The organism is Paenibacillus sp. p3-SID867 (assembly GCF_025142895.1).
In the GTDB taxonomy this organism is placed as follows: domain Bacteria; phylum Bacillota; class Bacilli; order Paenibacillales; family Paenibacillaceae; genus Paenibacillus_AQ.
This window is the reverse complement of the sequence record NZ_JAMBDM010000007.1, coordinates 346,028-400,104: the sequence shown is the minus strand read 5'-3', so window position 1 is coordinate 400,104 and position 54,077 is coordinate 346,028. Positions and strand designations below refer to the sequence as shown.

The 54,077-nt window shown below is 48.1% G+C and carries 42 protein-coding genes; 38 read left to right on the top strand and 4 right to left on the bottom strand.

The window, feature by feature from the left end:
* Nucleotides 1-55 precede the first annotated feature (55 nt).
* Nucleotides 56-748: a DUF421 domain-containing protein gene (locus tag M4D81_RS16905; RefSeq protein WP_260067409.1), complete on the bottom strand. Its 693-nt coding sequence runs from the start codon at nucleotides 746-748 to the stop codon at nucleotides 56-58.
* A 262-nt stretch (nucleotides 749-1,010) separates the two neighbouring features.
* Here M4D81_RS16905 and M4D81_RS16900 point away from each other — a divergent pair, with 262 nt between their 5' ends.
* The 16 genes from M4D81_RS16900 to M4D81_RS16825 all read left to right on the top strand — a co-directional run bounded on the left by M4D81_RS16900 (nucleotide 1,011) and on the right by M4D81_RS16825 (nucleotide 22,427).
* On the top strand, nucleotides 1,011-1,157 hold the full coding sequence (locus M4D81_RS16900; RefSeq protein ID WP_260067408.1) for a hypothetical protein: 147 nt from the start codon (nucleotides 1,011-1,013) through the stop codon (nucleotides 1,155-1,157).
* A 450-nt stretch (nucleotides 1,158-1,607) separates the two neighbouring features.
* Complete coding sequence (gene thrS / locus M4D81_RS16895; RefSeq protein ID WP_260067407.1) at nucleotides 1,608-3,518, top strand: threonine--tRNA ligase; 1,911 nt, start codon at nucleotides 1,608-1,610, stop codon at nucleotides 3,516-3,518.
* A gap of 103 nt (nucleotides 3,519-3,621) precedes the next feature.
* On the top strand, nucleotides 3,622-4,131 hold the full coding sequence (locus M4D81_RS16890; RefSeq protein ID WP_260067406.1) for a ClbS/DfsB family four-helix bundle protein: 510 nt from the start codon (nucleotides 3,622-3,624) through the stop codon (nucleotides 4,129-4,131).
* A gap of 625 nt (nucleotides 4,132-4,756) precedes the next feature.
* Entirely contained in the window at nucleotides 4,757-5,878 is a 1,122-nt protein-coding gene (locus M4D81_RS16885) for a glycoside hydrolase family 88 protein (protein ID WP_260067405.1), read from the top strand.
* Complete coding sequence (locus M4D81_RS16880) at nucleotides 5,868-8,036, top strand: alginate lyase family protein (RefSeq protein ID WP_260067404.1); 2,169 nt, start codon at nucleotides 5,868-5,870, stop codon at nucleotides 8,034-8,036. Before M4D81_RS16885 ends, M4D81_RS16880 begins: the two co-directional genes overlap by 11 nt.
* A 67-nt stretch (nucleotides 8,037-8,103) precedes the next feature.
* Nucleotides 8,104-9,828 (top strand): cache domain-containing sensor histidine kinase, encoded by a 1,725-nt coding sequence (locus M4D81_RS16875; protein ID WP_260067403.1) that lies wholly within the window; start codon nucleotides 8,104-8,106, stop codon nucleotides 9,826-9,828.
* Nucleotides 9,825-11,414, top strand: a complete 1,590-nt coding sequence (locus M4D81_RS16870; RefSeq protein WP_260067402.1) for a response regulator transcription factor — start codon at nucleotides 9,825-9,827, stop codon at nucleotides 11,412-11,414. Before M4D81_RS16875 ends, M4D81_RS16870 begins: the two co-directional genes overlap by 4 nt.
* A gap of 235 nt (nucleotides 11,415-11,649) precedes the next feature.
* Nucleotides 11,650-12,570, top strand: coding sequence for a carbohydrate ABC transporter permease (locus M4D81_RS16865; RefSeq protein WP_220685558.1), 921 nt, complete (start codon nucleotides 11,650-11,652; stop codon nucleotides 12,568-12,570).
* Between the two features lie 18 nt (nucleotides 12,571-12,588).
* Nucleotides 12,589-13,425 (top strand): carbohydrate ABC transporter permease, encoded by an 837-nt coding sequence (locus M4D81_RS16860; protein WP_397376704.1) that lies wholly within the window; start codon nucleotides 12,589-12,591, stop codon nucleotides 13,423-13,425.
* A 150-nt stretch (nucleotides 13,426-13,575) separates the two neighbouring features.
* The gene (locus M4D81_RS16855; protein ID WP_260067400.1) at nucleotides 13,576-14,958 is read left to right on the top strand and encodes an ABC transporter substrate-binding protein; all 1,383 of its coding nucleotides are present in this window, start codon (nucleotides 13,576-13,578) and stop codon (nucleotides 14,956-14,958) included.
* Between the two features lie 114 nt (nucleotides 14,959-15,072).
* Nucleotides 15,073-16,326: an alpha-L-fucosidase gene (locus M4D81_RS16850; protein WP_260067399.1), complete on the top strand. Its 1,254-nt coding sequence runs from the start codon at nucleotides 15,073-15,075 to the stop codon at nucleotides 16,324-16,326.
* A 36-nt stretch (nucleotides 16,327-16,362) separates the two neighbouring features.
* Nucleotides 16,363-18,225 carry a glycoside hydrolase family 35 protein gene (locus tag M4D81_RS16845; RefSeq protein WP_260067398.1) on the top strand — a complete coding sequence of 621 codons (1,863 nt, stop codon included), beginning with the start codon at nucleotides 16,363-16,365 and terminating at the stop codon, nucleotides 18,223-18,225.
* Between the two features lie 240 nt (nucleotides 18,226-18,465).
* Nucleotides 18,466-20,127, top strand: coding sequence for a hypothetical protein (locus M4D81_RS16840; RefSeq protein ID WP_260067397.1), 1,662 nt, complete (start codon nucleotides 18,466-18,468; stop codon nucleotides 20,125-20,127).
* A 26-nt stretch (nucleotides 20,128-20,153) separates the two neighbouring features.
* The gene (locus M4D81_RS16835; protein WP_260067396.1) at nucleotides 20,154-20,825 is read left to right on the top strand and encodes a bifunctional 2-keto-4-hydroxyglutarate aldolase/2-keto-3-deoxy-6-phosphogluconate aldolase; all 672 of its coding nucleotides are present in this window, start codon (nucleotides 20,154-20,156) and stop codon (nucleotides 20,823-20,825) included.
* Between the two features lie 175 nt (nucleotides 20,826-21,000).
* A complete protein-coding gene (locus M4D81_RS16830; RefSeq protein ID WP_397376703.1) occupies nucleotides 21,001-21,774 on the top strand; it encodes a MerR family transcriptional regulator in 774 nt (257 codons plus the stop codon).
* Nucleotides 21,771-22,427 (top strand): GAP family protein, encoded by a 657-nt coding sequence (locus M4D81_RS16825; protein ID WP_083397785.1) that lies wholly within the window; start codon nucleotides 21,771-21,773, stop codon nucleotides 22,425-22,427. The genes M4D81_RS16830 and M4D81_RS16825 overlap by 4 nt, the downstream gene beginning before the upstream one ends.
* A 99-nt stretch (nucleotides 22,428-22,526) precedes the next feature.
* Here M4D81_RS16825 and M4D81_RS16820 read toward each other — a convergent pair whose 3' ends face one another.
* A complete protein-coding gene (locus M4D81_RS16820; protein WP_071224107.1) occupies nucleotides 22,527-23,219 on the bottom strand; it encodes an aspartate/glutamate racemase family protein in 693 nt (230 codons plus the stop codon).
* Nucleotides 23,220-23,449: 230 nt separating this feature from the next.
* Here M4D81_RS16820 and M4D81_RS16815 point away from each other — a divergent pair, with 230 nt between their 5' ends.
* From M4D81_RS16815 to M4D81_RS16755, 13 genes are all read left to right on the top strand, one after another.
* The gene (locus tag M4D81_RS16815; protein WP_260067394.1) at nucleotides 23,450-24,028 is read left to right on the top strand and encodes a biliverdin-producing heme oxygenase; all 579 of its coding nucleotides are present in this window, start codon (nucleotides 23,450-23,452) and stop codon (nucleotides 24,026-24,028) included.
* A 195-nt stretch (nucleotides 24,029-24,223) separates the two neighbouring features.
* Nucleotides 24,224-26,512 (top strand): 5-methyltetrahydropteroyltriglutamate--homocysteine S-methyltransferase, encoded by a 2,289-nt coding sequence (metE, locus tag M4D81_RS16810; RefSeq protein ID WP_260067393.1) that lies wholly within the window; start codon nucleotides 24,224-24,226, stop codon nucleotides 26,510-26,512.
* 300 nt (nucleotides 26,513-26,812) lie between these two features.
* On the top strand, nucleotides 26,813-28,252 hold the full coding sequence (locus M4D81_RS16805) for an N-acetylmuramoyl-L-alanine amidase (RefSeq protein WP_260067392.1): 1,440 nt from the start codon (nucleotides 26,813-26,815) through the stop codon (nucleotides 28,250-28,252).
* A gap of 89 nt (nucleotides 28,253-28,341) precedes the next feature.
* Entirely contained in the window at nucleotides 28,342-29,040 is a 699-nt protein-coding gene (locus M4D81_RS16800; RefSeq protein WP_260067391.1) for a response regulator transcription factor, read from the top strand.
* A gap of 3 nt (nucleotides 29,041-29,043) precedes the next feature.
* Nucleotides 29,044-30,501, top strand: coding sequence for a sensor histidine kinase (locus tag M4D81_RS16795; protein WP_260067390.1), 1,458 nt, complete (start codon nucleotides 29,044-29,046; stop codon nucleotides 30,499-30,501).
* The gene (locus tag M4D81_RS16790; RefSeq protein WP_260067389.1) at nucleotides 30,498-31,637 is read left to right on the top strand and encodes a WD40 repeat domain-containing protein; all 1,140 of its coding nucleotides are present in this window, start codon (nucleotides 30,498-30,500) and stop codon (nucleotides 31,635-31,637) included. Before M4D81_RS16795 ends, M4D81_RS16790 begins: the two co-directional genes overlap by 4 nt.
* Nucleotides 31,638-31,803: 166 nt before the next feature.
* Nucleotides 31,804-32,691, top strand: a complete 888-nt coding sequence (locus tag M4D81_RS16785; protein ID WP_260067388.1) for a YwqG family protein — start codon at nucleotides 31,804-31,806, stop codon at nucleotides 32,689-32,691.
* Nucleotides 32,692-32,838: 147 nt separating this feature from the next.
* Complete coding sequence (locus M4D81_RS16780) at nucleotides 32,839-33,567, top strand: class I SAM-dependent methyltransferase (protein ID WP_260067387.1); 729 nt, start codon at nucleotides 32,839-32,841, stop codon at nucleotides 33,565-33,567.
* Nucleotides 33,568-33,826: 259 nt separating this feature from the next.
* On the top strand, nucleotides 33,827-34,165 hold the full coding sequence (gene ytxJ / locus M4D81_RS16775; protein ID WP_071224090.1) for a bacillithiol system redox-active protein YtxJ: 339 nt from the start codon (nucleotides 33,827-33,829) through the stop codon (nucleotides 34,163-34,165).
* A 39-nt stretch (nucleotides 34,166-34,204) separates the two neighbouring features.
* Entirely contained in the window at nucleotides 34,205-34,537 is a 333-nt protein-coding gene (locus M4D81_RS16770; RefSeq protein WP_194542327.1) for a thioredoxin family protein, read from the top strand.
* Nucleotides 34,538-35,037: 500 nt separating this feature from the next.
* Nucleotides 35,038-36,810, top strand: coding sequence for a methyl-accepting chemotaxis protein (locus M4D81_RS16765; RefSeq protein WP_260067386.1), 1,773 nt, complete (start codon nucleotides 35,038-35,040; stop codon nucleotides 36,808-36,810).
* Between the two features lie 48 nt (nucleotides 36,811-36,858).
* Nucleotides 36,859-40,587: a non-ribosomal peptide synthetase family protein gene (locus M4D81_RS16760; protein WP_260067385.1), complete on the top strand. Its 3,729-nt coding sequence runs from the start codon at nucleotides 36,859-36,861 to the stop codon at nucleotides 40,585-40,587.
* Between the two features lie 150 nt (nucleotides 40,588-40,737).
* On the top strand, nucleotides 40,738-41,415 hold the full coding sequence (locus M4D81_RS16755; protein WP_071224082.1) for a serine/threonine protein kinase: 678 nt from the start codon (nucleotides 40,738-40,740) through the stop codon (nucleotides 41,413-41,415).
* A 127-nt stretch (nucleotides 41,416-41,542) separates the two neighbouring features.
* Here M4D81_RS16755 and glsA read toward each other — a convergent pair whose 3' ends face one another.
* Nucleotides 41,543-42,484, bottom strand: a complete 942-nt coding sequence (glsA, locus tag M4D81_RS16750; protein WP_260067384.1) for a glutaminase A — start codon at nucleotides 42,482-42,484, stop codon at nucleotides 41,543-41,545.
* Between the two features lie 216 nt (nucleotides 42,485-42,700).
* Here glsA and M4D81_RS16745 point away from each other — a divergent pair, with 216 nt between their 5' ends.
* The 8 genes from M4D81_RS16745 (at nucleotide 42,701) to M4D81_RS16710 (ending at nucleotide 51,599) form a co-directional block, all read left to right on the top strand.
* Nucleotides 42,701-43,468, top strand: a complete 768-nt coding sequence (locus M4D81_RS16745) for an ABC transporter ATP-binding protein (protein WP_260067383.1) — start codon at nucleotides 42,701-42,703, stop codon at nucleotides 43,466-43,468.
* Nucleotides 43,455-45,386 (top strand): ABC transporter permease, encoded by a 1,932-nt coding sequence (locus M4D81_RS16740; protein ID WP_260067382.1) that lies wholly within the window; start codon nucleotides 43,455-43,457, stop codon nucleotides 45,384-45,386. Before M4D81_RS16745 ends, M4D81_RS16740 begins: the two co-directional genes overlap by 14 nt.
* A 22-nt stretch (nucleotides 45,387-45,408) precedes the next feature.
* Nucleotides 45,409-45,774: a YxeA family protein gene (locus M4D81_RS16735; RefSeq protein WP_260067381.1), complete on the top strand. Its 366-nt coding sequence runs from the start codon at nucleotides 45,409-45,411 to the stop codon at nucleotides 45,772-45,774.
* A gap of 26 nt (nucleotides 45,775-45,800) precedes the next feature.
* Nucleotides 45,801-48,005: a M1 family metallopeptidase gene (locus M4D81_RS16730; RefSeq protein ID WP_260067380.1), complete on the top strand. Its 2,205-nt coding sequence runs from the start codon at nucleotides 45,801-45,803 to the stop codon at nucleotides 48,003-48,005.
* Between the two features lie 91 nt (nucleotides 48,006-48,096).
* Nucleotides 48,097-48,804, top strand: coding sequence for a response regulator transcription factor (locus M4D81_RS16725; protein WP_260067379.1), 708 nt, complete (start codon nucleotides 48,097-48,099; stop codon nucleotides 48,802-48,804).
* Between the two features lie 3 nt (nucleotides 48,805-48,807).
* Entirely contained in the window at nucleotides 48,808-50,238 is a 1,431-nt protein-coding gene (locus M4D81_RS16720) for a sensor histidine kinase (RefSeq protein ID WP_260067378.1), read from the top strand.
* Between the two features lie 90 nt (nucleotides 50,239-50,328).
* A complete protein-coding gene (locus tag M4D81_RS16715; RefSeq protein WP_260067377.1) occupies nucleotides 50,329-50,679 on the top strand; it encodes a DUF2512 family protein in 351 nt (116 codons plus the stop codon).
* A gap of 203 nt (nucleotides 50,680-50,882) precedes the next feature.
* Nucleotides 50,883-51,599 (top strand): DUF899 domain-containing protein, encoded by a 717-nt coding sequence (locus M4D81_RS16710; RefSeq protein WP_260067376.1) that lies wholly within the window; start codon nucleotides 50,883-50,885, stop codon nucleotides 51,597-51,599.
* 175 nt (nucleotides 51,600-51,774) lie between these two features.
* Here M4D81_RS16710 and M4D81_RS16705 read toward each other — a convergent pair whose 3' ends face one another.
* Nucleotides 51,775-52,821 (bottom strand): CotH kinase family protein, encoded by a 1,047-nt coding sequence (locus tag M4D81_RS16705; RefSeq protein WP_260067375.1) that lies wholly within the window; start codon nucleotides 52,819-52,821, stop codon nucleotides 51,775-51,777.
* Between the two features lie 208 nt (nucleotides 52,822-53,029).
* Between M4D81_RS16705 and M4D81_RS16700 the strand changes: the two genes are divergently transcribed.
* Nucleotides 53,030-53,821, top strand: coding sequence for a hypothetical protein (locus M4D81_RS16700; protein WP_260067374.1), 792 nt, complete (start codon nucleotides 53,030-53,032; stop codon nucleotides 53,819-53,821).
* Nucleotides 53,822-54,077: the final 256 nt, after the last annotated feature.

Sequence of the window (54,077 nt, the reverse complement as noted above, 5' to 3'; positions counted from 1 at the left end):
CTCTGGAAGCCTGATTTATCAGGCTTCTTTCGTTTTTTCATCGGAGGGTACAGGTTCAGCCCTGAACCTCACGCTTGGAATAAACATAAAGCTTCCCGTCATCTCCGTATTCCGCGTATGCGATGTCTTCCAGGGAGTCAAAGCCTTGTTCCCGTGCTTTCGATTGGATCTCGCCCTGTTCAATGGGTTTGCCCAGCATCGATTCCTCGAGCAGCTTTCCCTTGTCAATAACCGTTACCGTAAAGGTGTCCGGCTTGGCTTCTATGCCCATATCCTGGGCCATGGGCGGCTCGTACTCGGGTTTACGCATGACGGACAGCGATCCGTCCGTTTCCAGAATGGCGTATTTGACTTCAGTTAACGAGAAAATGCTTTGCCGTCTCAGCATGGATAACAGCTGCTTATATTCCATATCGTATTTGTTCAACAATTTTTGGTTGAGCTTTCCGTTATCGATCAGGAGTACCGCCCGGCCTTCCGTTAAATATCCGAACTTAACAAAGTGGGTGGTTGCCTTCTCGAAGAGGTAAGACATCGTTGTCCAAAGCGCAAGAGCGAATAACAAATGATATAGGTTTACCTTATCATCATAGAGGCTTGCCCCGACGATTTCACTCAGAATTAAGGAGGACAAGAAGTCAAGCGGTGTAAGCTGGCTGATGGTTTTTCTCCCCGTAACAAATGTGATGATCCATAACCCGAAAAAGCTGACGATTAGTTTAATCCCTAAATCTATAAACATATCCATGGACAACCCTCCTTCAGCGTTCATGTCATATGGTAAGATATTAAACGTTTTGGCTTCAAGGAGAAACAAGGGAGATTTAACCGCCCATTTCAAAGGTTGACGATGCTTGAGGCAAATTCCGATAAGCTCTCCCTGATCCCTTAGAACTTTACTTTTTTTAAATCAACCACTTGAAAGCGACGCTACGTCATCTTGTAAGATGTATGTTGTGATAGAAAATTACGATTTATGTCATAAATACATACAGAAGGAGATGGACAGAATGAACAAGGGAGATGTCATTATTTACGCTTGCGTCATCATTGGAGCGGGTATCGGTTTAGCGCTGGGCAGCGCCTTTCCAGGAGTTTTGGTTGGTTTAGGCGTTGGATATCTGATTAAAATCTCATGGAACAATGAAGAAAAGTGACCATGGCAGAAATATTAACATTTGATGTATTGGAGGAGACTGGAAGTTATCCATATTAACATGGATCTATCAGTCAGTTTATGTTTGACAATTAGAAAAAACTGACTTATAGTACTTTACTATCAGCAACGATCAAAGACATGATTCTTGAAACGACCTGCCCAGAGAGGGAAGTGATTGGTGAAAGCTTCCTCCGTGATTGCTTCTTGAATTACCCCTTTGTAGCTGTGTTTTTGAACCCTGATCGGTCGTTCGACAATCGACATGGAACTAGAAAACACCGAATCATCCCCGTTACCGGATGTCTGAATGAGGATCCGATGAGCATGCTGCGATTTAGCCGCTGTAAGTCTGGATCAAATTAGGGTGGAACCACGAGCTGAACGCACTCGTCCCTTCGGGATCGAGTGCTTTTTTTGCGTTCAATCTAAATTTGATGGAGGGATAACAATGTCAATCGTAGTAACGCTGCCAGACGGAAGTAAAAAGGAGTATCCCGCACAAACGACGATGAATCAAATCGCGGAATCCATCCATTCAGGTCTGAAGAAACAAGCCGTTGCAGCCAGAGTGAACGGGAGACTCGTGGATTTGGATCATAAGCTGTGTGAGGATGCGAAAGTAAGCATCATAACGCTGGATTCAGAGGATGGATTGTACGTGTATCGGCACAGCGCGGCTCATCTGATGGCCCAGGCCGTTAAACGGATGTATGCCAGCCAGTCCGTCCATTTGGGGGTAGGACCTGTCATTGAGGATGGTTTTTATTATGATATGGATTTGGGGCATCCGATTACGTCTGAAGACTTGTTTGCCATTGAGCGGGAAATGCAGAAAATCGTTCAGGAAGACCTGCCGATTAATCGTAAGGAGGTGCATCGTCAGGAGGCCGAACGTATTTTCCAAGATGACCCGTACAAGATGGAGCTGATCCGCGAGTTACCGGCGGACGAGGTCATTTCGGTGTACGAGCAGGGAGAGTTTGTTGATTTGTGCAGGGGGCCGCATCTTCCTTCAACGGGCAGAATCAAGGCATTCAAATTAATGAGTGTGGCCGGCGCTTATTGGCGGGGGAACTCGGACAATAAAATGCTGCAAAGAATATATGGAACGGCGTTTCCCAAGAAGTCGCAGCTCGAAGAGCATCTGCTGCTGCTGGAAGAGGCCAAGAAACGGGATCATCGGAAGCTGGGAAAAGAGCTCGGGCTCTTTATGTTTTCGGAGGAAGCGCCTGGCATGCCTTTCTTTTTGCCGAACGGGATGATCATCCGCAATGAGCTGGAGCAATTCGCAAGAGGACTTCAGTTCCATCGCGATTATGATGAAGTGCGCACTCCGCTGATGATGAACAAGCGGCTGTGGGAAATGTCCGGTCACTGGGATCACTACAAAGACAATATGTATTTCACGCAAGTGGACGAGACGGAGTATGCGCTGAAGCCGATGAATTGTCCAGGGCATATGTTAGTCTACAAAAACTCACTGCATTCCTACCGAGAGCTGCCCATTCGTATTTCCGAATTTGGTCAGGTGCACCGCCATGAATTCTCAGGCGCACTGAACGGTATGATGCGGGTGCGCACGTTTTGTCAGGATGATGCGCATATTTTTGTAAGACCCGATCAGATCCAGGAAGAAGTCAAGCAGGTTATCGATTTTATCAGCCAGGTTTATCAAGTGTTTGGCTTTGATTATACAATCGAGTTATCGACTAGACCGGAAGATTCCATGGGCTCTGAGGAATTGTGGGAGCAGGCGGAGTCCTCCCTGAAGCAGGTGCTGGATCAACTGGGGCTGCCGTATCGGATTAATGAAGGGGATGGGGCGTTTTATGGTCCGAAAATCGATTTTCATATCATGGATTCCTTAAAGCGAAGCTGGCAATGCGGCACCATCCAACTGGATTTCCAATTCCCTGAAAAATTCGATCTATCGTATATCGGAGAAGATAACCAGAAGCATCGGCCGGTTGTTATTCACCGGGCGGTATTTGGATCCATCGAGCGATTTATCGGGATTCTTACAGAGCATTACGGTGGGGCTTTCCCGATGTGGCTGGCTCCCGTACAGGTTATGATCATACCGGTATCCGACCATTACATCGATTACTCGTTAAAGGTGAAGAAGCGTCTGGAAAATGCCGGCATACGGGTGAACGTCGATGTAAGAAATGAAAAGCTGGGTTATAAAATCCGTGAGGCGGGCCTGCTGAAAACGCCTTACACACTTGTTCTTGGCGAGAAGGAAATGAACTCCGATCATGTATCAGTCCGTAAACGGGGCGAGGGCGAACTTGGAGAGAGTGCCTTAGATGATGTGATCGCAAGGCTTCGGAATGAGATTGAGTCCAGGGGGATTTGAACATCCCATTGATGATATTCATCACCGTGCTTGATCCTTGAACATGGTATAATTTGGATATGTCTGAGGAGTGAAGCCTGTTAATGATGAAGGAGAGAGTACCTTGCAAACATACCAGAGCAAAGAAGCGTTCATCGCTGAAATTCAACGAACGTATAGCCTTTTTGACCAAGAATTTGATGAGGTACCAGAGGATAAAAGGAACCTTCGTATTAGTGAAGTCGATAGAACACCCCAAGAGATGATTGCCTATCAGCTGGGATGGCTAACGCTGGTGATGAGCTGGGAGAAGGATGAACTTGCGGGTAAAGAGGTTACGACGCCAACCCCTGACTTAAAATGGAATCAGTTGGGGGCGTTGTATCAGCAATTCTATCATACGTATGATGGATATTCTTTGGAAGAATTACGTTCGTTGTTAAAGCAGAGGACGATAGAATGGTGTGAATGGATCAACAGCTTGCGTGAGGAAGAGTTGTTTCATTCAGGGGTTCGCGAGTGGACGGTAACCAGTGCCAACTGGCCGATGTGGAAATGGCTGCACATCAATTCGGTCGCGCCGTACAAAAGCTTCAGAACCAAAATCAGAAAGTGGAAAAAGCATGCCGGCTAGACCGTATCGCTCGGCAGACATGAGGGGCCGTTCTATATAGACTTAGTTGCTTGATGTACGGCTCTCATAAACAGAAAGTGTTTCAAATAAAGCCATGGCGGTGATCAGGATATTACTCCCACACCGCTAGGCTTCTTTTTAATTAAGATAGAGTTGGTCCATGGTATATTGAATGTACAAAAGAAACCGTTCCTTTGGGTCGTGCCTCCACTTTACCAAAGAACGGTTTCTTTGCGACTAAAAAATCAAGAAATCTGCACGGCGTAGCGGAGAGGACGAATCGATTCCGGACAAGCTTCAGCGCTCGCCTTTGCCCACACATTTCGTCCTTGCTCAGAACCATTCCAAGAAATGTGGGGGCAACAGCGATGGGAGGAACGATTCGTACATGGAGCGTCTTCTTACAGCAAGAAGGGGGCCTCCCCCAAGATCTAAGATCTTTTGGGATAACCCCTTTTTTTCGTTGGATTCGAACGGAAAGGGACAGGTTTGTTCCTTATTCACCACCTTAGGGGCGCAAAAGTCAAAATATTGCACATCAAGGCAAAAATCGGCTCTACAAGAACGGGGTGACTCTCCTTATCATGGATCGTAATCATGATGGATTTGAAGGGAGCACGACGTTATGTGGAGCAGTGCGATCAAAGATGCTGTAGACAAAATCCGGAAGAACATGGATACCTTCGGGACAAGATTTCCCCACGTCAGCAGGGACGGCGCTTATTTGCTGAATGACAATGACGACTGGACGAACGGTTTCTGGAGCGGTCTTCTCTGGCTATGTTATGAATACACGGGCGACGAGGCCTTTCGATTGGGGGCAAAACGAACGGTAGAAGATTTTCGCCGCCGCTTTGCAGAAAAAAAGGTGCTTGATCATCACGATATCGGATTTCTGTATTCCTTGTCCTCCAAAGCCGAGTGGATTGTTGAGAAGAACGAGAGCGCCCGCCAATTGACGCTTGAGGCTGCGGACTTGCTGCTGAAACGCTGGCGTCCAGACGGAGGATATATTCAAGCGTGGGGTCCTGAAGGAGATCAACAGGAGGGCGGCCGCATCATTATCGATTGTTTGATGAATCTGCCGCTGCTGTTCTGGGCGGGACAGCAAACCGGCAATCCCGTATTTAGAGAGATCGCAATCATGCAGGCGGAGAAGACACGGCGTTATCTGGTACGGGGAGATGACAGCTCATACCATACCTTCTTCTTCGATCCGCATACGGGGGAGCCGATCGGAGGCGCCACGCATCAGGGCTTTACGAACGGCTCGACATGGACGCGGGGACAAGCTTGGGGGGTGTACGGCTTCGCACTGGCTTATCAATATACGGGAGATCGTGTATACCTGGAAACCTCCAAACGAATGGCGAAGTATTTCCTGAAGCACTTACCGGAGGATCATGTCGCCTTTTGGGACTTTAACGCCCCCGTAAGCGCTGATACTTACCGCGACAGCTCGGCCTCCGCCATTGTGGCAGCAGGCTTGCTGGAACTGATTGGGCATTTGGATGAGGAGGATCCGGAAAGAACTGACTTTGAGCAAAGCCTGGAGGCTTCCATGACCTCGCTGGTACGAAATTACTCTACGCTCGGCAAGGAGGCGGAAGGTCTGCTGAAGCATGGCTCTTATCATGTACGCGGCGGATTGTCACCGGATGATTTCATGATCTGGGGGGATTATTTTTACCTGGAAGCTTTGATTCGGATGGAGACCGGGAGCAAGGGGTACTGGTATGAACGCTGATGCCATGGAAGCTTCGGTGAATGCCGTATGGGCTCTTTTAGATCTGGAGGATCCCGTAATGCGTTCGATGCAGGAGGCAGACGGTCAAGGCCATCGGTACGATATGCTGTGCAAGCTGCATAAACACTTCTCCTGTCGGAACACACCCGGATGGTGGATGAGTAGTGAGGATAAGCAGAAAATTTCGGATTATGTGAAACAATTCTGTGCAGATGAACTGGAAACCGTCATGAAGACGGCGGATGAGGTGGTGCAGCAGACGTTCCTGTTCCGCTTTCCATGGGATATGGAGCGTAGCGTGATTCCCGTTACATTTGACGGTGATATTGACTGGTGCCATATTCCCGATCAAGACGTGGAGTGGGCCTATATGCTGAATCGCCACCGCTATTGGGTGGCGCTGGGACAAGCGTATGCGATGACAGGCGATGAGAAGTATGCAGCAGTGTTTAGCCAGCAGCTTGGAGACTGGATCGATCGGAATCCGGTCCCTGGAGAACCTACGACGGATACGTTGACATGGCGCCCGATCGAGGCGGGTCTGCGCAGCGTGAACTGGATCAAGGCACTTCGATACGTGATCGGTAGCCCTTCCCTGACTCCGTCATTGCTCGGTAAAACGCTGATTTCGCTTCACGAGCACGGGGTGTATCTGGCTGCTTCGTTCACCAGCTGGAAGCATATCAGCAACTGGGGAGTACTGGAAACTTGCGGTTTATACCATATTGCACTGTTCTTGCCCGAGTTCAGCAAGTCAGCACGCTGGCGGGAAATGGGAGAAGAGAGATTGAAGGAGACGGCGAGTCTTCAAATTATGGCGGATGGCATTCATTGGGAGCAATCGCCTACATATCATCATGAGGTGCTGGCTTGTTATCTTGACTGCATTCACCTCGCCAATCTCAACGGATTGGAGCTTGACGGTCCTTTTCGGCGTACGGTCCGCGAGATGGCCGAAGCCTCCCTGTACTGGGCGAAGCCAAATCACAGGCAGCCGATGCTGGGAGACAGCGACGATAGCGATATTCGTGGTATTCTGACCTATGCCGCGTGGTTATTTGGGGATTCCGTTCTGAGATATGGCGGACATGCTCGACCGGATTATGATAATGCCTGGCTGTTCGGCATAGACGGAATCCGTGAGTACAAAGCTATGGTTCCAGCGGAGCCGCCATCTCAGAGCCGGGCTTTTACCCATTCCGGTCATTATACGATGCGAACGGGTTGGGACGAAGATGCATTGTACCTTTGTTTTCACTGCGGCCCGCTTGGCGGAGGCCACGGTCACGCCGATATGCTGCACGTGGATCTTCATGCCTACGGCCGTGATCTGCTCACGGATCTTGGAAGGTATAACTATAGTGACCATACACCGCTGAGAAAAGCATTAAAGGAGAGCTCAGCCCATAACACAACGGTTGTCGACGAAATCGGGTTTACCGGAATCAATGACACCTGGTCTTTCGACCGGATTGCCGCGCCGCTAGGCTGCAAATGGGTCAGCAGGCCGGTGTTTGACTATGTCGAGGGGGCGCATGACGGCTATCTCTATGGGAATGAACCGTTGTATCCGCGGAGAAGGATCATCTTTGTTAAGCCTTACTTTTGGCTGCTGATCGACAGCTTGGTGTGCCTTGAGCAGCATACCTTTACCCAGCATTTTCATTTTCCGCACCCGCCAGGAGAAGTCGGGATCGAAGCCGAGTCATTGATATGCTGTACAAACACCCCCGGGGAGGCGAATCTATCGATTATCCCCGTACGCACAGACGGTCTGCGCGGAGAAGTTGGCGAGGGTGTAATATCCCGCGAATATAACCTGTTGGAACCGAATGCGAATGTCACATACTCCCGGACCGGGAAAGGATGGATCAGCATGATGCAGGTGCTGTATCCTCATCGTCCGGGCGATACGGCTTTGCCGCGAGTCCGTAAAGTGCCTGTTTATCGCCATACGGGCGAACGGGTTCATGACGGACAAGCGGAGGCATGCGGGATTCAGCTGCCCGGTATGGACGAAGAGTTTATTCTCGTTGTTAGTCACCGTGCGCCGTCAGGCCATTATGATTCTTTTGTGGTGGAGGACATGCAGATCTTCGGGGAGGTTGTGCTGATGACCCTTCAAGGCGGAAAAAAGCATGCAACCGTCATCATTTAATGAATGCTTCCAGCACAGAGGACTGATAGAATAAAGAGGACAAGAGCATAAGAGAGGCTCAGAGAAAATGTTCAAATTCACCTACTACAAACGCATCCAGCTGTCGTTTCTTTTGCTGATCTTTATTCCGCTGATCGCGGTTTCTATCATTTCATTTGTTCTGATTCGGGATACGATGGTAGAGAAGCTGCAGCTCAGCAACGAGAATGTCCTGAACGTCATGACGGATGAGCTGAGCAAGACGATTGACGATGTTACGTTTGCTTCCCATTTTATCGTGAACGATACGAATGTTCGCAATATCCTGAAGTCATTCGCAGACACCAAACGGCTGGCTACTTATCAGGATTATGTACATTTTAGACAAATTCAGGACGTATTCTCCCTGATTAATTCCAAGCCGCTGAATAATAACGTTCGCATGTACTTGGTCAACCGTCAGCATTTTGTCATCTCATCCGGCACGGAGGATTTGACCGCCATTAACGGAAGTCTCGACAAACTGATGGAGCGCGTCGATCTCAGTAAACCGGAAACCCTGCAATGGCTTGGGATGGCCGGCGGCGACTCGTCAGGGAAAGGCAAGAGTTATTATATTGCCAGGGTCATCTATGACAGCCGAGAGAAGAGGCAAGTGTCCGTATTGCTTAGTGCCATTTCCGATTCGTACTTCAACAAGCTGCTGGGTACGATCGACTTCGGCAAGGTGGCGCTCTTTGATGCAAACGGGGAATTCATCGCAGGCAATTCCGGGTTGCTCCCGCATCATACGGAGACCAAGGGCAGTGTCCGAACGGACAAAACCATATTGAAATCGAACTGGAAGCTGGGTTACGAGGCCTCGGAGAAAGAGTGGTCGGGGCAAATCTCCCGGACTTTTTATACTGGTCTTGCGGGGGTTCTGCTGCTGTTTCTCGTGTTCTCCGGAATGTCCATCCTGATCGCCAAAAGGCTGCACAGTCCGATTCTCAAACTGCAGCGGGTCGTACGCCAGTTCGGAATGGGAAACCTGGATGTCAGACTGGAGGTCAAGGGCAAGGATGATATCGCCGAATTGGGGCAGACGCTGAATACGATGCTCGATCAATTGCAGCGGCTGATCCATGATATCGAACAGGAGCAGGAACAGAAGCGAGTGATGGAGCTCGAGGCCTTGTTTATGCAAATCCGCCCACATTTTTTGATCAACACGCTGAATTCGATCAAATGCAGCCTGATCTTGACGAAGGATACGCTTCACAGTGGAATTATTGATTCCCTGATGAGTTTGCTCCGCGCCTATCTCAAGGTCAATGAGCCGGCCACCTTGCGCGAGGAATGCAAGCTGCTGGGCCACTATGTTGACATTATGAAAATCCGCAATGAAATCCCGCTTCATTTAGAGGTTGACCTGGATCCGGAAACCGAGGGACTCATCTTGCCGAAACTTATTTTGCAGCCCATCGTTGAGAATGCCATCGTCCACGGGCTTGTCGATCATCAAACTCCGCGCATTGAGATCCGTTCCCGAAGCAACCCGGACGGAATCAGAATCGAGATTATCAACAATGGCTTCGGCGCCGATGAAGACATGCTCCTATGTCTAAACCGTAGACTTGAAAGACCAAGCGGCGAGCAGGATGGTGCTTATGAGAGGGTCGGTCTTATGAACGTGATCCAAAGACTCCGATTGACCTTCGGACAGGAAGCGAGTTTGACACTCGCCAACCTTCCGCAGGGTGGAATGTCAGTTTCACTGTACTTGCCCCAAAGTCATCATCATGGTTTTTTACCGGAGGGAGAGGAAGAATGATGTACAGAGTAATGCTCATAGACGATGATGTTCCTATGCTCAAGGTACTGCAACAGATGATTGACTGGGAGGCAAACAATCTGCAGATTGCCGGCAGTACGTATTCCAGCGCGAAAGCGATGCACATGTTTGAGGAAGTCCGGCCGGACATTGTCATTACGGATATCGGACTGCCACAGAAAAACGGCATTGAGCTGGCGGACCATTTTATTCGTATGAAGCCGGAGGTTCGGATTATCTTCCTGACGTGTCATGAGGATTTTCATTATGCCCAGCAGGCCGTAAAACTGCAGGCGGATGATTATTTGATCAAAGATCAGCTTACGGCAGAGCAGCTGGAACAGAGCCTCGGCAAGTCCATGCACTTGTTAAAGACGCGGGCTGGTCTGATTAATCGCGAGGCAGCGAGTTACAATAGCCAGCTCTTTCGGCAGGATTTGCTGCAAAAGGTGATCAATGGCTCTCCGTCCGAGGCCACTTTGGCTTATGCGGCGCAGATCGGCATTTCCTGGACGTATCCATGGTTTATGCTGGGGCTGGTCAGCATTCAGTTCTCCAGCTTTGACAAGCGCTTCAGACAATCGGAATTTCCGCTGATTTTATACGCTGTCTACAATATCGCGATGGAATTGTCCGAATCATATGAAGGGATTACGCCGTTCATGGAGCAGGGGAACATTGTGATTCTGCATAACTTTAGGGTGAACCTCGCACAGAATGCCAGCTTGCATCTCCATAATTATTTGCAGCGGCTGCGTTATCAGTGCGTCCATTTTCTCAAAATTCAACCGAACGTAATCGCGGTTACGGACAAAATGGAATTAAGCTCGATTGGCTCCATTTATCAGGAAATTCTTCATGACAAATGCGAGTTTTACGAAAATTCCGACTATACGATATCCGAAGTTTCTCAAATAAGGTCGCGGTGGTTTCAAGCCGCGCCTCAGGGATTTCTAGATAGCTACGTTTCGGAGCTGGAACGGAAACTCATCAAGCAGGATCTCGACGGTATCCGTACGACCCTGCATAAAATCGCCAGCACCGCAAAAGAGCTGTCAATTGATCCGGCCGACTTTGCCAGGGATCTTTCCTCCATGCTGCGAGGTATCGAGCTGATGTTCTCCAGTCTCAAATTCGATGAGGATTTGTTTGCCTATCTTGCTTTAGCTCGCACCTTGGAAGATATGATGGAGCTGGTGGAGAGAAAGCTGACCCAGATTATCGGAACCCGGCAAGCGGGAGAGGGAAGCTCCACGAATGAGCCGAAGCTGCAGGTGATCCAGCAATATATCGATCAGCATCTTGACGATAACATTACGTCGATCGACATGGCACGCTATCTGTTTTTGAATCCGAGCTACTTTTCGCGCTATTTCAAACGGATGACGGGGTTGACCTTTACGGATTACGTGCATCAATACAAAATGAAGATGGCTACCAAAATGCTCAGAATGTCCGGACAAAATCTGGAGTCCTTAGCTATGGGATTAGGTTATTCGGATCGGACGTATTTTTCAAAAGTGTTTAAAAAATACGTGGGGACCACACCCAGCGAATACAAAGCGAAGTACACCGCACGAAAATAAGCGGACCGCTACCATTTCATTCACTTATAAGCATCGAAGCATAGGCTCCACTTTGTGGGGCTTTTTGTGTTGGGGTCCCCGCAAAGTATTTGGAATAAGGATCGAAGTTTAGGCTCCACTTTGTGGGGCTTCTTTAGGTCAAAATCTTGCACATGGCTGGTCATAATCCCTCCTTCTTGCCGATACCGGATGTATTACTATAATGACAACTTACAAATTGTTGAGGTGATGCTAGATGGAGGCTGTACAACAACCAGTGCCCAAGAGCCGACGGAAGTTTTGGACTCCCAAGCGGAAAGAGGCTTTGATCGGGTGGCTGTTTCTGGCCCCGGAAATCGTCGGGATGCTGCTATTAAACGTGTTTGCTCTTGGATTTTCTTTGTATTTAAGTTTATCCGATTGGGATATGCTGTCAGGCGTCCAGGGGATCGAGTTTACCGGATTGGATAACTACATCAAGATGTTCCATGATCCGACCATTATTCAAGCGATAAAAAACAATTTGATCTATATGGTTCTTACGGTGCCGATCCCGATTGCCATCGCTCTGGTGCTTTCGGTTTTGATTCACAACAGCGTGTTCTTCAAGAGTTATTTTAAAGTCGCGTTCTTCATTCCTTATATCTCTTCGATTATCGCAGTTGCTGCGGTGTGGAGCGCATTATTCCACCCATCGCTGGGACCGATCAACCAGTTTCTGATGGATCTCGGGATCAGCAATCCGCCGAAATGGCTGGTCGATCCGAAAACGTCGCTCTTGGCGATTTCGATCATCAGTTCCTGGGCGGGCCTGGGCTACACGATCATTATCTATATGGCCGGGCTTACCAACATTTCGAATGAAATTTATGAAGCGGCGGATATTGACGGTGCCAGTGCAATTAAAAAGTTTTTTGCGATTACGGTTCCGATGCTCCGTCCGACAACCTTCTTCCTGTTAATCACAATGTTGATCGGTTCGTTTAAAGTGTTTGACATCATCGCCTTTTTAACGGAAGGCGGCCCGAACAATTCTTCTACCGTGCTTGTATTCCGCATCTATGAGGAAGGCTTTCAATATTACAATATGGGATACGCTTCGGCCATTTCCTGGCTGCTGTTCGCGATTATCGGTCTGATTACCGCGCTCACCTGGAAAATGAGAAATGAAGAATAAGGAGGGAGAGGAATGTACATGCAGCTTCTTCGAAAAAACCTGTCCAAAGTGGTAGTCACCTTTATCATGGGGGCATTGTCCATTGTGTTTCTCGTACCGCTCATCTGGATGATTTCCGCGGCTTTTAAATATGAGAAGGATGTTATGCGATTCCCGATTCAATGGATACCGGAAAAGGTGAATCTGGCGTACAATTTCAAGATGGTCTGGATGGGAAGAGTTCCCTTCTATGATTTCTATTTTAATTCTTTTAAAATAGCGATTATTACGACCCTAATCACCCTGATTATCTCATCCATGGCAGGTTATGCGCTAACGAAGATTCGATTCAAGGGACGGAATCTTGTTTTTATGGCCTTGCTCTCGTTCATGATCATTCCGGATCAGGCGACGCTCATTCCGCGGTTTCTGCTCATTCGCTGGTTTGGACTCTACAATACGCATGAGGCCATCATCTTCATGAGCATGTTCTCGATTTACTTTACGTTCCTGCTGCGTCAATTTATGAACGGGATCAGCGATGAATACTTGGAGGCGGCCAGAATTGACGGAGCGGGTCATCTGCGGACATTTGCTTCCATTATGGTTCCGCTGTGCAAGCCAGTGCTGGCTACGGTAGCCATTATTAAATTCATATGGACCTGGAACGATTACCAGAATCCGCTCATCTTCTTGCTGGACAAGGACTTATACACGATTCCGCTGGGGATGACGCTGTTCCGTGATGACTACACCAACAACTATGCCATTATGATGATGGCGTCAGTCTCGGCGATCATTCCGCTGGTCATTGTGTTCATCGCATTGCAAAAGCAGGTTATAAACGGCATTGCTTTGGGCGGGGTAAAAGGTTGATACGAAGTCTAATGTCAAAAATGAGAAGTTCGGAAAGTCAAAAATGTAATCCTAGAACCTCAAAATTGTGCACTTGATCAGCCATGCGGGTGCCTATAATGAACATGAAAACAGCACCACAACTAATTTATCTGTGCAGGGGGAAGTAAGATGAAGAAAAAAAGTAAACACAGATTATCCGTCATTCTTAGCACGATCCTGGCGAGCACCCTGGTATTAAGCGGCTGCGGGAAATCCGGGTCAGAAAGCGGTGCCAGCACGAACGGAGGGAGCGGTCAGACGGACAAGCAGGTTACCGTCAAGTACTACAACTGGGATAACGAAGCTCAACAGGCGGGTACGGACGCCATGCTCCAGGAATTTATGGATCAGAATCCGAATATCAAGGTCGAGCATGTGGTTCTGGTTCCCGGCGATTCCGTGGAAATGTTGAAAAAGTTGGATTTCCTGATCTCATCCGGTGAAGCGATCGATGTTATTCAATTCCCAAGCTTGGGCGGAGTTCTCGAACGGGCCTCACGTGGAGCCCTTGCTCCCCTGAACGAGTTCTATGAGCAGGAAGGTCTCGTTCCGGAAGACGAATACTTTGTTAATGCCAAGCTAGAAGACAAGTATTATGGGATGCAGTACACCAAGAGCACAAACTATGTGATGCTCAACAAGGATGCCCTGGATGAAGCGGGACTTGAGGTTCCGAAATTCGGCTGGACTTGGGATGATTACCGCGACTATTCCAAAAAACTGACCAAGGGCGAAGGCGTTGACAAGCGTTACGGTTCTTACTTCCATACATGGGAGCTATATATGAACGCTCCGGCGCAAACCATGATGAAAGATCCGTTCGTATATGAGGACGGAACGACCATTCTGGCTGATCCAACCTACAAATACTTCTTCCAGCTCCGCAAAGATATGGAGGAGACGGACAAGTCGGCCAAACCTTACAGTGACGTGCTTGCCGCGAAGCTGAACTACCGTACTGAATTTTATAATGAAGAAGCTGCTATGATACTTACAGGCAACTTTACGGTAGCGGATCCAGGCAATACCGAGCAATATCCGCATGATTTCAAAACAGCTTTCGCTCCTGTACCTGTGCCTCCTGCAGGATCGGAACCTAAAGAGTATGAAGGAAAATACTTCACCAGCGGCAATATGCTGGCGCTGGGTGCCAATTCCACCAACAAGGAAGCCTCCTTCAAGCTTATGAGATTCATGACAACAGCCGATTCGGACAACAGACTTGAGTTCTCTGGCTACAAGAAAGCGAATAACGAAGAATTGTTGACAAAGCTGGTTGCCGGTAAAGAGGATAAGTACGATATGGAGTCGTTGAAATATACGCTGTTTAGCGATGAAATCCAGTATCTTGATGCAGCCAAAGTCATGATGACGGATACTTCGGAATTGACCAAGATCATTAATGACGGCTTTGCGAAATTCATGCTCAGCAACGAACCGATTGATGAGGTTCAACAATGGATGGTCGATGAGGCTACAAAAGTGATTAACGAAAAGGGCGTTGTCAAGTAACGGGGCCATGCACGAGGTATGAGAATCCTGGTAAGAAACGGGTTTCGGGGGGGCCATTTAACGGGCTTCCCCAAAGCCCTTTTTTTACGACTGGTGAGAGTTGGAGGGGAAGTTATGTCCATATCAAAAAAGCTTAAGGACCAGCTTGTTGTTCCTTCGCTGGAGCAGCTAGCCTGGCAGGACATGGAGCTCGGGATGTTCTGCCATTTCGGAATCAATACGTTCTGCGACCAGGAATGGGGGGAAGGCAAGGATGCTCCGTCTTTGTTTAATCCAGACCAACTGGATGCTAAACAGTGGGTCCGGTCTGCGAAGGAAGCCGGATTCCGTTATTTCATATTGACGGCCAAGCACCATGACGGCTTTTGCCTGTGGCCGACGGCGACAACGGACTATTCCGTAGCCTCGAGTCCGTGGAAGGAGGGTCAGGGCGATGTCGTACAAGAGTGCGCGGATGCTTGCCGGGAAGAGGGCATCGGCTTCGGTATTTATGTATCCCCCTGGGACAGGCACGAGCCGTGTTATGCCGACCCGCAAAAGTATGATGACTTTTACTGCAGACAATTGGAGGAGCTCTTATCTGGCTATGGTCCGCTTGTGGAAATTTGGTTTGACGGCGCAGGGTCGGAAGGCCGCGAATATGACTGGCCCCGTATCATGGATCTCGTTAAAAGGTATCAGCCCGGTGCCATGGTGTTTAATATGGGCGCGCCAACGATCCGCTGGGTCGGCAATGAGGATGGCGTGGCTCCGTATCCTTGCTGGAACACGGCCGATTCTTCGCGGGGCAGCATGTTCAGCGAAGAATCGCTGAAGTGGCTGCCGGAGACGCCGGGCTGGGTGCCCGCGGAATGCGATGTCCCCATCCGCAAAGACCGCTGGTTCTGGCATCCGGATGAAGAACACTTGCTGTTGTCCGTTGATCAGTTAATGGAAATCTACTATCGGTCGGTCGGACATGGGGCGACCTTGCTGCTCAACGTCGCTCCAGACCAGCGCGGGCTGCTTCCGGAAGCAGATGTAAAGCAGCTTCTGGCATTTGGCGGAGAGATCGAGCGTCGGTTTGGTCGTGCCCTGGCCGAAATCTCGGGGTCGGGAGAGGTCACCCAATTGACCCTTCCCCGAACATGCGTGATCGATCATGTCGTTGTTATGGAGGACATTGCTTTCGGGGAACGGGTGAGTCAATATGTGCTGGAAGCCATCATTGATGGAGCGTGGCTCGAGCTGACACGCGGCAGTGCGATCGGTCACAAGAAAATCGATGCGTTCTCTCCGGTAACGACCGACAAGGTGCGTTTGCGGGTATTGGAATCGGCAGCAAGTCCGGTAATCAAAAGTATGGCGGTTTATCGCTGCGGGGAATAAACGCTGGATTTTATATAAGTGTGGAGGGGATCTGTAATGGGAATGCTCACATGGAAGAACGGGCAGTACTTGCTGGACGGGCAGCCGTACCGGATCATATCGGGAGCGATACACTATTTCCGTGTCGTTCCTGAATATTGGGAGGACAGGCTATTAAAATTAAAGGCCTGCGGCTTTAATACCGTTGAAACATACATCGCATGGAATGTACATGAACCCAAAGAAGGGGAATTTAACTTTAGCGGTTTGGCCGATATTGTATCGTTTATCGAAATAGCCGGGAAACTGGGCCTGCATGTCATTGTCAGACCGAGCCCGTTCATCTGTGCGGAATGGGAATTTGGAGGTTTGCCGGGCTGGCTGCTAGGTTATGAAGAAATCCGGCTTCGTTGCAGTGACCCGCTCTATTTAAACAAGGTGGATCATTATTACGACGAGTTGATCCCGAGACTGGTTCCGCTGCTGTCCACACACGGAGGGCCGATTCTGGCGGTTCAGGTCGAGAATGAATACGGCAGTTACGGCAACGACCACGCATATCTGGAGTATTTGCGCGCAGGACTGGTTCGGCGCGGCATTGATGTGCTTCTCTTTACTTCGGATGGGCCAACCGACGAAATGCTGCTGGGCGGGACGCTTGGCGATGTGCACGCCACGGTGAATTTCGGATCCCGGGTAGAAGAATCCTTCCGCAAATACCGGGAATATCGTACGGAAGAGCCGCTGATGGTGATGGAGTTTTGGAACGGCTGGTTTGATCACTGGATGGAGGACCATCATGTGCGGGATGCGGCCGATGTCGCCGGCGTACTGGATGAAATGCTGGAGAAGGGTTCCTCGATTAATATGTATATGTTTCATGGCGGAACCAACTTCGGCTTTTACAGTGGAGCGAATCACATCCAGGCATATGAGCCAACAACGACAAGCTACGATTATGATGCCCCTTTGACGGAATGGGGGGATCAGACGGAGAAATATGAGGCGGTGCGGGTGGTGCTCGACAAGCATGGTTTTAAGCCGGGGTGTGCCTTTCCGGATCCCATTCCAAAGGTAGCTTACGGAAAGGTCGCGTTGTCTGAAATGGCCGATCTGTTTGCGGATGCCAATCTAAAGCATCTCTCAGAACCGATAAAAAGCGTATGCACCAAGCCGATGGAAAAATTCGGACAGTCCTATGGCTTTATACTGTACAGCACATTTATTCAGGGACCGCGGCAAGGACAGCAGCTGCATATTCAGGAGGTTCGTGATCGCGCGCAGGTATTTCTGGACGGTCGGCCGCTTGGCGTTATCGAACGATGGAAATCAGAGCCTCTCGATATTACCGTACCCGCAGGCGGAGCAAGGCTGGATATTCTTGTCGAGAACATGGGCCGGATCAATTACGGCCCACTAATCCGCGATTCCAAGGGAATCACGGAAGGCGTCAGAATCGATAACCAATTCCTGTACGACTGGACGATCCGAACCCTGCCGCTGGAGCCAGAAATGCTGTCTTCTCTCTCTTATACACCGGTTACGGATGAAGGGCGGGCGGAGCAAATAGAGCTGTCCATTCCGGAGTCGGAACACGCGGGCCTGCCCCGATTTTACCGCGGCAGCTTTCGGGTGGAGGATATCGGAGACACGTTTCTTCGCTTTGATGGCTTGACCAAAGGTGTCGCCTGGATCAATGGCTTTAATCTCGGCCGGTACTGGAACGCGGGGCCGCAGAAGGCCTTGTATATTCCCGGCCCTTTATTGCGTAAAGGGGAGAACGAGCTGGTTCTATTTGAACTGCATGGCGGTCCCGAATCTTGCGAAGTCGAGCTGTCAGATCAACCGGACCTTGGACAAACCGCGGCAGTGGACGAAGCTGTGCTCAATTTTGTACAGGATGGGGAAGAAGACAAATAGTCCATCACGACAGGGAATACAGTTCATTGAGTACAACATGCCCGGCCAGAAAATCCTTCTGGTCGGGCTTTTCCTGCAAACAAGCTAAATGATGGCATGAGTTCTGAAAAATAGCTTCCCTTTTTGTTCATTTAGGTTTTTAATGTTTATATGGGTTCGAATTTGGTTTCTTTAAGTTCGTTTTTTTATCTTCATTATGTTGGGAAGCGGCTTTACCATCGGATTGGGAAAGGAGAACCAATGAACGATTATAAAGAGAGAATGAACCGGATTGTTCGGAATGTTGCGGAACAAGCATGGAGGCAGCCTCTATTACCCAGCGGATTGTGGTTTCATGGGGATGTGCGTGATAACTTCTACTATGCCTCTTATCTGTTTGCGGCTTCGCTAGACCTTGAGATTGATCCGCAGTTTAACCGGCAGGAGGGTAAACGGCTGGCAGAGGAGGTTCTGGGTCGTGTGCTGCGATTGCAGAACAAGGACGCGAAGACTCCGATGTACGGACACTGGCCGCTGAACCTGGGACCGAAGCCGGAAGAGGCGAGTCCACATGCGCTGCCGGTTGAATTAATGGGGAGTTTGATGGTTTTTTTCCATCGCAAGTTTGAAAGTGAGATGAGCGAGGGCTTGGCGGCTGAGTTTGAGGCTGGACTGGAACACATCTACCACGGAGGATTTTTTCGCAAGCCGCTCACCGTGTGCAATCATCATGAGGCTAAATATACGGCAGCCAAGCTAATATTCGGCCATCGGTTCAATGATAAGGAACTTCTGGAGGACGGAAAACAAAGTCTTCGGGATACCCTGAGCTTGCTCCAGCGGGAAGGCATGGCAGAATACGGGTGCTTGCCGTGGTTCTGGCATTGGACACAGGCGTTCACCTGCGCGTTGGAACTAATGGAGGAACCGGAATTAAAGCGGGAACTTCATCAACTGTTGGATGGGCTGTGGAGCCTGCGCACGTCCTATTATTTGAAAGGTGCGTGGGTAGGAGCCCACTCCAGAGGATGGCCGCATGATGCACCGAGGGATGCCAATGTGCTTCACGATTATGTCCAGTTCGGTGATTTTAGCCTGCCGGAGGAGATGCCGCGCACAGAGTATGCCGGTTTTCTGTTCCACAAAGCGCCGGAAGCGAATCGTCGTCTTGCCCTGGATCGAAGCGAACCGACCGAAGTGCGCAAGGCTCTGACGAAATCGGTTGATGGCGAGATGAGGCAGCTGCACTCCTACGCTTATGTGACGGAACATTTTGCGGCGGGCGGATTGTGGGAGCGGGTTCGTGAGTTCGACAACGAGCAGCTGCGCTGGATGTTCAGCCTGCCTGTCCGCACTGGCGGCAAGGCAAATCAGCTGTATTTTTTTCACCCGGGAGAGGGATATGATCCCTCAGGAAACGATCCCCGCCACCAGAGTGAGCGGATGGAGGTGCTGTACCACAAAAATGTGGTGCTTGCACTGTACCCACTGCCGGAACCAGCGGGTGCTGGAGGCGAAGAAGTTGTCGGCGTTTTACCGGAAGGAGAATGGCTGTATGAGGCGGAAGCTCTGTACGGCAAGGTAGATGAGGTTTATTTTGCCGTACATTTGAGCCCCGGGACTGCTTATGATATTAAGGAGCAGTCCGGATATCATCTGGCCGTCTGCCATGGCCCTCGAATGTCTCTCACCGTAGAAGCGGTAACCGTTCGGGAAGCGGAGAATAGAGGGATCGGACAACTGGCGGCGTTCGCACGGCAAATGTCCGGACACAGGCCGGAATTCAAGACTGACGGCGGATTTGAGGTTGCGTATACAGGATGGATGACCGAGGATCGGCTGCATCTGAAGGTTATGGCTTCAGGCAGCTCAGCGAGAACGATAAACGGAGCGGAATGTACGTTTGAATCGTATTCTGTATAGTTATCGAATAGAAAAGAGGAGTTAAGATGAAGAAATTGCAGCTGATTCAAAAAATAGCAGAAGAAGGCGTGGTCGCGGTTCTGCGCGGCGAAACGCCGGAGCAGGTTGTGGAGATGGCCGAACAGGCGATTGCCGGCGGCATTAAAGTGATCGAGGTGACGATGACCGTACCGTTTGCGCTCCGGGCCATTGAAACGTTGTCGCGCAAATATTCCTGGAACGCCGAAGACCCTTCCTCCTATGCCATCATCGGGGTAGGTACAGTGCTTGATCCGGAAACCGCGCGTGTTGCGATATTGAGCGGCGCCGAGTTTGTTGTTGGGCCGTGCCTGAGCAGGGAAACCGTGATGCTGTGCAACCGCTATCGGATTCCGGTCATGCCTGGCGTGATGACGATCAAGGAAATCCAGGAAGCACTTGAACTGGGGGCGGACATTGTCAAGCTGTTCCCTGGCAATCTGTATGATCCGTCGATGATCAAGGCGATCAAAGGCCCGCTGCCGCAGGCGAATATCATGCCGACCGGTGGTGTCTCGCTTGATAATCTTGGAGAATGGATCAAGGCGGGGGCTATAGCTGTCGGTATTGGCTCGGATCTGACAAGCGAAGCTTTGAAGCGGCAGGATTACAGCTTGATCGCCCATAAAGCAGCCGAATACAAGAAAGCGTATCTGCAGGCTAAAGGGCTGACACAGTAACTATATTTTGGAATTGGCAGAAAAATTAAATCAGATAACGCCTGTTGTTGACTCTCTGAGTCTTCAAGAGGCGTTGTTTGTTTTTTGAACGCTCACTCGTTAAAAAGCTTGAAAGTGACGTAGCGTCATCCTGTATAGTGAAGTTATCGAGACTTTAGGAAAGCAGGTGATGAAGTTGATTCCCATTCAAGATTTATCCAAGCAGACGGGGATTACGGTAAGAACGCTGCGCTATTATGACCAGATTGGCCTGCTGATTCCTGCGGCCAAAACACCGGGCAAACATCGTATATACAGTGATGAGGAATTAAAGAAGCTGCAGCAAATACAGTTTCTGAAAAGGCTGGGCTTCAGTTTGCAAGAAATATCGGATATGATTTCCAACCCGGAATGGAACTGGTCCACCAGCCTGATGAATCAGTTGGACTTCGTTATGAACGAACAAAAAAAGCTGAACCAGATGGAATCGGCGCTGCGGGCCGTGCTTCATAGTATTGCGATGGAAGGTGAGACAAGCTGGGACGTTATTCAGAAATTGATTCACCTCTCTGGAAGAGACCCATCGTTAAAGCATTCGTTCAGGCAGCAGATGTTTGAGAACCGCGAAGTGGAGTTGTTAAGTTTACTCCCTAATATGAACAGCACGGACCCCGACTCTCTCGAGTGGATTGCTCTGTTGGGGCAGCTCAAAAGGCGGATGCAGGACGGTCCCGATTCACCGGATGTGCAGCGAATTGTACGACGGATGGATGAGAAACGACTTGAGGTATTTGAAGATGAAGATCCCTTCATAGATAAGCTGTGGGAGATCCGTAAATCGCCGGCGCAGTCCGAGAAGATGGGATTATATCCCATCGAGGATGCTCTTCTTCATTTCATGGAACAGGCATTCGAAATTTATGTATTACGCAAGGACAAAGAACAAGTAGAAGTGGGGGAGACATCTTGACGTTGGAACTGCTGCTCTCCATTGGAGCCTTATCCCTCTTGGACATGCTGAGTCCAGCAACGGTTGGCGTAACGGTGTATTTGCTCTTGACTGAACGGGACAGGCTAATCCCGCGTTTATTCATTTATTTATTCACAGTGGCAGGCTTCTACTTCCTGGTAGGGGCTGCGCTTATGCTGGGTTTGGATGCCGTTCTGCAATCCGTAAGCGGCATTTTTCAAAATCGAACGGTAAGCTGGATCATGACCATTGTCGGCGGTGTCCTGTTTGTCTTCAGTTTCTTTATCCCCACGAAAAAAACATCTGAGCCGCGCCGTCCAAGATCCAAAAGCTTCGGAGCCATGATCGGACTTGGATTCACGACGTCCCTGCTGGAGGTAGCAACAGCCCTTCCGTACTTTGCAGCTATCGGGCTGATGACTACGGCTCATTTACAAACGGTTCAATGGATGCCCATCCTGGCTGCATACAATATCGTGATGGTGCTGCCTCCAATCCTATTGCTTGGATTACACCTCGTATTCGGCCGCATGATGCAGCGTCCGCTGGAGAAGCTGCGCCTGAAAATTGCGCAGAGCTCCGGATCGATTCTGTCATGGGTTTTGTGTATTGCCGGGCTGATTCTGGTGCTGAACAGCATAGATAACTTGTGATGATACCCGATTTATATAAGAAGCATGCTGAATGAGAGGATGCCGAGAATCACCTTGGATCCTCTCCCAACATCAGGAAGGGAAAGCAAAATCGTAGAGTCAGCTTTCCAATGATTTATTGACGGCTTCAATGGCATGTATGAAGGTTGTATCAAACAGAGGAACATTGGAATCCTCGGGTTTTATTAATAATCCGATCTCCGTACATCCCAGAATAATTCCTTCGGCTCCAACTTGAATCAGCCGTTCAATAACTTCTTTATAGTGAGCTTTTGAATTCGATTGGATGTTACCGAGACATAATTCCTCGTATATCACTTTATTTACGATCTCTCGATCTTGTTCATTGGGGATGAGCACTTGAATACCATTAGATTCTAATCGTTGCTTATAAAAATTCTGCTCCATGGTATATTTGGTTCCAAGCAAGCCTACTGTACGCATCCCATGTTCATGGATTTGATTAGCCGTAGCATCGGCAATGTGCAGCACAGGGATCCTTAATCTTTCTTCTATGTAATCTAGTACCATGTGCATCGTGTTGGAACATATCACAATAAAATCGGCGCCGCCCTTTTCTAGTGAAAGTGCAACTTCACCTAATGTTTCACCGGCTTTTTTCCAATTCCCCTCGGATTGATAGCGTTCAATCTCTTCGAAGTTCACGCTGTACATAAGGCATTTGGCGGAGTGGAGGCCACCCAATTGGCTTCTCACCTGCTCATTTATCATTCTGTAGTATTCAATGGAGGATTCCCAGCTCATTCCCCCGATTAGTCCAATTGTCTTCATAGATAAGCTCCTTTACAGTCCGAAGTAAATTTTATTATAGGGTGTTTCAACGTGCATAACAATTGCTATCTTATGATATCGGGCACCTTTGAGCCTGCTATGTATTCATCGTATCCTCGTTATGATATATTAATCGCAGGGTTCATCGACTGACCGATACTTAATTGTAGCGGTTTGTTACAGATGTGCTTGTCCTTGCATTACAGCCTGAGACATTGAGGGGGTTATCCATGAGCACGCGGATTTTAGAACGGATAAGAGAAGAGACGGCAGCCCAGCATGAACGAATCGAACAGAATCCATACGCCAAAGCGGCCTTCGATCAGACCTTGACCATAGATCAATATCGGTCTTATTTAGCGAAATTTTACGGATTTATTAAACCGGCCGAAGAGCAGCTGAAGGCAGAGGGTGCCGTGAACCATCTTGGTTTGGATCTGGAAATCCGAACGAAATCGAACCTATTGGAAGAAGATCTTATTCATCTGGGAATGAATCCCGATGAGATTGCACAATTGCCACTGTGCAGCCAATTGCCAGAGCTGAGCAGCCAAGCACGAATATTAGGATATCTGTATGTTATTGAGGGATCCACACTTGGTGGCCAAGTCATTACGAAACAAGTGATGAAGTTCTTGCCGCTGAGTCCGGAGTCGGGTTTACGTTATTTCTATGCATATGGTCAAGAGACCAAGCCAAGATGGACCGAATTCCGGGAAGTACTGCTCAATACCGGGGAGGATCCGGATGAGATTATACATTCGGCTAAAGAAACTTTTCGTTTGCTGGATGCTTGGATCAGAGAATAGTTAGGAAACCATAGAGAAACCTTGATGAAAAACCGCGTTTTGCGGTTTTTTTGCGTTGAAGCGAAACATGCGTTACACGCATACCAATCTAGTTATAGCCATAGGCTATAACTAGATATAGCTTATATGAGTTACACTATACCGATCAATACATGATATCTTTCTTGTAACAATTTGTATAGGAGTGTTACATAGATGGCAAAAAGCAGTGTACTGGGATATCCACGTATTGGCGCTGATCGGGAATGGAAGAAAGCCTTGGAAGCATTCTGGGCAGGCAAGCTGGAAGAATCGGAGTTTCACAGGCAGCTGCAGGAGATTCGGTTGAATCATTTACGGAAGCAGCAGGAGAGCGGGATTGATCTTATTGCGGTTAATGATTTTAGTTATTATGATCATGTTCTGGATACGGCGACGATGTTTGGCATCGTACCGAAACGCTTCTCTTATGAGGGCGGCGTTGTGCCATTGTCTGTATATTATGGTATTGCACGCGGAACGAAGGATGCTACGGCAAGTGAAATGACCAAGTGGTTTAATACCAATTATCACTATATCGTGCCTGAATTGGATGGGGCTGCACCGGTACTGACTGAAAACAGACCCCTTGCAGCCTATCGGGAGGCCAAGGAGAAACTTGGAATAGAAGGCAAGCCGGTTATTGTCGGACCGCTCACCTTCCTGAAGTTGTCCAAAGGGTATCAGTCGTCGGAGACGGATGCTTGGCTGGAAAAATTGTTACCGCTCTACGTACAGATTCTTCAGGAGCTTGCCCAAGAAGGCGTTCAATGGGTACAGATCGATGAGCCGATACTCGTTACAAAATTAAGCGATGCCGATCTTAAGCGGTTAACCAGCATTTATGAAACGTTTGCGGTTTCGGCACCGGGATTGAACATCATGCTGCAAACCTATTTTGAATCCGTTGAAAACTATCAGGATATTATACAGCTTCCGGTTAGCGGCATTGGTCTTGACCTGGTGCACGGATACCAAGGAAATGTGCAAGCCATTAAACAGTCAGGGTTTCCTGCGAATAAGGTGTTGGGTGCCGGCATAATCGACGGACGGGGCATTTGGAAGGCGTCTCTTCGCGAGAAGCTGTCACAATTGGAAGAGCTGACGAAATACGTAGCCCCTGAACGCCTGATTGTTCAATCTTCGTGCAGCTTGCTGCATGTTCCGGTGACGGTGAGCAGCGAAACGAAATTGCAGCCAGAATTGAAAGGGGCGCTCGCCTTTGCAGACGAGAAGCTGAATGAACTGGTTCTTTTGACAAAAGCAATCTCCACAGGAGCAGCCCGAATTACCAAGGAACTGGAAGCATGCGATGCTGCGCTTCAGGCGCTGAAACAATCCGGAGAGCGGAATCGCCATGACATCCAGCAGGCAGTTGCAGAGATTAGTGCACAGAATCCGGTTCGCAGTCTGCCGTTTGCGGAGCGTCATGTCGCTCAACAAAACAAATGGAAGCTGCCGATTTTTCCGACCACGACAATCGGCAGCTTCCCGCAATCAGCCGAGGTGCGCAAGGCACGTCAGGCGTGGCGTAAGGGAGAGTGGAGCCATGAGCAGTATGAGCGCTTCATTCAAGAGCAAATCGATGTTTGGATCAAGCTGCAGGAAGAGATTGGCCTTGATGTGCTTGTGCATGGGGAGTTCGAAAGAACGGATATGGTTGAATTTTTCGGAGAGAAGCTTGGAGGTTTTGCCTTCACTCAGTTTGGATGGGTTCAGTCCTACGGCTCACGCTGCGTAAAACCGCCTGTGATCTTCGGGGATGTGGCATTCGAGAAACCGATGACGGTGGAGGAAACGAAATATGCACAATCGAAGACGGACCGGCCCGTGAAAGGGATGCTAACCGGCCCGATTACGATTATGAACTGGTCGTTCGTTCGCGAAGATATCTCGCGGGAACAAATTGCCTATCAACTGGCATATGCCCTAAGACAGGAAGTAGAGGCGCTGGAGCAGGCGGGCATAGGAATGATTCAGGTGGATGAGCCAGCGGTGCGCGAAGGGTTGCCGCTCAAGGAGGAAGATCAAGCGGAGTATCTCGCTTGGGCTGTTAAAGCCTTTCGCATGACCACATGCACGGTTCAGCCGACCACGCAAATTCATACGCATATGTGTTATTGCGAGTTCCATGACATGATCGATTCGATCGAGGCGATGGATGCCGATGTCATCTCGATTGAAACTTCGCGCAGTCATGGCGAACTGATTCATAGCTTCGAGGTCAATACGTACAGATTAGGGATCGGACTAGGCGTGTATGATATCCACAGTCCGCGGGTACCTCGAGTGGAAGAGATGACAAGCATGATCGAGCGTGCACTGCGGGTCCTGGATCCGAAGCTGTTCTGGATCAATCCGGACTGCGGCCTCAAAACACGCGGTAAGGAAGAAACGGTCGCATCCCTTCGTAACATGGTTCAAGCCACGGAGATTGCTCGCTCGTCCTATTCGTTGAACGTGTAACGCAGACACAAGCCGTCTGCCTGTACGATTTACGTCGATCTGTCATTGGTGAATCAGGGAGGAGACACGTCGGGTTTATAAATTTAAAAGTGTATGAATTCGAGAAAGCCGCACACATGCGGCTTTTTTTTCTGCGCGGTGGTTTTGCATCCTCATGAATCTATGAAAATACTTTTGTTTGTATCCATAGTACAGTATCGGACACAAGTTGTTGACATCTTGGTAAAATCGTTGTCACATCCGGCGATTATATTCTTCTTATGGATTCGTATCTAGCACGATCATCCAGAAGGAGGAGCCATGAACTATTACAAGAAAAGAAAGAAATTTACCAGAGTCTTCTATATTCTATTTATTGCAATCCTGCTTATCGTCGGCTTCAAATTGGCATGGCACGTCGGTTCATCAACGGTAGAGTTGATGCCGGCATCATCTGCTAGAGTTGCAGATAACTATAAGACGCTTCCTGCCGTGCCCAATCATCAAGAAACATTTCGGATCGTCATCGATCCAGGCCACGGGGGAAAGGATCCTGGAGCTACAGGAGTCAGCGGCGCATATGAGAAGGCGTTCAATCTGTCCCTTGCCGGACGGGTTGCTGACCTCCTTGAGGAGGATCCTATGTTTGAGCCTCTCTTGACACGAACGGATGACCAATTCATAGAATTGGAGGAGCGGGGAGCGATCGCGAATGATGGGAATGCGGATGCCTTCATCTCCATCCATGGCAACACCTATACGGATCCTATGGTATCAGGAACAGAAACCTTATACAGAAACCAGGACAGCATTCCATTGGCCCAAGCCGTTCAGACGCATTTGGCGGAGGGAATTGGACTCCGTGATCGCGGCATAAAGGAAGAACAACTAAAAGTGCTAGGTACACCCAGGATGCCCGCAGTGCTTGTTGAAGTTGGATATCTTACCAATGCGGAGGATGAGCGTTTCCTGCTGAGCGATGAAGGACAAGACCTTGCTGCGCAGGCTATTGTCGATGGACTCAGAGAATATTTTTTGGGATCGCAGGAGCTCTCGCTTGAACACCAAGGAACGAGTGATTTAGATGAAGAAAGATCGCCCGATACCTCTGAAAGCGGAATTCGGCCCATGGAGAAGAAGGTGTATTTTAATGGTTCAGCGAAAGACGGCAAACAGGTCGCACTTACATTCGATGATGGACCGGATGCCATTGTTACGCCCAAAATTCTTGATATCCTGAAAGAGAACGATATTAAAGCTACCTTTTTTATTCTGGGAAACCGGGCTGAGGCCCATCCTGAGACTGTGCGGCGGATTAAAGAGGAAGGTCATGTCATAGGAAATCATTCCTGGTCACATCCCAACTTCAAGGAGCTGTCTATGGAGGAAGCGATGAAGCAGGTCATGGATACACAGGAGGAACTGAACGACATCATTGGTTATCGGCCATCCTTGTTCAGGCCGCCTTATGGCGCTTTGGATGAGGACAAAGTGGAAGCTATACAAAATAAGGGTCTAGCTATTGTGAACTGGTCTGTAGATACGATGGATTGGTCAGGTGTGCCTGCTCAGGAGATCATGGGAATCATCCACGAGCAGTTGAAGCCAGGAGGCATCATTCTTCAGCATACCGCAAATGGTAAGAATCATCTGGCCAACACCATTGAGGCACTTACACTGTTAATACCTGATTTGAAGAATCAAGGATATTCTTTTGTCACCGTACCGGATCTGCTGCATTTGCCTGAATCACAGACATAATATGCTTGTAGGTGATCAGGTTATCATAACTGTGGGGATATGCTAAAATCGAATTATCAAATAGCTCGTGAATTAGGAATGGAGACTTCATGAAAAAAACAAAAATTCTCATTATCGAAGATGAGGAGCCGATCGCCGATCTGCTGGCCTATGGCCTCGCGATGGAGGGTTTTGAAACCCGTACCGCGGCCAGCGGTGCCGCAGGCTTTAGGGAGCTTGCGGCATTTCATCCCGATCTGCTCCTTCTGGATTGGATGCTGCCCGACCAAAGCGGGCTCGATATATGCAAAAAAGTAACAACGGACTATAACATCCCCATATTCATGATTACGGCAAAATCCGACATCACGGATAAAGTGCTCGGGCTAGAATTTGGTGCAGATGACTACATTACGAAGCCCTTCGATCTGAGGGAGGTAATCGCCCGAATTCGCACGATCCTCCGGCGGCTGGATCAGGCGAACCAAGGGGATAGGGGAGGAATGCCGGAAGCCGTGATCCGCTTCAGGGATATCGAAATCGTAATGGAAGAGCGACTGGTCAAGAAAGACGGAAGATCGGTTGATCTTACGCCGAAGGAATTTGATCTTCTCCTGACCTTGTACGGCCACCGGGGGAAAATTTATACACGCTCGGAACTGCTGGATTTGGTCTGGGGATATGATTTTGTTGGGGATACCCGGACGGTGGATACGCATATTCAGAGGCTCCGCAAAAAACTGGATGCCGGCGATTTGATCACAACCGTATTCGGCATCGGCTATAAATTCGAGAAGCAGGCGGAATAAGAGATGATCCGAACCATCAGAGCCAAGTTTATTGTTGGTTTTTTTGTGATCTTCAGTCTGTCGTTCCTCGTACTCAATCAAACCGTCAAGGAGATCATTCGGACAAGCAATCAGAAGATCGTAACTTCCGATCTGGTTGGACTTAAAAACAACAGCAATGTATATGTAAGGCAAGCTTTCCTTATCAATCATTTTACGAACAATAAGCTTTATTTCGGGCAGATGGCCGAGGAAATGGTGAATGATTTGAAGCATGCTACCTCTAGCCATGTCAGCGCGTACACCGTCGACGGCAAGTTATTGTTCTCATCGGACGAGAGAAGATTCTCGGGACCCTCGGATGCGGATCTTCGCCAAGCGATCGAGGGAAAGACGGCCTATACCATCACCTATGGTCGAAATAGCGGAACCGTTCTCTATTCATATCCGGTTATCATCGATGGAGTCAAGGTGGGCATATTGAGGTTTACCAAGGATTTCACCCTGCTCTACGAACAAAGCGGCCGGATCATGGACATTATTTTCTACATTGCGCTTGCCATATTCGGAGCAGCGTTCCTGTTCTCGTACCTGCTGTCCAGGAATATCACCATACCGCTAGTGAAGCTTACCCGCGCTTCCACTGAAGTAAAGAACGGAAACCTGGATGTTCGAATCCGATTCCGGCGAAGAGATGAAATTGGCAAACTGGCTCTGAATTTCAATGACATGATCGACCGGATCGGTAGCCAGATATCCACGATTGAGCGTGACCGGGATCGCTTGAAGGAGCTAAATGAGCAGGAGAAACGTTTTTTTGACAATGTGACCCATGAACTCAAAACGCCGCTCACCTCCATTCTGGGTTATGCCGAGATCATTCGGGAGAAAGGGGATGACGATCGGGAGTTCTTCGATAAGGGCATGAATCACATCGTTGAAGAGAGTCGACGTCTGCATGGCATGGTGCTAAGGCTGTTGGAAGTATCGCAGCACAACGCTGGAGAAGAGGATGTAGAGCTTGTGGATTCAGGGAAAATTCTGCGCGATGTAGTTGACTCCATGTCGTTCCGGGCCAAGCGCTATAAAAAGAGCATCGTTTGCGAAGCAGAGGAAGGTTCCTTCGTGCTTGGCCAGCCTGATCGGCTGCGCCAGCTCTTTATCAATCTTCTGGATAATGCCATCAAATATAGTGCCGCCCAATCGGAAATTACCGTCAAGGCTGAGCGTGTGGACGGAAGCGTTCGTTATACCTTCGATAATCCCGGAAAGCCCATACCGGATGACGAGCTCGCAAACGTCTTCCAGCCGTTCTACTCGGTGAGCCAGAAGCAGAAGGAAGAGGGCAGTGTGGGTCTGGGCCTCAGTATCGTTAAATCCATCGTCGATGATCACGGCGGAACCATCCGTATCGTCAGCGAGAAGTTTCATACTGTCGTCTATGTTGAAATTCCTTTTGTAAAGACGGGGGCTGTCCAATGAGATATCGATATAAACGTTTAAAATTATGCTATGCTCTTGCCTTGATTTTACTGACCGGCTGTGCAAGCGAACTGCAATCAGAGACCGTCATTATCCCCAGCGAGGAATCGGATCAAGCCGTGGACGAGGGAAGCCGGCCTTTCCAAGTGAAGACGATTTATCGAATGCCAGAATCCAAGGCTCCAGTTGAATTGCTCGGCTGGTCATCATCCAAGTCGGTAGTCGGTCTTTTTTATGAAACCGAAGCAGTAGACGCGGCGAAATTGAGCTTGCAGCGTTTTCCATCCCCATACGAGCGAGTTGACCATACATTAGAGATTGAAATGAATAAGCTTTCCTATCAATTGTCCCCCAATGGAAAATATGTTTCGGGAATTGCCAAAACGGAGGAGGGCGTTTTTCTGCAATTGATAACATATCCGGGCGGGGAGGTGGAAAGCCTCGAAGCTACGACAGATGCCAATCAGGAGCTATGGTTTGAGGAACCGACTTGGTCCGGCAACAGCCGGTTTGTAAGCTATATGGTGATGGAATCAAACAAAAGGCAGTCCAGCATCGGGATTTTTGATACGGAAGCGGAATCGGCACGTGTTTATCGGCTGCAGGGTCTTGAAACGGAAGCCCTTCCCTTCAAGGTGATCGTCTCGGATGACGGGAAAATGGCGCTCATCGTTCTGGACGAATACGGTCACGGTCGCCGAATTGCTATGGGTGCCGTCAACGGCAATGCGATTGATGTTCAGTATGAGCATGATATCGGCACAGACCAAGCCGCATGGTTGAACGATGATCAATTCGTATTCTTAGGAACGGAGGGAACCCTGTACGTATATGACCGCAGAAATCATGAGCTGTCCATTCTGCTGGAGAAGGTGGATAGCTATGAGTTCTCGAAGGATCGCAAATATATCGCCTATTCCCAGAACGGGGAGAATACAATTTATGCAGGTAAGCTTCAAGGGAAGAATATACTGAGCGCAGAACCCATCTATCATGGGGTCATACCTTCTAAGATGTATTGGAGTCCGGACCATCGCCGGCTTCTCGTGAACGGCCGCAAAAATTATGTCAAAGAGCAGGGGCCTGTTGCGATCGGACCGACAGAACATCAGCCATTTATAATCGAATTCAAGTAAAGGCCGAAGGTTCTTCGACCACCTATTTATTCTTCGCGATGCGGCAGATTGAACGATAGGCGTTCGATTTGCCGCTTTTTCTCTTTAAGGATGAGTAGGGAATCGTGCAAATCCTCGTTTTTTGTTATGATTATTATCTAAACTTTGAATAGAAGAGGAACAAGACATGCAGTTAAACGAACATAACTTGATCAAGATGCAGAGCATCATCAAGGAACACCAATTTGAACATGCAGCTGACTATTTAATCGAACATACGCGCCAAGGCATACGGTTATCCAAAAAGGGTGTGGAGGACTATGCCAGGCCGTGCCATTCACGGATTGGCGGAGATCCGGATCTTCCCGAAGAAATTGAATGGCCACTGACTTCGGAAGGTACGCCGATGACGTTTTTGGCACAGCTGCAGTTGAGGGATGTGGCAGCTCATGATGCCATCGCTTCGCTTCCACTGGGCGGAATGCTGTATTTCTTCATTGGCGTTGATGAGCCTGCCTATAATATTGAACATCGGGTTCTGTATCTGACAGAGGATCAGACGGCGGCAGCGGTTCGACGCCAAGCTCCTGAGGAAACCACGTTAGAAGAAGAATTCACCGGCTACCGTATTGAAGCCAGAGCTACGCTTGAGCCTCCTAATTACGCATATGTGGATGACGCAATCGTCGAGGATGAGGAGCACGATTTTGAATCTTATGAGGACCTGTGTCATCAATTGACTGGACTGGGATCTGACGACATTGCAATGATCTTTGGCTATCCCTCTACCCAGCACGGAGATTGTGAGCATGAGGCTGCTTTAATGCTGCTAACCGGATCCGAGTACAATTACTCCATGGAGGCGGCTATGCAGCAGATCACTGATCATTGCGGAGGCAACGCGGAGCAAGCCCAGCAGGAAATTCGGGATACACTGCTTCTGCTCGCGATCGATTCGGACGACGATGTAGGATTTTGCTGGTGGGATGCTGGTGAGCTGCAATTTTACATGCGAAAAGAGGACTTGATGGCCGGAAATTTTGAGCGGACGTATTGTTCGCTGTATTCAAGCTGACTAACAGGGAGCGAGCAATGACAGCAACTTCCATCGGCTCTTGGTCGGAGGATCGGGAATGGATATAGCAGAAATCGATACGTTAATCTTCATCGGATGTTCAAGGATTTGCTTAATGAAGTTCTGTCACTAGAGGGGGGATGAACCATGAAGGAGAAGGTCATTAAAGCATATGATAAGCTGGCTGGAGACTACGAGCGGCATGTAGATTCGCAGAGCGGACATAATGCGTATTACGAAAGGCCGGCCATGATGCATTTGTTACCGGCGAACATGGAGCAAATGACCGTCCTTGATGCTGGTTGTGCCGCGGGGTGGTATACGGAGCAATTTCTTAAACGAGGGGCCCGGGTCACAGCGGTTGATCTGAGTCCGGCGATGGTAGAAGCCTGTAAGAGGCGAGTCGGCAATGAAGCGACGGTATTCGCATGCGACATAACCGAGGATCTGCCCTTTGAAGATGAGGCTTTTGATCTTATCGTAAGTTCATTGACGCTTCACTACATCGAGGATTGGGCGCCGACCTTTCGCGAATTTCAGCGCGTGCTGAAACCTGGAGGCAGTTTGATTTACTCCGTTCATCATCCCTTTATGGATGTTAAACATTTTGATCGCCAAGATTACTTTGCCCGTGAGTTATTGACGGAGGTTTGGAACAAACCGGAGTCCGGACCCGTCGAAGTCTCCTTTTATAGAAGACCGATTCAGGAAATCATCAACGTAACTTCCTCACGGTTTCGAATCGATCAGCTAATCGAGCCGCAGCCCAGTTTAGCGGATAAAGACAACCCGGAAGCTAAGGAATGGATGGCCAAATGGTATGAGCGCCTGATGACGAACCCTCACTTTTTGATTGTGAAAGCCTTAAAATCATAACTTCGAATCCATACATATTCATAAGGGAACCGCGTCCATCGCGGTTCTTTTTGTGCTCGAAGTACGTAACGGAAGATACGATTTGCTGGTATGGGCAATCAGACACTCCGGCCGTGATTCGGTTATCGATTGAAGAAGGATAATCACCCTAAGACTTTCTACGCATGAAAGAACGCTACAGCCTATGTGTATCATAGCGATTGGTTGTATAATAGAAGCAATGCAATGCATTACATCACATCCAAGGGGAGAATATCATATGCAATGGAATGAAATCACGACATTAGAAGAATGGAATGCGATTCTGGAAAAATCCTCCGAGCGCGGCCAAGTTATTTTGAAGCATAGCACGACATGCCCGGTTAGCTCCAATGCTCTTTCGGAGTTCGAATCTTACTTGAAAAAGGCACCAAACAGCGATGTGGATTACACGCTGGTTAAAGTTATTGAGTCCCGGCCGGTTTCCAATAAGATTGCCGAGGATTTGAACGTAAAGCATGAATCGCCGCAAATTATCTATGTGAAGGACCAAGCGAAATATTGGACGGCCTCCCACTGGGCGGTTACTTCTGCGCATATCACCGCGGTTCTGGACTGAACCTAATCCTTTGTCGCGCCTGAAAGTATGGTGTAAAAGATGAAAGAGCTGGAAGAACTGAGATCGATAGAGGCCATCGAGCGCTTTATTCAAGATCACACCTTCAGTTTTGTTTATGTATCCAGACAAGATTGCAGCGTGTGCCACGCGATCTTACCCAAACTTAGAGAGTTGTTGGAGCAGTTCCCTCGCATCTCATTGGGACATATCCAAGGCGAAGCCGTCGGTGAAATCGCCTCGAGATATTTGATATTTACCGCACCGGTACTCCTCTTATTCGTAGAGGGAAAAGAGCATCTGAGAGAGGATCGTTTTGTACAGTTTGGCGCGTTAGAAAAGAAATTAAAAAACTTGATGGAGCTCTTTAGCTAGATATCAGCGAAAAAGCAATGAACCAAAAGGCGATATTCCTAAGTCACAAGACTTACGGAATGTCGCCTTTTTTGCGTTTCAAAACAAGCTGAAAAAGCGGAACTTTAAGGCAATAGCAGTCATGAAAAATTCAAATATTTGTCGAAAATCAGGACTAATTTGCATTCAAATATTACTAAAGTATTAAAAATTAAAGGGGATATGCCGATTTATTAATAGTACAAAAGATGTAATGTTTATGGAATTATAACGTGAATATGGATCTATTGAACTGGAATTTCACATAACAAGAACTTTATGTGAAATGAACCTATGTCAGAAGAATGATGGAGGGGGAAAGCGGTTCATTCAAGATGAACATTTTTGAAAAATGTAATGTATTCATGAAAATTCCGGAAATATTCAATGTTTCCAGGAAAGTAGGTGATGCGACAGGTTCGCGAAAGAATTCCCTATTTTAAATGGAAGATACATAAGAGATATCAAAGGAGAGACACCAAGTGAGTGAGCCAAAATCGTTATCAAAAGGAATGCGTTTTAAAAATCTGAGCATTGTTACAAAAAATATGTTATGGACGAGCCTCTATATCATTATTACCGGGGCCATCGTGATTGGTGCAAGCTTTTATATCCAGGACAACGTGCTGACAAAGCAGCTGCAGTCCGATTCGGGAAAAATTATGGATACCTTGGTTAAGTCCGTATCGGTGGAAGATGCTCAAGCGGTGAAAGGCGCAACCGATCGCAACGCGGATATCCAAAAAAAACTTACCAAGACGTTTGATGATCTATCCTTAACGCATCCCAATATTGCACAGGGCTATATTTTTGGACCGGAGCTCGAGGGTGGCAACCAGACCTCGATTATTGCTATGCCGACTGCAGTGCTCGATATGTTTGCCGAAGAAGACTTGAATCTGGGCGACTTATACGAACAGCCGGATATCCACGCCGATGCCGTAAGAGAGATGCTGAAAACGAAAAAAATCGTCTACACCAAAGCCTATACAGACAATTATGGTACCTGGATCACCGTGCTGCATCCTTTCCAGGATGCGAGCGGGGAAATTTTTGCTTATATGGGGATCGACGTGGATGCAAGCTTAATCGCTTCCGGGAAACAGGAATTGATCACCAATACGGTTTTTGCGCTGCTGATTACCTTGCTGATTGTATTAGCATTGCAATTCTTCACCATTAGACGGACATTCGCACCGATTCAAGCATTAATGGGGGCGCTTGATAAGCTGAGCAAAGGTGACTTCACCGTCCAATTAAAAGCTGGCGAAGATGAGCTGGGTCAGGTCAATGCCAAGTTCAATACAACCGTCAATCATATTAATGAACTTGTCACAACGATCAAAACGGTATCGGAGCAGTCTGCAGAGCAGTCTAAATTTCTCTTCTCGGCTGTGGAAGTCAATAATAACAACTCTTCAGCAATTACTAGAAATATGGAGGAAATGTCGGAACGCGTTGCTCTGCAGAGCACTTCCATTACCGAAAGCGTGGTTTCGCTTGAGGAAATCTCATCCGGCGTATCAACGATTGCCGGCAATACATCGGATCTTTCTGAGATATCGGTGCAGATGAAGGAGCAATCGGAGCGTGGTAACCACAATGTGGAGCAGGTTATCGAGCAGATGAATTCCATCGATCATTCGGTCAAAAACTCGGTGCATATCATCGAGAAGCTGCAGAACCGTTCACATGAGATTGGTCAGATCGTGCAGGTTATTACCGAAATTGCCTCTCAGACGAATCTGTTATCACTCAATGCCGGAATCGAGGCGGCAAGAGCCGGCGAAGAGGGCCGCGGGTTTGCTGTCGTCGCCAGTGAAGTGAAGAAGCTTTCGGAGGAATCCAGAAAATCGGCGGATCAAATCATTGAATTGGTTCGATACATTCAGGATGAAACGGCATCTGCGGTAGAAGCCATCAGCGAAGGAGAACACAACGTCGCTAAGGGAATTGAGGTTGTCAAAGAAACGGGTGAGCTGTTTAAAGGCATGCTGGTGGCAACCGATACGGTGACGAGTCAAATTCAAGAGGTGTCTGCAGCTACCCAGCAAATGGTTGCCGAGACCGAACAGATTACCGCAGCGATTAAACAATTGGCAGAGCTTGCAGAGAGAAACTCGTCTGTATCGGGTGAGATCCGGATCAGTGCCAAGGAACAGCAGGCTTCCTTCGCCAAAATTTTCGAATCTGCAGAACAGATCAGCCAGGTTTCCGCTGAGCTGGAGGCCCTTGTAAACAAATTGCGTGTGTAGTGTTGCGAGAACAAAAACAGTAGAGAAAAAAAGATGGAGCTGAAACCTTTGAATACAACATTGATGATCGAACAAGGCAAAGAATATTGGTTGAATGAACTGCAGCTACCTTTACCGGGATTCTATCTGTACACCGATGGTCCAGCGCATCTTCAGGAGCAAGAGCTTGATCGCACGACGTTGAAGCTTCATATCGAAACCGGTAAAATCAAGCGGTTCCGCGATTTATATGACATGAAGGTGTGGATGCTCACAAGCTATGTGGTGTTTCTATACCGAATGACTCACGATACCGATTTACTGATTGGCGTGAACAATGAAAAGGGCAATCTCCTTCCGCTGAGAGTTAACTTAAGCGGCAACGACTCATTCGCACAGATCTATGAGCAAATTCTCGGCAAAATGGAGCACATTGAAATAAGCAGCTTTTCGCTTGAAGATATAGAAGGATTCACCGGTCAACCGCTCTCGCTCCAAACGGTCTATGGCCATAATGGGAATGGTTATGCTTATAGTTCCAGCTGGCTGAACTGGATGGTTCAGGAGGAGAAGAAGGACGAGTGGACACTCTATGTATCCTATGCCCAACCATTGTATCGAGAAGAAACGATCGAAAAATTCAGCAGGCATTTTGAGCTGCTCGCAAAGGCGGCTCTTGAACATATGGATGTTCCGGTTAGCCGTTTGCCTATGCTGACAGAAGAGGATAAGAACGCGTACTCGATACTCAATGACACGAAGAAGGAGCTCCCGAAGGATCCTACCATTGTGTCGATGCTTGCTTCCATTGTGGAGAAATTTCCGAAGCGAATCGCGCTATCGACAGGTCATGAGCAAGTATCATATGAGCAGCTTGACCGGTTGTCAAACCAAATTTCACATATGCTTATAGACAAGGGACTGCGTAAAGGCCAATTCGTCTCGATATTTATGAAGAGGGGCCTGGATACGGTTGTCAGTATGCTCGGAGTGCTCAAGGCCGGCGGAGCCTATATCCCGCTGGATCCATCACATCCAGATGAAAGAAATGCCTATATTATCGAGGATACCGAATCGGCAATCATTCTGACGCATCAGGATTTCACAGCCAAGCTGGATGGACTTCTGGCTGGTTTTCAACCGAAGCCAGAGTACTTCTGTCTGGATGAACAATTCCTTTCGTACTCGGATGAAGCCTGTGGCGTCCGCGTTGAAGGTGATGATTTGGCATATATTATCTATACCTCCGGTTCGACGGGCAAACCGAAAGGGGCCTTAATCGCCCATCAAGGCGTCGTGAATTTGGCACTGGCCAATCAAGAGAATTTACAGATGAGTGAACAGGATATCATTCTTCAATATTCCACATTCAGCTTTGATGCTTCCGTTTACGATATATTCGGATCGATGGCTTGCGGTTCACGACTGCATCTTTTAACCGATGAACAGCGTTTCTCCATAGACGCCTTTACGGAGGCCGTAGCAGAAACCAAGGCAACACGTGTCGCAATATTGCCTACGGTGTTTTTTAATCAATTGGCAGCGTATTTGCCTGTGGAAGACACACATAAATACCGGAATATCAAGACGATCGTGGTCGGAGGGGAAGCGCTGGCCGGAGAAACCGTTCGGATGTTCCAGAAAAAGCTGCAGATTCCAATCGTGAATCTCTACGGCCCAACGGAAACAACGGTTGTAGCAACAGGTCATGTCGTGGATTATCCGGTTCCGGACGATCTGACCACCGTGTATATCGGGACGCCTTTTGCCAACTATGAATTGTATATTGTGAATGAACATAATGAGTTATGTCCAACTTGCGTAACCGGAGAGCTGCTGATCTGCTCGGTCGGCGTAGCCAAAGGGTATCTGAATCAGCCGGAGAAAACAAAAGAAGCCTTCATTCTGGATCCGATAACACCGGAATCAGGAAAACAATACTACCGTTCCGGAGACTTGGTTCGTCTGCTGCCGAACGGACAAGTGGAATACCGGGGACGTAAAGATTCGCAGGTGAAGATCAGAGGCTTCCGGATCGAGATTGGGGAGATCGAAGACAATCTGGCGAAGCACCAACAAGTAAAGGACATCGCGGTTATTCCGAGAATGGACGAGGACGGAACCAAAATGTTAGCGGCATTCTATACAACCCATGATGGACAGGCAGCTTCCGCTAAGGATTTGGTGCAGTTTTTAGGTCAGAAAGTACCTGGTTACATGGTTCCTAAATACATGTGTTTCGTGGAAGAAATGCCGCTATCCCCGACCGGTAAGATCGACCGTAAGAAGCTGGCAATGTACGAATTGTCGATGGAGATGGAAGAGGATGACTCCCACTACGAGGCACCGGTTAACGATATTCAGCGGAATGTTGCTGCGGCTTGGGAACAAGCACTTGGACAAACCAAGATCGGCATCCACAACGATTTCTTCGATATCGGCGGGTATTCGCTGAAAATACTGGAGATTCTGGTGCTCCTTAAGCCGCAGTACCCACAGTTGAAGATCAATGATTTCTTTGTGTATCCGACGATTGCAAAATTAGCGGAGCGAGTAGAGGAATTGGGGCAAGTAACGATCCCAGCCGATCAATTAGAAGATAGGGATCTTCCTATTCAGGAATTGGCTGAGTATCCGATCTCTTTCCCGATCAACCATGGTTCGGAACAACCCATCTATCACCAGCAGCATATTTTGCTGACAGGCGCCACGGGATATTTGGGGTCACATCTGCTGTATGAACTGCTCAAACAATCGACCGCTACCGTATACTGTCTGATTCGACCAACAAAGCAGATGGAGCCCTATGCCCGCCTTGAGCAGATCATGACCGGATATTTTGGCGAAGAGGTCAAGTCTCGAATGGACAAAAGGGTGATTGCGATTCAGGGCGACTTGGAGCAGGATTTCCTCGGGCTCGGAGCTGAAGACCTTGCAATGATTGAAGCGCGCATCGATTCCATCATTCATTGCGGAGCCGAAGTGAAGCATTTTGGCGATTCCGACTATTTTGCGAGAGTTAATGTGGAGAGTACGGACCGTTTGTTGGCTTTGGCTCAGAGAAGACCGCATATCCGCTTTCACTTTATTTCTACGCTTGGGATCCCTGAAGATTTGGCACTGGGCGGTCAGTGGGATGCCATCGTTGCTGGAACGGGATATGAAGAGTCGTCCATTGAGAATGTCTATACGAACAGCAAGCTGGAGGCAGAGAAGCTGGTCATTAAAGCCGGTGCAGATCGAGGCATTCCATCATCGGTTTATCGCGTGGGGAATTTGTCCTGTAACTCGGAGAATGGAATTTTCCAGAGAAACATCGATAACAACGCGTTTTACCGCATGTTGAAAGCGATGCTGCTGTTGAAGAAAGCGCCCGGTGTGAGATGGGAAGTAGATATTACGCCGATTAACTATGCCGGGGAAGCCATTACCGCACTGCTGCTTCAGCAAGAAACGGTCGGGCGGGTGTTCCATATCTGCAATCCGGTTGCCGTTCCTTATGAGGAGATGGTGGAGCATTTCAAAGCCTATGGATATGACATTTCGGTGATGGACTGGAAGGAATACGAGGCATGGTTATTGGATCCTCAGCAGCCGAAGGATAAGGAAGGCCTTGAGCTGGCGATGGCGCAATTCGAAGGCGACGGGGCCAAGAATTCCATCTACCGGTATACTTGTCCGCAAACCTCGGAATTCCTCAAGCACACAGGGGTAAAATGCGCTTTACCAGACCAGCTGTTATTTGAAAAAATGATTGAATATGCCGCTGGTATTGGTTATTTCGTGAAGCCGGAGTAATCACAGGCAGGCAGCAAGCATGAAACCGCGAGAAGCTCTCGCGGTTTTTTTGTGGTCAGGATCAGGCACAGCATGCAAATATTTTTTTTGTGGCGGGAGTGTGGTACGATCATACTGATCTAAGTCCAGTAACACCAAATGAGGTGGCCCATGAATCACGAACATTGGAAGCAGGCAGAGACCGCACTGGCTTGCATGGAAGTTTTCAAGAACGGAGAGAACGACCCTGTAACGATTGAAGGCGAATCGGATGACCTGCGCTGCATCGGAATTGGTACGGATGCTGCAGTATTCGTATACGAACCTTTGCCGGCTTATGCGTTTAAACTGTATGCTGCGGAGGCGCAGCCTAAGAAGGAAGCGGAGATTAAGGTCTATCAAGAGTTGGTGGGAAGCCCCTATTTTCCTGTATTTTATGGAGCAGGTGAGCGTTACGTGGCGATCAGCCATGAATCCGGATTCACTCTGTACGACTGTTTGCTCTATGGTATGCCCGTTCCGAGGCAGGTCATCGATGATGTTGAAGCAGCACGATCCTTTGTGCGCAGCAAGGGCTTAAACCCGCGGGATATTCATTTGAAGAATGTACTGCTGCAGGAAGGGAGAGGGAAGGTACTCGATGTATCGGAGTATATTCAGGATGGAAACGATAAACGATGGGAGCATCTCGTGTGGGCTTACGACAACGTATATCCGCTGCTTGAGGGCAAAAAGTTACCACTCTGGGTGTTGGAGGCCGTGAAGAACGGGTATTACCGTCTAGACCCATCCAGTGTGAATATGCAGGAATTTGCGGACCGGATTGGACGACTGTTCTTCAGGAAATAGGATAACCGGGAATATTCCAAACGGGGTGGGAGCATTCCCCGCTTAGCAAACGAAGCGCTATCATCAGAATATATACGGCGGAATCAATCCCCCTGAAGCTGTAACGGCTCCAGGGGGATTTTGGTTATTAAAAGATACTCCAGTTCATCTCTCGGGATATGGTCTGCAGCAAATGTACGCCGGCATAGCTGTTGCCCTTGTCATTCAGTGCGGGTCCCAGCACACCGATTCCATAACGTCCCGGCACAAAAGTTAAAATGCCCCCTGAAACGCCGCTCTTGGCGGGCAACCCTACCTGAATGGCGAATTCTCCTGATGCGTTGTACATGCCGCACGTCGTCATGAACGTCCTGGCGATTTGAACATACCTTCTAGGTATGAGCGTGTTGCCGGTAAGCGGATCCGTACCGCTGCAGGCCAGCACTAATGCCATTCTGGCTAGATCGGCGCAATTCACAGCGATGGAGCAGTGCCGAAAATACACCTCTAACACCTCTTCAACATTTCCGCTGAGAACCCCGTTTTCCTTCAAAAAGAATGCTATGGAACGATTCAGATTCCCGGTTTCCGATTCTGAACGGTAAACGCCCAAGTCGTATTCCAAACCAGCGTTGCCGGATAGCTCTTGAAGAAACTGAAGAATTCGGTCGGATTTCTCGCTCGGGCTGTCTCCGTGAATTAAGGAAGAAACGGTTATCGCGCCTGCGTTAATCATCGGATTGAAGGGAATGCCGGGCCTTACTAACTCCAGCTTCAGCATGGAATTAAAGTTGTCTCCGGTCGGCTCCATGCCAACCTTGCTGAAGACGGCATCCTCTCCATTGTCCATCAGGGCTAATATTAGCGTAAACACTTTGGAGATGCTCTGCATCGTAAAGCGCAGCCCGCAGTCCCCGGCTGTGGCGGATTCGCCCATAGTGTTCAGAAGGGTGATGCCCAGAGCAGCATGCGGAGCTTTGGACAGCTCTGGGATGTAGGCGGCGACTTTGCCTCTGCTGACACATGGTAAACTGGCTTCCAACCAGCCGGGAAGCTGCTGCCGGATGGCTTCGATTTCGGTTGGCCTCATCTGTCAAACCCCTTTCTTGATGTTAAACACCTTATAAGCCCGCCATGGCCGTGTCCATGCTGCGGGTTTTTGTTTTGTTCTGAGTAAGCATGCTCGTGTTCGTGTACTGAGCAAGTTTGTTAAGCTTTATGTAAGGTTCGTATAAAAATCGTGTAAGGTTCGCCTTTTATAATTACATCTGTGCTTAACTAACCACAACTTGAAGGGGAACGCCATATGACAACCATATTACAAGCAAAACATGTAGAAAAAACATTCGGTAATCAAGGAAATCAATATACGGCATTGCACGATATCAATCTTGAGATTCAGGAAGGCGAGTTTGTCGGGATTATGGGACCATCCGGGGCAGGCAAATCCACGCTGCTGAATATTTTCTCGACGATCGATACACCGTCGGCAGGCGATATTACCATTGCCGGACAGCATATCGTGTCGATGAACGAGGAGCAGCTATCGGATTTTCGCCGGAACCAGCTCGGCTTTATATTTCAGGACTACAACCTACTGGACACACTCACGGTCAAAGAAAATATTTTGCTTCCACTGGCGTTGTCCAAGGTGCCTGCAGAAGAGATTGAGAAACGGGTTAACGCGATTGCCGATACGTTCGGCATTCGGGATATCTTGAACAAATATCCTTATCACATCTCGGGTGGTCAGAAGCAGCGTACCGCGGCCTCGCGCGCCATTGTCGCCAATCCAAGCCTCATATTGGCAGATGAGCCGACAGGGGCGCTGGATTCCAAGTCGGCAACCAGCTTGCTGCAAAGTTTAAAGAAACTGAATGAGATCGATCATTCCACCATCATGATGGTCACTCACGATGCTTATGCTGCGAGCTACTGCAAACGCGTCATTTTTATAAAAGACGGACAGCTTTACCAGGAGCTTCATAGAGAAGACCAACTTCGCAAGGTGTTTTTTGATCAGATTCTGGAGGTGCTGGCTGCACTTGGGGGTGAGCACGATGACACTGTTTAGCATAGCCAGAAAAAATATCCGTAAAAATTTCACCAATTACTTTTTGTATTTTGCTTCGATGATTTTTAGTATCGTCATTTACTTTACTTTTGTTTCATTAAAATATGTTACTGCCATTCAGTCCGCAACGGAGGGATCGACAAAAATAAGTTCAGCCTTTAGCGGTGCCGCCGTCGTGCTGATCATCTTCGTGGCTATATTCATTTGGTATTCCAATTCCTTCTTTACCCGCAAGCGCAAGAAAGAAGTCGGATTGTATTCATTGCTCGGTGTTCGGAAGAAACAAATCGGCCGGATGTTATTTTATGAAAACTTTCTGATGGGTGTGCTGGCTCTACTAGCCGGGATGGTTCTAGGCTCCGTGCTGACGAGATTCTTTGTATCCCTGTTAATGAAGGTTATGGGATATGATGCGGTGTCGAATTTCTCGATATCGCCTGCGGCCATCATCAATACCACCATCGTATTCATGATTATTACGCTTATCACATCGCTGCAGGGTTACCGATTGATCTACCGGTTCAAATTGATTGAATTGTTTCATGCGGATCAGGAGGGAGAACGGGAACCGAAGGCTTCATGGATCACCGCTATATTGTCTCTGGTATTCATAGGCACCGGATATTGGCTTGCTCTGCAAAATCTGCTGCAATCCAAGGCTTGGGCGGCGCTGGGATTCATGTTAACGCCGCTTGTCATCCTGATGACCGTGATTATCGGAACGTATCTGCTGTTCAGTACCCTGACCGTTACGTTGTTGAAATTGTCCAGAAACAATAAGAACAGATTCTGGAACGGGATGAACATGATTGGTGTCTCCCAGCTTCTATATCGAATCAAAGGCAACGCCCGAACGCTCACCATCATTGCTGTACTTAGCGCGACAACCCTTACTGCTGTTGGGACGGCTTACAGCTTTTATTACAGCAATGCAAGCAGCGCCCAGCAAGCGAACCCGAACAGCATGATGTGGATCTCCCATGACAGCAGCGTGACCAAACGCGCAGACGAGCGGATCGGCTCAGCTGCACATCACGAGCTGTTATATCATGTGTCCGTCCCTGTCCTTGAAGTGGACGCTGATGTCAGAGGGCTGAACGATGCATTTTCGCAAGATATCCAAACTTACAGCGTCATCTCCGAGCATGATTTTAACGAGCTGGCGAAGGTGCAGGGCCGGAAAGACACCATCACTTTAAGCGGAGAAGAGGCCGTTGCCTTGGACCCGGCCTATTACGAAGGAATTTCACCGACGTATGTGGGTTCTACGGTCACGCTCAAACCAGACAAGCAGGAGCAGCAAATTACCTTTAAGGGATTGAAGAAATTCAGCGTGCTAAATATGGGGACGGTCTATTCTACAGTGGTCGTAAGCGACGAACTGTTTACGCACTTGCAGAAACAGACTAACACGATTTTGCTGGAGGCTTACGGCATATCGAATCAAGATAAAGCGAAGCAGTTGACGGAGGATCTGGAAGGCATCTTACCGGAAAGCGCCTCATTCACCAGCTATTATCATGATTATGCGAGAGGAATGGAATCGTCAGGCCTGTTGATTTTTATGGGAGGATTCCTGGGACTTGTGTTCCTGACGGCGACAGGCAGCATCATTTACTTCAAGCAATTGACAGAGGCCAATTCGGACAAGGCAAGATATCAGATATTATACAAAATCGGCGTAAATCGGCGTGAGGTTAAAAAGAGCATTGCCCAGCAAGTACTGTTCATCTTTGCTTTGCCGCTCGCTGCCGGTATTGAGCACTGCGCTGTCGCACTTTCTGCGTTGTCCAGGCTTCTGCATATGAATCTTGTGATTCCGGTCGTGATCTGTATGGCCGTCTACACCTGTGTTTATTTGATCTATTACGTTGTTACTGTTAGGTCCTACTATAAAATCGTAACCAAAACAAAATAACCAATCATAAAGGAGTACAGTCATGAAAAAAACGATAATTTTCGGCGGCATTCTTGTCGCCATCCTCATTGGATTTGTTGTATTCATTCAAAATGTAAACATCAATCGCCTCGGAACAGAATCATATTATGTGCAAATCCAAGATGGAAACCGAGTGGAAGACAAAGCGGATAACGGGGAGAAGTACATCTACTACGAGTACAACCTGGAGGGGTTCGACAAAGAAGGGAACGCGAAGACGTTAACCTTTAGGGCAAACAAAGAGCTGCGAAAGCAAGCGTTCTTGCGTTTATACGTTAAAGAAAAGGGTGTCAGTTCCTATCAAGAGGTACAGGCAAACGAAATTCCGGAAAAGGCCAAGATGAAACTTGAACCGTTAGGAAAATAAGGACGATATCAGAGGGAGAGAATAACGTGACTCATATAAAAGAAAGAACGACGAACCTATCGAAGAAGGCTATCATTAGCTCGCTTGTTTTGACATTGACTGCATGCCCGCTCATCAGTGCGGGGCATGCATCGGCAAAAGCCGATTCCCCTGCTGCCATTTCGCAAATCTCAGCCAGCGTTGAAGCGCATGCGCCGATTCAATATCATATTCAGGCGAGACTGAACGAGAAGAATATGACCATGCAGGGAAGCAGCATGGTTACCTATCGTAACACGAGTCAGGATACGTTGAATCAACTGGTATTCCATACCTATGCCGATGCCAACCGTTCGAAATCGACACAGACGTCCATGTTTAAACGATCGAACGAAGAAATTAGCAAGAATCATCCGGAGAAGAAGCCGGATGATTTTCTCGGAGGTATTGATATTCAAGGAGTGAACGCTAACAGCCAAGCTCTCGAGTTCGATAATAAAGATCAGGCTTTGACTATTCAATTGAAGGAGCCCTTGAAACCAGGCGCAACAATCACGGTACATATGGACTTCTCGCTGAACATTCCGTATGGTTCCCAGCGCTTATCGTATTACCAGGATATTGTGAATGGCGCTCACTGGTTTCCGGTCATGTCGGTCTATGATGAGGAGAAGCATCAATGGGACACAACCCCTTACAGTCCAACGTTCGAAACCGATTACTATACTTCAGCAGATTATGAAGTTGAGTTTAACGTTCCCGCTGGTTATCAGGTGGTGATGCCAGGCACGATAACGACAAGGAATGACGTGGAACCCGGCCGTAAGGTTGTTACCTCTGTTTCCAACAATACAAGGGAATTTGTATTTTTTGCCAGTCCCAATTTCAAAGTGGACAGTGTTACCCGCGACGGTTTGACGATCGAATATTTTTATTTTGATAACGAACCGGGAAAGAAACAGGTCATTGATCGGTATATCGATCAGGCATTTAAAGCCATTGAATTTTTTGGTGATAAATACGGCGCTTATCCTTATCCGGAATTCCGAATCGTCGAGTCTTACGTGGAGGGCGTGGCTATCGAATATTCACGGGTCATCCAAATGGGACAGGTTCAGAGCCAGGCTGATCCGGAGCAAGACACGGTATTCGTTCATGAAATCGCACATCAGTGGTTTCACGCTCTGATCGGGAACGATTCGGAGAACGAATCTTTCCTGGACGAAGGTTTTGCCGATTTTTCCAAGGTGTATTTTGCCGAGAAGCAGGGGGATAAACTGAACGGCTTTAGATCCATTCAATTTGACGTTTCCCCAATGGAACTTGCCATTGCGTCGAACAATGACGAGGTGGGGGATATGGCTAGTCCGGTTTATTACGATAAAGGCCGCCAAGCGATTTACCAATTGTACCGGTCCGTTGGCGAAGAAAAGTTCGATCAGTTTATGAGGGAATATTTCAAACGCTATGTATACAAAAATGCCACAATCGAGGGACTTCTCCAAACGATTGAAGATGTGCTGGGAAAAGAGGCCCGTAACGAAATGGCCACGGCTCTATACGAACCGGGCTTTGTACTTAAGCCTGAATACCAACTGTCAGAAGAAGAGAAAACAGCTTATATGCATGATCAGTTTCAATTGCTGTATCAAACATCCTTAAACCAAATTCCAGACCTGCCCTACGAAACGATGAGCCGCATCATGGAGAAGGCCCTCCAGGGAGAGCCGTTATCGATCGTTCTGAGTGACCAAGTAAGCAGTCCAGCACGTAAGCAGCAAGAAGCCATGGTGAACCAGCTCACGATGCTCTTTGATATCAGCGGAGTGAAATATGACATTATTCGGGATCGTCAGGTATTGAAAAAGAAATTGAAGAAAGAACTGGGGACAAGTAATCTGATCGTGATTGGCAACGGTAAATCGAATGGGGTGATCCAGGCACTGAAATCCGGTATCATCGAGCGGGCAAACAAAATGGGCTTTGCCTGGAAGGATACCATGAATCAACCAGGTGCTTCCGGAGCGTATGCGATTAAGCATCCATTCAATCAAAATCGCTTGATGCTGCACTACTTCTGGAATGGAGATCATGTAGAGGACAAGGCCTTGGAGACGTACATGGCGAAAATGCAGGAATCTCTCGGATTCACGAGCACTTTTTATCAGTACTATGTGATGGACAAGAAGGGCAAGGTGGTGTTAGATAAACAAGAGGAGAATCCGCTATCGAAGTTTTTTGCGGAGGAGTAAGCATTACGTATGTTCCCTTCCCAAGCCATGCTCTGTTGAATAGCAGCCTGGCAGGTGGGAAAAATGTTGGTTATAGCAGGGGGTGAACGTATTGGCGTTTGATCAAAAGGTACTTGTCGTTGATGACGAGACGGATATTGTCAGGCTTCTTCAAACCGTGCTGATCAAGGAAGGCATCGATCAGGTGTATACTGCAGGAACAGCGGAAGCAGCATGGGTTGAATTCCAGAAATGGCAGCCTGATCTTGTTATTCTGGATATCATGCTCCCGGACGGAGAAGGATACGAAGTATGCAAGAAAATTCGCAGCGTCTCCAATGTTCCGATATTCTTCTTATCGGCCAAGACAGAAGAAATCGATAAAATCCTGGGATTCGCCATCGGTGGCGACGATTACATTACCAAGCCATTTAGTCCCAAGGAAGTGGCTTACCGGATCAAAGCCCGGTTTCGGAGACCGGATATTATTGAGCTTGAGGACAAACCGAAGCGCGTGATGAAGAAAGGCCCCTTTGAATTGGATGAAGAGAAGGTAGAGCTGAAGAAGAACGGCAAAGTCATTCCGCTAAAACCGAAAGAGCTGGGATTGCTCACGCTGCTGCTTAAACATCCGGGCCAGATCATCAGCAAGGAAAGTTTATATGATCAGGTTTGGGGTGAGGAATTCTTCGGTTTTGATAATACCGTGATGGTTCACATCCGGAGGCTGCGGGAGAAAATAGAAGATGACCCTTCCAATCCCCGGTATCTCCTCACGGTAAAAGGCCTTGGGTATAAGCTTGTCGTAGAGGATGAATAAGGGATGAAGTGGAAGCTGACAGGCAGGTATTTGGTCTCCGTGGTTCTTATCGTTGTCATCGTTATTATTATGAACATCGTCGTGGTTATCGGTTTATTCATTTTACAATCGGTGAATGAGGATCTTCCAATCTTAAATAGGCAAACCTCAGCGGAATCGATATCCCGATCCTTCCAGGAACATATCGTAATAACCGAATCGGGTGCTTCGATAAGCGAGAAGGGCAAGGAGATTCTGGAGAAGAATCAAGCGTGGGTTCAAATTCTGGATGAGGATGGCGGGGAGATCTACCGTTATCTTGCTCCGGAGGAGGCCAAAACGAAGTACGCCCCCATCGATATCGTGCAAATTTATAAGTATGTCGAGAAGGAAGTGCTGTCCACCGTTTTCGTTGGCGAAAAGAAGGGTTTCGAGCATCGTTACAGTTACTTGGTTGGATTTACGACTCCATACCTGGAGCGCCAAGTGTTAACCTTCGATTCCCGGAACTTTGCTCAAATGTTTAAGGTCTTTAGTGTTTCCGTCATCATTATTGATGGATTTATCGCCTTATGCATCGCTTATATCTTCAGCAAGCGGCTGACCCAACCCATGTTTATCTTAATCGACAGCATTAAGCGTTTAGCTGGTCGTGATTATAACGTCTATCATCAACCTAAGGGGATTTATAAGGACGTGTTCGCCAATATCAATCTTTTGTCGGAAGAGCTGAAATCAAGCGAGAAGGAAAGAAAGAAATTGGATGCGATGAAGGAAGAGTGGATCGGGAATATCTCGCATGATATCAAAACGCCTCTTGCTTCGATTCAAGGTTATGCGGAGATGATCAAGGACACGGAATATCAGTTTTCCATGGATGAAATACGTGATTACGCCGGGATCATCGAAGGAAAGTCCAAATATTTGCGAGACGTGATCGAGGACTTGAATCTGTCGACCCGCTTGAGGAATAAAGAGCTGACGTTGAATAAGAAAAATGCAAACATCGTAAGCCTGGTACGCAATGTCGTCATCGATACCCTCAATGACCCCAGGTATGCCAACCGGGACATTGATTTTAGCAGCAGTCAAGAGGTTATTAAACTCGAGGTTGACGATATTCTGATACGCCGAGCGATCAGCAATCTGATCTATAATGCAATTGTTCATAACCGTGAGGATATTTCGATCAAGGTCCGGGTTGAGAAGTATGATGAGCATATCCTGATTCGGATAGAGGACAATGGAAAGGGCATTAAGCAGGAGGAGCTTGGAAGAATCTTCGATCGCTATTACCGTGGGACCAATACGGGAGAACTCCATAAGGGATCAGGTCTTGGCATGGCGATTACGCATGACATTGTGATCGCGCATGGAGGGAATGTTCAGGTTCATAGCACGGTTGGCCAAGGCACGGTTCTTGAAATCAAACTGGAACGGAACAGCGCCCAATAGGAGTGATGGTTTTCCATTGGTATTAGGGACCATGGGCAGGAGTAAAAAAACGCAAAAGGGATACACTACCGCAAAAGGAGTGTATCGCTTATGAAACTGCTTGTTAAGTTGTTGGTGCATGGAGTCTTGATTACGGCACTGCTGGTTGCGCTCACCGATGCTTCGTTCACAGGCGCTATCTTGACGGCATTAGGAATTGGCATCGTCGCTTATTTGGTGGGGGATTTATATATCCTGCCCCGAACCAGCAATATGATGGCAACGATTGCGGATGCCGGCTTAGTATTTGTGATGCTATGGATCATCGGTGGAATTGCAAACTGGACTATCGATTTCTCGGAGGTCCTGCTGATTGCGGTTCTTGCGGGAAGCTTTGAGTATTTGTATCATATGTGGCTCAGAGGCGAGCATTTGTTTGAAAAGAGACGGCGGGCCTCGTAAAACCAGAATGGAATATATGAAACAAACACATAACGCACGATCCGAAAAGAAGCCTGAAATCAGGCTTCTTTTTTATATATCGAAAATAGAAGGTTTTGCTGAAAGGGCAAGGCTATAATTCTTGATATTTGAGCAATTGAGAAGAAATTCTTAGCTGCCATTAGAGATAAACTTAAGAAAATACATGAAAGGAGAATTTCATTATGAAAAATGGAGAAGATCATTTGCAGCTTCCAAAAGTTCTATCCCCTGATGAGTGGCTATTGAATCGTAAGGAGCTGATGACCAAAGAGACTGGAGAGGAATTTCCCAAAATCGTGTCTCGGGACGAGTGGCTCGTGGCTCGTAAGGAATTGTTAGCCAAAGAGAAGGAAGTTACCCATGAACTAGATGCGATGTTGGTTGAACGAAGAACCCTGCCAATGGTCGAGATGGACAAGGATTACGTCTTCGAAGGTCCGGACGGCAAGGCAAGATTGCTTGACTTGTTTGACGGTCGAAGTCAACTCATCGTCGGGCACTTCATGTTTGACCCGGACTGGGAACAGGGCTGCCCAGGCTGCTCGGCAGGTGCAGCCGAGATTTCGGATGACCACCTGAAGTTGATGCATGACCGTGACACCTCCTTTGTATACATCTCTCGTGCACCACTGGCAAAGATCGAGGCATACAAAGAGCGCAAGGGCTGGAGCTTCCCTTGGTACTCTTCGTATGGCAGTGATTTCAACTACGATTTCCACGTTACGCTGGATGAGGCTGTAACTCCTGTAGAATATAATTACTGCACCAAAGCGGAGTATGCGCAGGCAGGTAATCCACTAGACTTTGAAGGCAAGCAGTCGATTGAGCTGCCGGGAAGAAGCTGGTTTCTCCGGGTCGGCGATCGAGTCTTTCACACCTACTCTGCATATGACGGATAGTGAAGCAGACTGAAGCGCGAGATGCGTTTGACCGAATGCCCGGAATGCACGTAAACGGCTGGACCAGTCGGCCTTGTAGCAATGATGGTGAAGCCTATATTTCGAAAAAAGCCATTAATATAATTAATCAGCGATGCTGCCGAAGTGAATGATCGGCAGCATTGTTTTTTGAAGTTTAATCCAAACTGCCCAACTGATTCAAAATGTCCTGCCTTCTCTGGTCAATATATTTTCGTATCGTATCCGGCTCGGAGTCAAACACCTTGTCGCTCCACTTATGATTAGGGTCCTTATAGACATGGTCCGCAATCGCATTGTGCATTTTGTATACGATCGGCAATTGGCGCCTCACGGTGAATACCGACTCAAGAAACCCTGACAGGAGAGCTTTATACCTCTGCCTGTGCGGACGGAAGGATAATATTTTCTCGGTCAGCTTATTATAACCTTGAATTTTCACAAGGTCAGAATCTACTAATTTTCCATAGCAATTCCTTCCCCAAGTTCCCTCGTAGTCCCACGGGATCATGCGGTAAGTTCGAGTTTTTCCATGCTCAAACAAAGTGTAGTTCTGATTAAAGCCATCGTAATTCCCGGTTAATACCGCGCCGCATAGCCATCGCAAATAATTTTCGATGTCCAGGTGCTTACGGAGATACTGCTGCAATTCAGCACCCACTTTGATATGAATCTGCTGTACGAAGTTGGACAGCTTCACACGATCGCGCTCGGAACCTTTGATCAGGTTATAACCCGAGAAGGAGGATTTACCAGATGAACGCTTATCCGTAAAATCGGCATTGTCGTTAACGGCATAAATAATGCTGCGCACGGGAATTCCACGCTTACGAAAAAAGGGAGTCTTAACTGCCTCAATATTAAGGTAGACCCCCAGATTCTCATTATTCAGATTCAGCACGCAGTGGCGGGTCGACGGGCTTGGCACATGGATCGAATTGAAAAATTGAAAGGAGAGGGCGTTTCGAATCAAGGAAGGGTCATCATATTCGGCATTGAAATGGTAGGTATATTTTGAGGTTCTAATTTCATAGGATTTTTTCGGGTATTCACGTGTATGCCCTCCGCGATAGCGAATACGTATCGGTATTCTTTTTCCCCCGCTAACCAGCTGTGCAGGCACAAAATGATTTGACCAAATATTGCTTTTTAACTGTTCATAATCTTTGTCTTTGATAGTTATGCGATACACAGGCAAGGGCATGAAGCTACCTCCTTCAAACTGGTAGACTATCGTTGATTTTATATGATTCGATTATATTAAACCAGTTCCTTTCTATTACGGGAAACATATAAATATATTACCGATAGACCTGATGGACAATTGAGGGGTATCCAATGCGGTCAAGATAACTCCTGAAATATACCATTCATGATCTGTCGAAATATGAATCCTCGAAAGGAGCATGAACATGGCTTATAACAGGTTTGGTTTCGGGAATTTGGTAGGAAGAAACGTGAAGATCAACCGCGGCGGGCCAGATTCAATTGAAGGTCTTCTGCTCGATGCTCAATCAGACTACCTGGTTGCAGTTGCTGATGGCGGTTTCGTTTATGTTAAAGACGATCATGTCAAGAGCATTACGGACACAGGTAAATCCGGTGGAGCGAGAGAAAGTATTGTAAATCCGATTACGGCATACAACTTCGTAGGAGTCATGCAAGCCCTGCGGTATCGCCTTGTTAAAATTAATCGAGGCGGACCAGAAAAACTGGAGGGTATCATCGTCGACGTGAACCAGAACTATCTGATCTTAACCGTAAAAGGTCAAGAGGTCGTTCACATCCCTGTTAGCCATATTAAATCGATCACGGTTGTTCGTGGTGGAGGGAATAACCAATCCGGCAGCAATCAAAATCAAAATAGCAACTCTCAAGGCAATCAATCCAACCAATCGCAATCGCAAGGCAACCGCTCAGGCGGTAACCAATCGGGAGGCAACCAAGGAGGAAACCGCTCAGGTGGTAACCAATCGGGAGGCAACCGGACAGGCGGTAACCAAACGAGAGGTAACCAAACGAGAGGTAACCAAACGAGAGGTAACCAAACGAGAGGTAACCAGACTGGCGGAGACTGGATGAATTGGACAGGCGGCAACCAATCCAAGAACCGTTCCGGCAAGCGCAATCGCAGCGGCAACCGTTCCAATAACCGCTCCGGAAACCGAAATCGCAGCGGAAAACGGAGAAGTGGCGGCGAGTAACTTATCGGTCCAATACAAACGGTGCAATTATATCCAAGTCCAGCCATCTTCTGCTCACTCATTTTATATATGAAGCAATAGGAATTTAAAAGTATGTTAGTCCTCCGTAACGAAACACCTCACATGAATCATTGCGTGTTCTCCTCTTTTATAAGGTGAGTTGCATGAATATTCCACCGATTCAGCCCCTTACCGAAATCATTGCGCGTGCATTATTGATGTCTTGCCTCTGAATGAGCATTGGCTGCCGAAGGCA

Excerpts from the sequence above, each read along its gene's own strand:
- M4D81_RS16905 (WP_260067409.1), bottom strand. The coding sequence starts at position 748 with ATGGATATGTTTATAGATTTAGGGATTAAACTAATCGTCAGCTTTTTC.
- M4D81_RS16900 (WP_260067408.1), top strand. The coding sequence starts at position 1,011 with ATGAACAAGGGAGATGTCATTATTTACGCTTGCGTCATCATTGGAGCG.
- thrS (WP_260067407.1), top strand. The coding sequence starts at position 1,608 with ATGTCAATCGTAGTAACGCTGCCAGACGGAAGTAAAAAGGAGTATCCC.
- M4D81_RS16885 (WP_260067405.1), top strand. The coding sequence starts at position 4,757 with ATGTGGAGCAGTGCGATCAAAGATGCTGTAGACAAAATCCGGAAGAAC.
- M4D81_RS16880 (WP_260067404.1), top strand. The coding sequence starts at position 5,868 with ATGAACGCTGATGCCATGGAAGCTTCGGTGAATGCCGTATGGGCTCTT.
- M4D81_RS16875 (WP_260067403.1), top strand. The coding sequence starts at position 8,104 with ATGTTCAAATTCACCTACTACAAACGCATCCAGCTGTCGTTTCTTTTG.
- M4D81_RS16870 (WP_260067402.1), top strand. The coding sequence starts at position 9,825 with ATGATGTACAGAGTAATGCTCATAGACGATGATGTTCCTATGCTCAAG.
- M4D81_RS16865 (WP_220685558.1), top strand. The coding sequence starts at position 11,650 with ATGGAGGCTGTACAACAACCAGTGCCCAAGAGCCGACGGAAGTTTTGG.
- M4D81_RS16860 (WP_397376704.1), top strand. The coding sequence starts at position 12,589 with ATGCAGCTTCTTCGAAAAAACCTGTCCAAAGTGGTAGTCACCTTTATC.
- M4D81_RS16855 (WP_260067400.1), top strand. The coding sequence starts at position 13,576 with ATGAAGAAAAAAAGTAAACACAGATTATCCGTCATTCTTAGCACGATC.
- M4D81_RS16850 (WP_260067399.1), top strand. The coding sequence starts at position 15,073 with ATGTCCATATCAAAAAAGCTTAAGGACCAGCTTGTTGTTCCTTCGCTG.
- M4D81_RS16845 (WP_260067398.1), top strand. The coding sequence starts at position 16,363 with ATGGGAATGCTCACATGGAAGAACGGGCAGTACTTGCTGGACGGGCAG.
- M4D81_RS16840 (WP_260067397.1), top strand. The coding sequence starts at position 18,466 with ATGAACGATTATAAAGAGAGAATGAACCGGATTGTTCGGAATGTTGCG.
- M4D81_RS16835 (WP_260067396.1), top strand. The coding sequence starts at position 20,154 with ATGAAGAAATTGCAGCTGATTCAAAAAATAGCAGAAGAAGGCGTGGTC.
- M4D81_RS16820 (WP_071224107.1), bottom strand. The coding sequence starts at position 23,219 with ATGAAGACAATTGGACTAATCGGGGGAATGAGCTGGGAATCCTCCATT.
- M4D81_RS16815 (WP_260067394.1), top strand. The coding sequence starts at position 23,450 with ATGAGCACGCGGATTTTAGAACGGATAAGAGAAGAGACGGCAGCCCAG.
- metE (WP_260067393.1), top strand. The coding sequence starts at position 24,224 with ATGGCAAAAAGCAGTGTACTGGGATATCCACGTATTGGCGCTGATCGG.
- M4D81_RS16805 (WP_260067392.1), top strand. The coding sequence starts at position 26,813 with ATGAACTATTACAAGAAAAGAAAGAAATTTACCAGAGTCTTCTATATT.
- M4D81_RS16800 (WP_260067391.1), top strand. The coding sequence starts at position 28,342 with ATGAAAAAAACAAAAATTCTCATTATCGAAGATGAGGAGCCGATCGCC.
- M4D81_RS16795 (WP_260067390.1), top strand. The coding sequence starts at position 29,044 with ATGATCCGAACCATCAGAGCCAAGTTTATTGTTGGTTTTTTTGTGATC.
- M4D81_RS16790 (WP_260067389.1), top strand. The coding sequence starts at position 30,498 with ATGAGATATCGATATAAACGTTTAAAATTATGCTATGCTCTTGCCTTG.
- M4D81_RS16785 (WP_260067388.1), top strand. The coding sequence starts at position 31,804 with ATGCAGTTAAACGAACATAACTTGATCAAGATGCAGAGCATCATCAAG.
- M4D81_RS16780 (WP_260067387.1), top strand. The coding sequence starts at position 32,839 with ATGAAGGAGAAGGTCATTAAAGCATATGATAAGCTGGCTGGAGACTAC.
- ytxJ (WP_071224090.1), top strand. The coding sequence starts at position 33,827 with ATGCAATGGAATGAAATCACGACATTAGAAGAATGGAATGCGATTCTG.
- M4D81_RS16770 (WP_194542327.1), top strand. The coding sequence starts at position 34,205 with ATGAAAGAGCTGGAAGAACTGAGATCGATAGAGGCCATCGAGCGCTTT.
- M4D81_RS16755 (WP_071224082.1), top strand. The coding sequence starts at position 40,738 with ATGAATCACGAACATTGGAAGCAGGCAGAGACCGCACTGGCTTGCATG.
- glsA (WP_260067384.1), bottom strand. The coding sequence starts at position 42,484 with ATGAGGCCAACCGAAATCGAAGCCATCCGGCAGCAGCTTCCCGGCTGG.
- M4D81_RS16745 (WP_260067383.1), top strand. The coding sequence starts at position 42,701 with ATGACAACCATATTACAAGCAAAACATGTAGAAAAAACATTCGGTAAT.
- M4D81_RS16740 (WP_260067382.1), top strand. The coding sequence starts at position 43,455 with ATGACACTGTTTAGCATAGCCAGAAAAAATATCCGTAAAAATTTCACC.
- M4D81_RS16735 (WP_260067381.1), top strand. The coding sequence starts at position 45,409 with ATGAAAAAAACGATAATTTTCGGCGGCATTCTTGTCGCCATCCTCATT.
- M4D81_RS16720 (WP_260067378.1), top strand. The coding sequence starts at position 48,808 with ATGAAGTGGAAGCTGACAGGCAGGTATTTGGTCTCCGTGGTTCTTATC.
- M4D81_RS16715 (WP_260067377.1), top strand. The coding sequence starts at position 50,329 with ATGAAACTGCTTGTTAAGTTGTTGGTGCATGGAGTCTTGATTACGGCA.
- M4D81_RS16710 (WP_260067376.1), top strand. The coding sequence starts at position 50,883 with ATGAAAAATGGAGAAGATCATTTGCAGCTTCCAAAAGTTCTATCCCCT.
- M4D81_RS16705 (WP_260067375.1), bottom strand. The coding sequence starts at position 52,821 with ATGCCCTTGCCTGTGTATCGCATAACTATCAAAGACAAAGATTATGAA.
- M4D81_RS16700 (WP_260067374.1), top strand. The coding sequence starts at position 53,030 with ATGGCTTATAACAGGTTTGGTTTCGGGAATTTGGTAGGAAGAAACGTG.